Source organism: Spongiactinospora sp. TRM90649, assembly GCF_029382225.1.
Classification (GTDB): domain Bacteria; phylum Actinomycetota; class Actinomycetes; order Streptosporangiales; family Streptosporangiaceae; genus Spongiactinospora.
Map to the genome: position 1 here is coordinate 115,344 of NZ_JARLTC010000019.1, position 57,671 is coordinate 173,014.

Sequence of the window (57,671 nt, forward strand, 5' to 3'; positions counted from 1 at the left end):
GACACCGTCGTCACGGTCGAGGTCGCCCGCCGGGTCCAGGCGGTCCGCGCCCCCGGCGTCCGCAAGGGCCTGCTCAGCCCGGACGGGCGCTGGATGACCAACGAGAACTACGACAAGGGGCTGCACCTGTGGGACGTCCGGCAGGCGCGCCCGGCGGGGGTCTTCCCCGGCAGCGCCTCGGCGGGGGTGCCGGCGGTCTTCGGGCCCGACGGCACCACCCTGGCCGGCTGGCTCGGCGGCGGCGAGACACTGCAGGTGTGGGACGTGCCCACGCGCCGGGAACTGTGGAGATATCGGGCGCCCAAGCCGTACTTCGTGGAGGACGTCGCGTTCGACCCGACCGGCAGGTGGCTCACCGCGTCGGTCATCCAGCCCTTCCCTCCCGAGGGTTACCGGCTGATCACGTGGGAGGCCCGCACCGGAAGGCAGGTCCGCGAGACGCGTCCCGACCAGCAGCCGGGTTCCCTGCACTACAGTGCCGACGGCCGCGTCCTAGTGCTGGGCAACGGCCGCTTCGTGGACGCGGCCACCGGCCGCGCGGCCGGCAGCGGCTACGTGCAGGGCGGCGTCGTGGCCACCGCGCCGAGGGGCACGGCCATGGCGGTGGCCGGGACCGCGGGCCGGATCGCGCTGTGGGACTCCGCCCGGCGCGTACCGATGCCGCCCGTCCTGCACGGCATCACCACGGGCGTCGACGGGCTGGTCTTCGCCCCCGGCGGCGACCTGCTGGCGAGTGTCCACTCGGGCACCGTGCAGTTCTGGGACCCGGACGCCAAGCGGCGGCTCGGGCGGCCGATCACGCTGACCCACGACTTCCTGTCCAGTCAGGCGTTCAGCACCGACGGCGGCACCTTCTACGCCACCGACCAGGACGGCGGGCTGTACGGCGTCACCGTGGCCCCGGACCGGGTCGCCACCGCGGTCTGTGCCAGGGCCGGGCGCACTTTCACCGGGAAGGATTGGGAGGTCTACTTCGCCGGAGTGCCCTACCAAGATATTTGCCCGCGATGACCGAGAACTTTGTCGCCCCTGGAGGCGTCCAACACGCCAGCTACGGATGCAGGGGGCAGACATGGCGCAGGCGCTGGGCGACGGGGATCCGCACCGGCTGGGCGAGTACTGGTTGTCCGCGCGGCTGGGCGCCGGAGGTCAGGGCGTGGTCTACGAGGCGTACGCGCCCGACGGCCGGAGAGTCGCGATCAAGGTGCTGCGCGGCGACCCGGACGGACGGCAGGGCCTGCGTGAACGCCTGGCAGGGGAGGCCGCCTCGGCCCAGCGGGTCGCCTCGTTCTGCACCGCCCGCGTGCTCGACGCCGACCTCACGGGCGCGCGGCCGTACATCGTCTCGGAGTACGTGGAAGGCCCGAACCTGCGTCAGGCGATCGTCGGCGGGCGTGCCTTCTCGGGGGACGAGCTGCACCGGCTGGCCACCGCGATCGCCACCGCGCTGACCGCCATCCACGAGGCGGGGGTGATCCACCGCGACCTCAAACCGGACAACGTGCTGCTCGGCCCGGACGGGCCGAGGGTCATCGACTTCGGCATCGCCAGGGTCATGGAGCTGTCGCTCACCTCGACGAGCCTGGTCGCGGGCACTCCCACCTACATGGCCCCGGAGATCTTCACGGGCCAGCGCGCGGGCACGGCCGCCGACGTGTTCGCCTGGGGCGGCATCATGGTGTTCGCCGCCACGGGCGCGGACCCGTTCAAGGGGGCGAGCCTGGGCGCGGTGATGCACCGGGTGCTGTCCACCGACCCCGACCTCACCGCGCTGCCGGTCGAGCTGCGCGACCTGGTCGAGGCGGCGCTCGGGAAGGACCCTTCGGGACGGCCGGAGGCCAGGACCCTGCTGGACGCGCTGATCAGCGGGGAGGGCCGGGCCGACATCGAGCGCCTGCTGGCCCAGGGCAGTTCGGAGGCGCGCGCGGTGCGCACCGCGCCCGACGATCCCGCGCTCGGCGCCCCGGCGCTGGGCACGCTGGCCGAGCACGCCTACAAGACGCTGGACCCGGGGGAGCGCGTGGCCGTCCCCGAGGTGTTCCTGCGCCTGGTCACGGTCACCGCCGATGGCGGGCTCGGGCTGCGCGCGGCCCCGCTCGCCGAGCTGCGGGACGGCCGGCCGGAGGTGGCACGCGTCCTTGAGGTGTTCTCCTACCTGGTCACCGTGTCCGAGGAGAAGGCCACGCTGACCCGTCCGGCGCTGGTCCACGCCTGGCCGAGGCTGCGCGCCTGGGTGGCGGCCGAGCGGGACGGCTTCGCCGCGCAGAAGGTCATCGCGGCGGGGGCCAGGCGGTGGCACGAGCGCGGGCGCGCCGACGCCTACCTGCCCATCGGCCGTGACCTGGAGGAGGCCATGCGCTGGGCGGCCACGCTGCGCCGCAACGTCACGCTGGGCCCCGCCGAGCGCGACTACCTGGACGCCGCCTCCGCGCTCAGCCGCCGCAGGGTGCGCAGGGGCCGCCTGCTGGTCGCGGCGATGTCGGTGCTACTGGTCCTGGCGCTGGCGGCGGGAGCGATCGTGCTGACGAAGAGCGTCATGGTCGGCGCGCAGCGGATCGAGGCCGAGGCCCGCAGGCTGGCCGGGGTGGCGAGCGACCTGCGCGCCACCGATCCGGCGCGGGCGATGCTGCTCAGCGTGGCCGCCTGGCGGCTGGCCCAGGTGCCGGAGACACGCGAGGCGCTGACCGCCTCGCTGGTCCAGCCGGAGACGGCGGCCTTCCGCGATCCGGCGGCGAGCGCGGCCCGCGCGCTCAGCGCGGACGGCCGCATCCTGGTCAGCGTGAGCGGCGGCGAGGTGTACATCTGGGACGTGCGGACGGGCAGGCGCACCGGCCGTTTCGAGCTTCGCGGTTCGCCGGGTGAGCAGGCCAGGGCGGCGGCGCTCAGCCCCAACGGCCGTGATCTGGCCGTCGTCGTGGGCGATGAGATCCGGGTCTGGGACATCGGCACGGGGGAGCGGCGTTCCCCCGCGTTCCGGCTGAAGCCGGGCGGCGCTGCCCCGGCGGTGTACTACGACGCAGCCGACGATCTGCTGGTGGTGCCGGGGAAACGGGAGGTGACCGTGTGGAACACCCGCAGCGGCCGGAGCACGCCGGTCGTCGGCTGCTGTGGCCCGTCGGTGCCGCCGGGCGGCGACGCCGTCCTCACCCCCGGCCCGGACGGCGGGATCGGCCGGGTCTCACTGCCGGGGCGCGAGCGCCGGGAGCTGCTGCCCGGCTGCCGGGACTGCGGCCGCGTCCTGGCCTCGCGCGAGGACGGCCAGGTGTTCGCCGCCGGGTTCGGCGACCGCGTGGGCCTCTACGACGCGAAGAGCGGCGAACCCCGGGGCGCGGGCGACCTGCCGGGCTGGAACGGCGGGCGGCTCCGCTTCAACGGCGACGGCGCCCTGCTCGCCTCGGTGACGACCAGGAACGTGCAGGTCTACCGGTTGCGCGACCGCACGATGGTGCTGGACCACGACATCGTGCCGAGCGGCGTGGCCTCCCGGACCGGCCCGGCCCCGCGCGCCGCCTTCGACCCCGACGGCACCGCGCTGCGATACCTGGACGGCGACACGGTGATGACCCTCGACCTCGGGCCCGTGACGCCCGGGCCGCAGCGGTACGGCGCGCTCAGCCCCGACGGCCGGTTCGCCGCCGGGCGCGACGATGACGCCGGGGAGATCCGGTTGAGCGATCCCTCCCGCCCAGGGGACCGGGGCCGCCTGGTGGTGAAGGTCCGGCGCAAGGACGGCGACGACCCGTTCCGCGCCGCCTTCGGCGCGGACGGCCGCCTGCTCGCGGTGACGGGGCACGGCGAGGAGGGCGAGGCCGTGGTGTGGGACATCGCGAAGGGCGGCGTCGTGACGTCCCTGGACGAGCCGGGCCTGCGCCACCTGGAATCGCTGGCGTTCAGCCCCGACGGGCGGTCGCTGGCGACCCTCGGCCCGCGCGCGGGGGCGGGCGAACCGGCCTCACGCGTCACCCTGTGGGACCTCTGGACCGGCACCGTCCGCTGGCGCGGCGACGTCGGCGTGGCGGGGAAGGTGGCCTTCACCCCCGACGGCGGGTCCGTGGTCACGATCGGCGACGACGCCACGGGCTACCTCTCGGCCGCGACGGGCCGTCCCGCCGCCGCGCCGGCCATCGGTGCCGGCACGCCGCCCGCCTTCGCCGCCGACGGCACCGCCTTCGCCGCGGCAGACCCGCTGATCGTGTGGCGGCCCGGCACGCCGGAACCGGTCAGGCTCCCGCTGCGCGGCGGCGGGCGCGGCGTCACGGACCTGGCGTTCTCGGCCTCGGGCCTGCTCGCCACGGCCGACGCGGCGGGCGACGTCACCTTGTGGGACGGGGGCACCGGCCAGGTGCTGGGACGCCCGATCACCGCGCGCGCCACCGGCCAGGCGACGGGGATCAGGACGCTGGCCCTGTCACCGGACGGCGGACGGCTGTCCGTCCTGGACGCCGACGGCGGGTTGCGCGTCCTCCGGGTCGATCCGGACTGGCTGGTGAGCGCGGCGTGCCGCCGTGCCGGGCGGACGCTGTCGGAGGGCGAGTGGCGGTCGGTCGCGCCCGGCCTGCCGTACCAGGAGGCGTGCCCGGCCTGACCGCCGCTCTGAGACCTGTGCCGCTAGGCGACCGGGGCCGTCGGCCGGTCGGCCGGGGGCGTGAAGTCCGGCGCCACGCCCAGTTCGGCCAGCCAGCTCCGCAGGCCGGGGACCGACGACGGGTCGCTCGCCACCTTGGCGGCGTAGTGGGTCAGCGAGACCTCCTCGCCGTCGGTGTAGAACAGCCTGGCCGGGCCCGACCACGACAGCCGCCAGCGGGCCTCGCCGTGCCTGATCAGCACCGCTTCGAGCGCCTGCCCGAGCACCCCGCCGACCAGCGTCGGCGACGGCTTCCAGCCGAGCTGCAGCAGTTCCCGCTCCAGGGCCGTGACCTGCCCCCTGGCCAGCGCCTCGAAGGCGGCGTCCAGGTACGGCAGCGGCGTGCCCATCACCCGCTGCCCCGCCACGGAGAGGTCGTGCAGCGCCTCCGCGTTGCGCAGCTCGTACATCCCGGAGGCGACCATGTCGTCCCACGACACCGGCCGCAGCCCGGTCAGCGCCTGCGGCGACCAGATCGTGTTCTCCACCGCCCCGGCGGCCACGGCGGGGTCGGCCAGCAGCGCGGTGGCCGGACGCCGGTCGGGGGCGTGCGGGGGATCCGGCAGCGCGGCGATGGCCGCCCGCCGCTCGGCCAGGCTCGGGTGCGAGTCGTAGGGCGAGGTCTCCGCCGGTTCCCGCGCGGCCGTGGCCAGCTCGGCCCGCCTGGCCGGTTCGGCCATCATCGCCTGGAAGCCGGACATGACCTGCCCGGGACGGTTGCCGCCAGCGCCGGACATGCTCATGTAGGAGTCCATGTACATCCGCCAGCCCAGCGCGGTGAACTCGATCTTGTCCAGCGCCTGGCCCATCGCCGCGCGCCCGGCGATGGCCACCGCCATCTGGTCGGCCTCCAGTTCCTGGCGGCGTGAGACGGCGAGCGACACCCGCAGGTACACCTTGGCGTAGGCGACGAAGACGCGCCGCAGGATCGGATGCCGTCCGAGGTGCTCCACCGTCGTGAGCAGCGCGACCCGGCCCCGGTAGACGGGCGCGCCCAGGCGGGTGTGCGCGCCTGAGTAGTGGCCGAGCTCGTGGCCCAGCACCGCCCGCAGCTCGTCGACGGTGAGCACGGACAGCAGCGGCAGCCCGATGTACATCCGGCGGCGGGTGGCGCGCAGGCCGAGCAGCCGGGTGTCCTCGGCGACCGCCGCGTTCACCTCTGCGACCAGGCGGATCTCGTCCGGCGGGGCGGTGCGCACGCGCTGGGCCAGCTCCTCGACCGTCCGCCACAGCACCGGCTCGCGCGACCGGTCCACGACGACGCCCGGCTCCTCGCCCCCCATCTTCTTGCTGACCATCCACAGCGCCCTGACCAGCGCCGCCGCGGCGAGTGTGAACAGGGCGGCGAGCTGGACGCCGCGCCCGTGCAGATCGACGAACAGGTAGACGTCGAAGAAGACGGCGGCGGCCAAGACGAGCCCGACCAGCACGTAGAAGCCTGCCAGCAGGGCGAAGGCCAGAGCGGCGCGCAGGGCGATGGTCATCGGGGGAGGACTCCACAGGAGAGGGGGCGTTCCACAGCAAACTAGTGGAGGCCGGCGAGCACTACGAAGTCGCGACTCGCCGGTCAGCGTTCTGCAAGCGGACTGCCAGCGCCGTGCGCCATTCTGTGGATGTGAGCACGAGCGCGACCGCCTGACCGCACACTGGAGCGCCACCTGAGAGGTGCCATCATGTGCCAGCACCAGCCGACCTGCCCCAGCGCCTACTCCCCTGACCGGGAAGCGTCCCACGTGATCGCATCGCACCCCGACCAGGGGTGGAGCCTGCTCTGCAACGGCATCCTGCTGTTCGAGGACACCGGGCTGCTACTGCCGGACGGCTCAGTGGTGGCTCCACACCGGGCGCCCGTCGCCGCCTGAGCGACGGCCTCGCACGACCTCCCCGGAATCGCGGTGATCCCGCACGCGGTGCCCGGCGACCTGCCTTTCGCGGAGGCAGGCAGGACGCCTCGCCCGCCCCGGAGCCGGTACGGCTCCTCATCGCCGATGCGGCTCCCTGCCGCGTGCCCGGGGCAGGGAGCCGCGTGGCATGCCCCGGCGCTCGCGCGGGTAAGCCTCACGCCGGGGGGCGCTTTCGACTGGGGGACACCGTGGCACGCTGTGAGACCTGCGGAAACGACTACGACATGGCCTTCGAGATCCGCGCGCAGGGGGCGACGCACGTCTTCGACTCCTTCGAGTGCGCGATCCAGCGGATGGCGCCGGTGTGCGAGCACTGCGGCTGCCGGGTGATCGGGCACGGCGTGCAGGCCGGGAACCGCTGGTTCTGCTGCGCGCACTGCGCCCGCGAGGAGGGCACCGACGCCATCGTTGACCGCGTCGCCGCGCCCGCCTGAGGCGTCACTTCGCGGTGAACCACAGGACGACGTCGTCCAGCTCGGCCGGCGGCGCCTCGGCGAGCGTCCGCACGGCCCTGCCGCGCAGGTCCAGCATCACCACCCGGCTCCTGCGCTCGCCGGGGACGGTGGCGAGCAGGTGCCGGTCGTCCAGCCAGCCGTGGACGCGGGCCCGCTCCGGAATGTCGATCTTGGCTCGCCGGGTCCCGGTGGCCGCGTCCCACAGGCAGACGTTCTCCCCCGACACGTCCGGGCAGGTCGTGGCGAACACCGTCCCGGCCGTGGTCGTCGTGGCGTTCGACTGGATCAGCGCGCCGACGCCGGGGAAGGTCCGCAGCACCTTGCCGCCGAGGTCGAGGACGGCGACCGCGTCGCCCGCCGCCTGGTGCAGCACCGTCTCGCCGTCCGGGCCCCACAGGTACGCCGAGTCGTGGCCCTGCGGGAGCGGCACCGCCCTGGCGGTCCTGGCGGCCGGATCGACGACGATGAAGCCCTCGGTCCGTTTCGCCCGGGCGTCCGGGTAGATCGTCAGCAGCAGCGCGCGGCCGTCGCCCCGCCACCGGACATGCCCGGCGCTCTTCGGCTTGGTCACGGTCCTGATCTGCACGTCCTGGCCGGTCAGGCGGTCGGTGAGGCGGATCGTCTCGAAGTCGGAGCGGGTGAGCCTGGCCCCGGAGAGCGCGGCCACGTAGGCCCCTCCCGGAGAGGCCACCGGATCCTGGAACCCGCCGTAGTAGGCGAACCGGCGCGAGCGGGGATCGCGCAGGTACGACGGCCAGCCGAGGGTCTGGTCGCGCCGGTCGACGTAGGTCGAGACCCAGACCGGGTCGGCGGCGTTCTCGTGCAGGGTGAGGGCGGTGTCTGGCAGGGTCAGCTCGGACGTGGAGGTCTCCGGCATCCTCCCGCCCCTGGGTAACGGGGGCGGCGGCGCGGACGTGCGCGCGGCCACCGGCACGGGCGGGTCCGGCGGGCGCAGCAGGAAGAACCCGGCCGCGACGGCGAGCGCCAGCACGGCGGTCACGGCGGCCACGACGACCGGCGTCCGGCGGCGGCGCGGGGGAGGGGCGGCCGACTCACGTCCTTCGGCCAGCAGCCGCACTTCGGGCACCGGATGGCCGAGCAGGGCCAGCAGCGCCCGCGTGGCCGTGGGGCGCTCGGCGGGGTCCTTGGCCAGGCAGCGCAGCACCAGGTCGCGCAGTTCGCCGTCCAGGTCGCCCAGCTCGGGGCGGCCGTTCAGGATGTTGCCGATCACCACGGGCAGCGCGCCGCCGCCGAACGGCGGCCGGCCGGTCGCCGCGCACACGATCGTCGAGGCCCAGGCGAACAGGTCGGCGGGCGGCCCCGCCCGCTGACCGGCGAACTGCTCGGGGGCCATGAACGGCGGCGTGCCGACCAGGCCCTCGGCGGCCGGTTCGGTGGCGTCCAGCGCCCGCGAGATGCCGAAGTCGATCACGCGCGGACCCTCGCGGCTGAGCAGCACGTTGCCCGGCTTGAAGTCCTGGTGCACCACCCCGGCCTGGTGGATCGCGGCGAGCGCGGTGAGCGTCCCGATCGCCACCCGGCGCAGCTCCGCCCCGCGCACCGGGCCGTGCTCCTTGATCACCCGCGCCAGGCTCGGCCCGTCCACGAACTCGCTCACGATGTACGGCACGCCGCCCGACTCGCCGGTGTCGAGCACCTGGGCGGTGCAGAACGCCTTCACCCGGCGGGCGAGACCGATCTCCTTGGCCAGCGCGCCGGCGGTGTCGCCTCCTTCCAGGTCGGCCCGGATCACCTTGACGGCGACTCGCCTGCCGCCGTCGCCCTCGCCGAGGTAGACCACGCCCTGTCCGCCGCTGCCCAGCCTGCCGGTGATGCGGTAGCCGCCGACCAGCGCCGGATCTCCCGGCTGGAGCGGCGCGGGGAACGGCGGGGCGGCGTTCATCGGCGGGCCGCGGGGCCGAACTGCATCGCGGCCTTGAGCGGCACCACGTCGGCCAGCACCCGTTTGGTGACGCCGAGGAAGTCGATCACCTTGACCTGCTGGGCCTTCTTCGCCTTTCCCTTCACCGGGTCCTGCACGAGCAGGTGGTTCTCGTTGAACCAGCCGAGGAGCTGGCTCTCCTCGCCGGCGTCGACGGTGGCCCTGCGGTCACCGGTCTTGGTGTCCCAGACGCAGTAGTGCTCCTCGTCGGGGCACACGGTGACGAACTGGGCGCCGGAGGGGGAGAACCAGTCGCGGGAGCGCGGCTTGCCGACCCAGTGCAGGGTCCGGATCACCTGGCCGGAGAGGTTGTAGTACTCCAGACCGTTGCGCTTGCCGTCCCAGTAGCCCCTGGCGACCGTGCCGTCCGGGGTGAAGGTGAAGGCCAGCGCCGCGTCGTTGGTGTACTCCGTCTCCACGTAGGTGGCCTTCCTGGTCCGCACGTCCACGACCACGAAACCCACGTTGGCCTCGGGCTCCTTGCCGTTGAGCACGGAAAGCAGGAGCCGGCCGCCGTCCCTGGACCACACCGGGTACACGGTGGTCATCGGCTTCTTGACGGTGGAGACGGTGAACTGCTCGCCCGTCTCCGGCCTGACGAACTTCACCAGGTCGGTGTCGGAGTTCTGGAACTTCAGCCACGGGTTCAGCGCCACCCACGCGCCGTCCGGCGAGAGGACCGGCTCCTCCCCGCTGGCGACCTGCTTGAAGGCGCCGGTCCGGTCGCGGGCGTAGGCGCCGAACTTGCCGGTCGTCTCCAGGTACGCTTGCAGCCGCACCGGATCGCGGGGGTGCTCGTGCAGGGTGACCTTCGCCCCGGTCAGCTCGACGTCGTTCGCCGCCTTCTTCTCCACGGCGGCCCACGGCGCGACCGTGGTGCTCGGGGTGATGTCGGGCGCGGCCGTGACGACGGCGGGGTCGGGGGTGGGGCGTCCCTGGGTTCCCGTCGCGGCGACGTTCCCCGCGGCCCGATCGGGGACCAGGAAGTAGACGCCCGCGCCCGCCACGAGCGCCCCGGCCACGAAGGCGGCGGTGGCCGTCAGCAGGCCACGGCTCCGCCTGGCGGGCGCGGTCTCCCGGCTCGCCGGGGCCGGGGTGACGCCCACCTGGGAGGTGAGCACGTTCGGGTCGCCCACCAGCCGGAGCAGCGCGTCGCTGGCGGACGGCCGGCCCTCCGGGTCCTTCGCCAGGCAGGCGGCGATCAGCCGGTGCAGCTCCCCGAGGTCGGGCAGCTCGGGTTCGGCGTTGACGACCCGGTTGACCGTCCCCGCCATCGACCCGCCGTCGAACGGCGAGCGCCCGGCCGCCGCGAACGCCATGGTCGCGGCCCAGGAGAAGACGTCGGCGGCGGGGGAGGGCGCGGCCCCGTCGAGGCGTTCGGGGGCCGTGTAGGCGGGCGGCTCGACCTTGCGGGTGATCCCGGAGGCCGAGGCCGCCATCGCCCTGGCCACCCCGAAGTTGATCACTCGCGGCCCGTCCGGCCCGAGCACCACGTTGCCCGGCCGCAGGTCGCCGTGGACCATCCCGGCCTGGTGGATGGCCACCAGCGCGGTCATCGTCCCCACCGCCAGCCGGTGCAGCCCGACCCCGACGATCCCGCCCCCGGTGTGCGCGAGCGTCTGCCCGTCGATGTACTCGCTCACCACGTAGAGCCGGTCCTCGTGGACCCCGGTCGCCAGGACCCGCGCGGTGTAGAACGCGGAGAATCCCTGCAGCGGCTGGATGACCTCCCGGAACCGCTCCCGGTCCACGTCGGGGTGCAGCAGCTTGATCACCACCGCTTCCCCGGAACGCGTCCGCGCGGCGTAGGCGTTGTCGCCGAGCCGCCCGGTGAGCCGGTAACCCCCCATCTCGGCGGGGTCGCCCGGCCGTAGTGCGTCGATCTCCGGCATTGGAAGTCCTCCAATTCCACCGTAGATCACCAATTATGAGGGGGGACCGCCGTGCCTTGTGGCGTTCCGGCCTCAGAAGGACGCCCCTATACCCCCGGGAAGGCGGCACCCGTTCCGCCCCAGCCGCCGGGCGACCCCTCCCACCGTCAGCCCCGTCACCAACGCGCCACGCGCCAGGTGCGACGGCGCCACCTCCTGTTCAGGATCGATCCACGGGGCCCGGCCGTCGAGTCCCCGGCTGAGCAGGACGACGTCGTCATGGTCCGGCTCCCCGGGCACGACAGGCGCGGCGAGCATGGCGAGCACCGTGAAGCCGTAGGCGCGCAGCCGCCCGGCGACCTCGCCGACGGCTCGGCCGGTCGCGGCGGACGCGCAGAACAGGACGCCCGGTCCGACCGGTGCGCCCGGATCCCGCCACGGCGGCAGGCCGTCGAGGTGCGCGCTCAGCAGGACGTGGTCGTCCTGTTCCGGCCGGGCGGGCAGCGGCGCGGTGTCCGGGACGAGGTGCCCGAACGACGCGAGCCGTCCGGCGACCTCCGCGAGCCCCCGCCTGGCGAGCGCCGCCGCCCGGCGGGCGATCTCACCGGGCGACAGGCCGGTGACGAGACCGGTCGCGGCCAGATGTCCCGGCGGGACCGGCGCGGTGGGGTCGAGCCACGGCCGCAGACCGTCGCACGTGTGGCTGAGCAGCCGCAGGTCCTCCGCCGGGGGCCGCTCGGGGATCTCCGCGACGGGCGCATCTCGAAGCCGAGCGAGGCCAGTCGGTCCACGACCTCTGCGACGCGCCGGCCGGTCGCGCGCGCCGCCGTCAGGACGTGTCCCCAGGGGACGGGACGCCCGGCGTCGAGCCACGCCTGCGGCCCAGGGCCGTAGAGCCTGCCGCGCGTCACCGCGTCGCCGTCCTGGAGGAGGACCTGGTCGGACGGCCGCGCGAGCGGGCCGGGTGGCGTGCCGGTCGTGTCGAGGCCGCCGAACCCGGCGACGTCCCGCCAGGCGAGGAGCCGCCAGAGCTGCACCTGACGCGGCATCCACCACACCTCGCGGCCGGGGTGGTGCGTACCGTGCGAGACCGCGCGGAACAGGGCCTCGTCGGCGGGGAAGCACCCTACGCGCCCGAGGTCGATCTGGTGTCCGGCCATCGTCCACGGCCGGTCCGGCTCGCTCGCGGCCCGCGCCGCGATGGCGTCCGCCAGCCCCGGATCGCGCGGGGTCAGGGCGGACAGCCACCGGTGATCCAGCACGTCCGCGCCCTCGGCCAGCAGCGACGGGATCTGGGCGTGCAGCAGCCGCTCCACCTCCGCCTCGTCGCCGCCACCTGCGGTGCCCGTGAGGTTCACGACGGCGCCGAACAGCCTCTCGCCCGTCCACAGGCCGTCGGTGAGCACGCCGCCCTCGCCGTCGCACCACCAGACCCGGGGCGACGCCGTCGGGATCACGAGGGCGGCGACGCGCGCGGCGTCAGGGGCGAAGGGGTCCCCGGCCCCGATCGGCGCACCGGCGGACAGGCGGCCGGCGGCCCACGTCTCGGTGCCGCTCGCGCCGGTGGCCGTGACCTCGTAGTCGGCCACCCACAGGATCGCGCGGAGCAGGTCGACACCCGCCGGGATCGGGGCGCTCGGGCGCAGCCGCACGACGGTGAAGGAGTCTCCGCCGGGTTCGCCGGTCTCGACGCGGGGCGGCACACCCGACTCGGAGACGCGGGCCCGGAGCACGGGGCCGTCCGGACGGCGGGTCGTCACGCTGAGGTCGCCGACGAGGGCGCAGTGACCGAGCGCCCCGGTCCCTGTGGGGGAAAGGGCCTCGGTCAGCTCGCGGATCCCCATGCCGAGCCCGTTGTCCGCGCACTCCAGGTAGGCGCCCCGATCGTCGGCGCCCTCGGTGAGGGTGATCCTGCCCCGCCAGGGCCGGGCCGCCGACGCGTCGCGGCGGCGGCACGCGCGCACGGCGTTGCGGTACAGCTCCCGCAGGACCGCCGCCGGATCGCGGCGGCCCGCAGAAGTTCGGTCAGCGTTCTTCGCGGCCGAGTTCCACGACGTTCTCGGGACGTTCGCCGCGCTTGTCCTCCTTGGGCTTCTTGGGGGCGCAGGCCGACCCACAGCCGCCGAAGCGGGCGGAGTTGATCGGCTTGAAGGAGGTCTTGGGCACGTTCTTGAGGGCGGCGATCATGGTGTCCTTCCAGATCGGCCCAGGGATGGTGGCGCCGAAGACCGAACCGTAGTACCGGCCGCCGATGGTCACGTTGTTGAGCTTGTGGTTCACCGCGCCGCGCGGGTCGCCGATGCTCACGGCGCCCGCCAGGTCGGGGGTGGTGCCGGCGAACCAGGCGGTGGACTGGCTGTCGGTGGTGCCGGTCTTACCGGCGGCGTCGCGGCCGATGCCGCCGACCCCGCGCATGGTGCCCTTGGTGAACACGCCCTCCAGGACGTGCGCGGCGGCGTCGGCGACCTCGGGGTCGATCGCCTGGCGGCACTTCGGCTTGTACTTGGTGACCTTGCCGTTCCGGTCGGTGATCTGGCTGATCGCCATCGGCTCGCAGTACTTGCCGCGCGCGCCCAGCACCGCGTAGGCGCTGGCCACGGTGATCGGGTCCATCTCGTTGACGCCGAGGGTGAACACCGGGACCTCGACCAGCGGGAGGCCGTCGGCCCGCTTGATCCCCATGGACTTCGCGGTCTTGATCACGTCACACAGGCCGACCCGCTGTTCCAGGGCCATGAAGAAGGTGTTGATCGAGCCCCAGGTGCCGGTCTGCAGGGTGCGGAAGCCGGGGGAGCCCTCGTCGTTGGTCACCGTGTGGGAGGGGTCGCCGACGTTCTGGCCCTTGCAGTTCTTGAAGCCGGAGTAGCCGGTGCTGAACCCGGCTCCGGCGGCCAGGCCGTCGTTGACCTTCATGCCCTGCTTCAGGGCGGTGACCAGCGTGAACATCTTGAACGTGGACCCGGCCTGGAAGCCGGTGCCGCCGCCGTGCTTGGCGTCGCTGACCACGTTGTAGGACATCTGCTTCTTGCGCTTGACACCGCCGAAGTCACGGCTGGCGGCCATCGCCTTGATCTCCCCGGTGCCCGGCTCGACCAGCGCCTCCGACGCCATCGCGTAGTCGGTGGGCGAGACGCGCTTGCGGATCGCCTTGTCCGCCGCTTCCTGCATCTTGGTGTCGATCGTGGTCTTGATGGTCACGCCGCCCCGGTTGAGGAACTGCAGCCGGGCCTTGGCGGTCTTGCCGAAGTCGGGGTTGCTCAGGATCTCGTGCCGCACGTACATGCAGAAGTAGGGGTACGGGCTGACCTCGCAGCCGCCGGGCAGCGGGGTGCCCTTGTAGCCGAGCTTCTCCTTCTTGGCCGCGTCCGCCTCTTCCCTGGTGATCTTCTTCAGCTCGGCCATCCGGTCGAGCACCACGTTGCGCCGGTGCAGCAGCCGGTCTCGATGCTTCTTGCCGAGCTTGGGGTCGGTGGCGTTGGGCTCCTGGACCGCTCCGGCCAGCGTGGCGGCCTGCGCCAGGCTCAGCTCCGACGCCTTGACCCCGAAGAACCGCTTGGCCGCCGCCTCGACGCCGTTGGCGCTGGCCCCGAAGTAGGCGATGTTCAAGTACTTCGCCAGGATCTCGTCCTTGCTGTACTTCTTCTCGATGGCCATCGCGTAGCGCAGTTCGTTCAGCTTGCGCGCGTAGCTGGTCTCGGTGGCCTTCTGGCGTTCCTTCTTGCTGTCGGCCTGGTTCACCAGCACCTGCTTGACGTACTGCTGGGTGATGCTCGACCCGCCCTGGCTGACCCCGCCGGAGTGCAGGTTCGTGGCCAGCGCGCGCAGGGTGCCCTCGATGTCGATGGGGCCGTGCTCGTAGAAGCGGAAGTCCTCGATCGCGACGATCGCCTTCTTCATCTCCTCGGAGATGCCCGACAGCGGCACGACCTCGCGGTAGACCTCGTAGAACTGCGCAATCTGCTTGCCGTTGGAATCGACCACGGTGGTCCGCTCGGCCAGCGGCGGTTCCTTGAGATCCTCGGGATTGAGGTTCAGCTCGTCCTTGGCCGACACCACGCCGAGTCCCACTCCGCCCACGGCTGGTAGCGCGATACCCGCGACCAGCACCCCCGCGACGACGCCCGCGCCCACGAGTAGCGCGATCTTGGAACCAGATTCGGCTGGGCTCATCCCCCGTTTCGACATGTGACTAGATTATGGGGTATTCGTGGCATGCCGGGGGCCAAGTCAAGAGGTTCGCCGAGATGCGTGCGACGCGGATCGCCTCCGTCCGGCGTCGCCTGGACCGTACGCCAGTTCGAGTACTCGTGCGCAGCGGCATGATCGGCGCCCCGAAGAGTCGATCATCGACGCCTCTATCCGGTCGCATTGGAAATCTCCAATCATTTACCGGGAATTTCCGCCCTATAACGTCGCCATAGCGGCATTGATTAGGGCCTGCCGAGTGCGGCAATAATGGCCCCCCGAGCAGCCAGGGCTTACTGTAATCAATCGGCGACCGAGAGTGATAATCAATGGGAAACGTTCCACCGAAGGAAGGGACTCGCTCATGCGTACCTCGTCCAGGATCGTCGCCCTCGGTTTCGCGGCCGCGCTGGCCACCCTCGCCCTCGCCGGTCCGGCCGCCGCCACCGTCGCGCCGGCCGGCTGCAGCAACGCCAACGTGATCGGCAACGTCATCAACGCCAAGGTGCCGATCCTGTCCAACCCGTCGCAGGCCGGTTGCAACGTCGGCTGATCCCGCCGCGCGGCAGATCGGGGAGGCCCCGCCGGGGGCCTCCGCGATCGCGTCACGTCCAGGCGAGACCGGGCGGCAGGACGGCCACGCGGCCCCGGGTGCGCACGGTGAGCCCGCCGTCCGGGGCGACGGCGATCTCGGGGGCGTCGTCGCCCGGCACGATCAGCGTCAGCGACCGCCGGGCGGCGGGGGAGACCACGACCGTCGCCTCGGCGCGCTTGAGGTGGCCGGTGCACACCTGGCCGCGCTCGGCGAGCGGGTCCGGCGGCGGCCGATCTCCTGGCGGGGCGAGCCGCACCAGGGTGACCCGGCGCTCGCCGTCGGCCAGCACGACCCGGCCCTCGCCGGTCGCGACCGGGCGGAGCGCGGGGGCGAAGTGCCAGCGGGCGCTCAGCCCGGCGGGCGCCTCGTCCAGCACCGCCAGCAGATCGGGATCGTGGACGACCAGCACCGTGCGGGTGCGGCGCACGCCGTACGCGTCGTCATGGAGCCGGTAGACCTGCCTGCCGGGCTCGACGGCCGCGCTCTCCAGCACGGTCGCCGTCCCCGGCCGGAACGCCGCGCCCGCCACGACGGGCACGTTGTGCGCCTCCGGCGAGATCGTCCAGTCCCGGAAGGCGGTCTTCTCGTAGGAGTCGAACCCGCCCTCCACCAGCACGTCGTGCCCGCCGGCCTGGTAGGTGACGCCGAGGTGGTCCTCGTGGCCGTGCAACCGACGTCCCGGGCCGAAACGGATGGAGTAGTACGCGGAGCGCGGATCGCCCCACGCCGTGCGGCCGAAGACGTAACCCGCCTCGAAGATCGCCACGGTCGGCCGGTCGCCGGTGAGGCGCGGCGCCCTGGCGTCGGCGGGACTGTCGCCGAGCGCCACGATCCGGCCGTCCGGCTGGGTCGCGTGCGCGATGTACGACTCCAGCACGGCGCGCCGCGCGGTGAGCGGGGCGGGGACCGGCAGCCCGCAGCCGCGGATGATCCGGATGGCCGTCCCCATGCGCCGATGGACGTACACGCCGTAGCGCGGGGCCTGTTCGTGCAGCGCGCCCTGCTCGTCCACGGCCAGTTCGGCCGACGCGGTCATCCGGCGCACGGCGAGGCCCATCCGCTCGTCGTCGCCCAGCCTGCGGGCGATCAGCAGCAGGGCGATGTCCTGGTCGAGGCCGTGGTTGTGTCCCTCGCGGTAGAGGGCGGGGTCGGCCAGCACGGCGGCGTGCTCGGCGAGGGACGCCGCCAGCCATGAGGCCCGCACGTGCGCGCTGAGGCAGACCAGCGCGGGGCCGCGCAGGGCCACGGCGTGCTCGGCCCAGGCCCACTCGCTGACGCCGTGGCCGCCGCGCGGGTTCGCGCGCACCCAGTCCTCGGCGATCGCCGTGGCGCGGTCGAGGTACTCCTCGCCTCCCGCGCGCTCGTACTCCACGACCAGCCGCCCCATCCAGCGCAGCGCGTGCAGGTTGAGCGACCAGGAGCGGTTGCCGTGCGGGTCGAACAGCCAGTCGACGCCGCCGTGGGGACCGGCCCGCAGCTCGACCGCCGGGCGTCCGGCCAGGGTGACCCGGCCGCGCAGCGCCTCGGCCGCGTCGACGGCGGGGAACAGCCCGGCCAGGGAGTCGGCGGTGATGTCGGGGGTGGCCGGGGGGAGTACGGGTTTTCTGCGGGCACGCCAAAACAAGCGCTTGCTCCATTTCGGGCGCAGGGCCGCCCGGCGTACGGGCGGTGAAGGTGACTGACAGGTGTCCGGACGCGCGTCCGGTACGGCGGCCGGGCGCTCCTAGAAGGCGTCCGGTACGGGATCCGGTACGGCTGGCGGGTCACTGGTCCAGCCCGCCCTGACGACCAGCTCGGCTCGGTCGTCGCCGCCCTTGTCGGCCGACGAGAGCACCTGGGAGGTGTCCGGATCGATGATCAGGGTCCGGCGCACGGTCGCCTCCGGGCCGTTCACGGTGAAGGCGAACCCGGCCCCAGTGCGGTTCCGCTCGTCGGTGATCTCACCCAGGTACCGGACGCCTGACAGTTCGGCGAGCGCCCGGTAGGCGGCGGCGCGCACGGCCGGGGGCGACGGCTTGCTCCACAGCAGCCCGCTCAGCGCGTCGGCCAGCAGGCCGTCCACCGCCTCCGGGCCGCTCTCGCGCAGGGACGCGACGACCTGGTCCCGCAGCGCGGCGGGATCGGTCGGCAGCCGCTGGATCGCCGCCATCGTCAGGTCGCGCCCGGCCATGCTGAACGGCGCGTGGGGCACGACCCGCGTCAGCCGCCCGGCGCCGGGTGAAACCCGCAGCCCGGTCCCCGGCCACGAGGACGGCGAGCCGTCACGCGCCCAGGCCGCCTTGTCCGCCGGTGTCTTCGGGCGTGTCCCCAGATCGCGCTCGCCCGTCCAGGTCCGGCCGTCGGCGGTCGTCCACAGCTCGACCACCCGCGACGTGACCACCGTGTAGCGGTTCTCGCCCCGGCCCAGGCGCTCCCGATGGGTCCGGGTGCGGATCCGCTCGACATGCCAGTACCGGCCGGTGGGCGCGCCGGGGCCGGACTCGGCGGCGGTGGCGGCGGCCAGCAGGATCGACCGGCCGCCGAGCACGGCCCGCGCCGTCGCCTGCCCCGGGGGAGGCTCCTGCGCCGGGAGGCGGAAGGGTGCCGTCACGGCCAGCACGGCGGCGGCGGTGGCCACGCCGACGGCGGCCATGCTCCACGTCAGGCGTATCCGGGCGCGGCGGCGGCGTTCGGCGGTCAGCCTGCCCCGGACGCGGGCGGCGACGGCGGGGGCGGGTGGCGGCGGCTCGCCGTACAGGTCGCGCAGCTCGCGCAGGTCGTCGATCGGGCCGGTGCGCGGGTCGTCGTCGTGGACGCGCCGGTCAGCCATGGTCGGCCGTCTCTCGCATCGGGTTGACGCCGCCCAGCGAGCCGCGCAGCTTGCGCCTGGCCCGGTTGAGGCGGGAGCCGACCGTGCCGTACGGGATGCCGAGGGCGGTGGCGATCTCGTCGTTGCTCAGCCCGGCCAGCGCGACCAGGAGCAGCACGTCGCGGTCGCGCCGGTCCAGCTCGGCCACGGCGGCGGCCAGGCTGGGGCGCAGGCTCTGCGCGCTCACCCGCACGGCGACGTGGTCCTCGTGGCCCGGGACGTCGGGATCGACGCCGTGCCTGGCGAGCGCGCGCAGCGTCCGTACCTCCAGGCGGCGCTGCTTGCCGATCAGGTTGGTGGCGATGCCGTACAGCCAGGCGCGAACCGTGGCCCTGGCCGGGTCGTAGGACGCGCGCTTGCGGAACGCGATCAGGAACGTCTCGGCGACGACGTCCTCCGCGCTGTCCGTGCCGAGCCGCTGGGAGGCGTAGCGATGGATCTCGGCGAAGTGGGCGTCGAAGATCCCCTCGAACGCCTCCGCCTGGTCGAGCGGGCGGGAGGGGACGTCGGCCTCCCCGGCCACCGGATGGGCGGCCCACGACATCGCGGTCACGATGAACTCCCCCGGGTGGGTCTCCCCGTCATGTCCAACCCTTCACGGCGGCGGGAACTCGTACACCCTTACTTTCCCGATGCCGCGATTCCGTTCACGATGATCCACAAGTACGCGATCACCTGGGGCAGAATGCCGGAAATGCCGGTGGCGTACGTGATGCGGCATGATGAGCCAAGCCTGGCCGACCGGGAACGAGGGTGACCGTGATCACATCAGCGACGGGCCCGCGGCCCGCGGACTTCACCGACGTCCGGGCCACCAACCTCGCAGTCGTGCTGAGGTTCGTGCGTGAGCACGCCCCCTGCTCACGGGCCGACATCGCCGCCTCCACCGGCCTGAACAAGGCCACCGTGTCCAGCCTCGTGGCGGACCTGATCGAGCGCGGCCTGATGCGTGAGACCGGGCTCACCGAGAACCGCGTCGGCCGCCCCGCCACGATGCTCGTGCTGGACGGCTCGCCGTACGCGGCGGTGGGCATCGAGATCAACGTGGACTACCTGACGGCCATCGCGGTGGACCTCTCCGGACGGCGGCTGCTCACCTGGCGCCGCACCTTCGCGGGCCCGGCCGTCACGTCCGGCCAGGCGGTGACGGCGGTCGCCGCGCTGGCCCGCCGCGTGCTCACCCGGATGACCAAGGAGGCGCGCCGGGTGCTCGGGCTGACCGTCGCGGTGCCCGGCCTGGTGGACCTCACCGGCGGGGTGCGCATCGCGCCCAACCTCGGCTGGACCGACGTGGACCTGGCGGGCGACCTGGGCAGGGCGTTACGCGGGCCGGACTTCCCGATCCTGGTGGACAACGACGCCAACCTCGGCGCGCTCGCCGAGCACCGGTTCGGGTCGTTCGGTGACACGGACAACCTGGTCTACGTCACCGGCGAGGCCGGCACGGGGGCCGGTGTGATCATGGACGGCCGGTTACGGCGCGGCGGCCAGGGCTTCAGCGGGGAGTTCGGGCACATCCAGATCGACCCCTGCGGCCCCACCTGCGGCTGCGGCAGGCCCGGCTGCCTGGAGGCCGTCGCCGGGATCGCCAGGGTCTCGACGGACAAGCCGGTCTTCCCCTTCTCACCCGCCGAGATCGAACCGCGCATCGACGAGATGGCCCGCCTGGCCGCGGCGGGGGATCGGCAGGCGCTCAACGCCCTCGTCGGCATCGGCACCGACCTCGGCCGGGGCCTGGCGATCCTGGTCAACCTGCTCAACCCCCAGGCCGTGGTGCTCGGTGGCCACTACGTGCCGCTCGCCTCCTGGCTGATCCCGGCGGCCGAGGCCGAGGTGCGCAGACTGGTGATAGCGCCCGACGCCGGAGGATGCCGGATAGTCGCCTCCGGCCTCGGGTACGGCGCGGCGGCGCTCGGCGGCGCGGCGCGCGTGCTCGACTCCGTGGACTCCGGGCGCCTGCCCGGTCGCGGCTGATCGGCGCCCGACCGGAACGCGCCCGGCGTGATCCCGTAGGCGCGGACGAACCAGCGGGTCAGGTGGCTCTGGTCGGCGAACCCGGTCAGCGGCGCGGCGTCGGCGATGGGAACGCCCGCGGCGATCATTTGACGGGCCGTCCTCAGGCGGAGCTGGCGCTGGTAGTCGCTGGGGGCCATGCCGTACTCGGAGTGGAAGGCGCGGTAGACGGCGAACCTGCTGGCGCCGGTGGCGGCGGCCAGGGCGGCGGCGTCGAGGTCGCCGGGATCGCCGTCACGCAGCATCTCCCGGACCCGGCGGGCCAGCGCGCGTAAGCCGGTGACCGCCCCTGTGACCGGCTCGGGCGCGGCCTTCGGCGGGCGGGTGGCGGCCCGGCCGACCATCGCCGGCACGACCCTGTCCAGCAGCTCGTCCAGGACCAGCGGGGGAGTGCCCGGCGTCAGCAGCGCGGAGTGCAGGCGGCGCAGCCCGCCGGCGAGCGCCGGATCGCGCACCACCGGGTCGGCGAACAGCGGCAGCGCGCCGCCGCGACCCCCCGCCGCCTCGGCCAGGGTGCTGCGTACCAGCTCGGCGCCGATGTGGACGATTCGATAGGTGAACCCCGCGGCGTCGGCGGGCTGGCCGTCGTGCGGGTCTTCCGGGTTGAACGCCATGATCATGCCGGTGCTGCTGGTGTGACCTGAGCCACGGCAGGTGAACGCCTGGGCGCCCGCGTCGGTGACCCCGAACGAATAGCCCTCGTGGCTGTGGCGGTGATAGACGTGCCGCTCGAAGTGGGCGTGCATGGCCTCCACCGGCCGGTCGGGCGCGCGCCGGTAGCGGGTCCACTCGTGGTTCGCCACCCTTTCATTCTGCCGGGCCGCACCAGCGTTCAAGACGGCCGCGCGGCGGGCCGGGCAGGGTGGGCGGATGCGTTTCGACACCAAGATCGGCATCGTGGTCCGCGAGGACCTGGCCGTGTGGCAGAAGCTGAACGTCACGGCCTTCCTGGCCGGTGGGGTCGCGGGCGGGTTCCCCGAGGTGGTCGGCGAGCCGTACGGCGACGCCTCGGGCAACGTCTACCTGCCGATGATCCGCCAGCCCGTGCTCGTCTACACGGGCGCCGCCGCCGCGCTCACCCTGGCGCACACCCGCGCGCTGTCCCGGGGGCTCGGCCTGGCCGTCTACACCGAGGACCTGTTCAAGACCGGCCACGACGAGGAGAACCGCGCCGCCGTACGCGCCGTGGCCGCCGCCGACCTGCGCCTGGCCGGAATCGCCGTCCACGGCCCCCGCAACGCCGTGGACAAGACCCTCAAGGGCCTCGTCCTGCACCCCTAGCCGAGCCCCGGTTCAGCCGGAGGTGTCGTCCTGTGGCTCGGGGCGGGAAGCCGGCTTGCGGGGGGTTCTGCGGGGCTTGGCGGCGGTGGAGTCGCGGGCGCCGGCCACCAGGGTGTCGCCGGGCTCGGCGATCGGCGCGTCGGTGGCCGTGGACGGCCGGGCGGCTGCCGGGGAGGAGCGGGTCCGCCCGCCCCGCGACGGCTTGGCGGTCTCGGCCGTGTCGTCGCCCGCCGGCTCGGCGGGGGCGGGCGAGGACAGATGGGTCTCGGACAGATGGGTCTCGGTCTCGCCGTCCTCGCGCGGCGCGTCCCCGCCCTTCTCGCGCTTCGGCCCGGCGGCCTCGCCCGGCGCGAGCTCCCTGCCGGGCGGCGTGGTGTCCGTCTCACGCCAGGACGCGAGCACGTCGTCCGCCTCGGTGTCGGCCGCGAAGTCGTCGGCCGCCGCCGCCTCGCGGCGCTTGATGACCACCATGTGATCGACCGACAGGCGCCCGGCGCCGCCCACCGACAGCAGGATGGAGGCCGCCCCGAGCGCGACGATCAGGTTCACGTCGCCGCCGGTCAGCGGTAGGCCCTGATCGCCGCTGGCGATCACGAACACCGCCAGCGCCTCGGCGAACAGCAGCAGCCCGCACGGGCCGACGGCGAGCCCGGCGACCAGCAGCGCGCCGCCGATCAGCTCGGTGAGCATGGTCACCGCGGCCCAGACCTGCGGCGCGGGGGCGTCGAGCGTGGCGAACTGCTGCCCGGTGGCGGTCAGCCCGGCCTCCAGCTTGTGCCAGCCGTTCGCGAAGAAGATCCCGCCCACGCCCATCCTGGCCGCGAGCGAGGCAAGGTCGTGGAGAGTTCGGCGTACGTCACCCATTTTTCCCCGCCCTGTCGCAGTTGCCCATAGCTGTCTGACCTCCTGGGGGCGTTCCAAACGTCACGAGGGGTCGTCATCCGGTGGCCTGCGAGGCACCAGGACGGCTGTGGCCACCGCGGTCAGGCCGAGCAGCGCGATGCTCACCAGCACGGTGGAGTGGAGCGCGCCCACGAACGCCTCGCGGGCGGTGCGCAGGAGCACGTGGCCCGCCATGCCGCCGATCTCCTCGGCGACGTGGGCCGCCGCGGCGAGCGACTGGCGGGCCTGCTCGGTGGCCGCGGACGGCACGCCGTCCACAGAGCGGACGCCGGGGGCGTAGACCACCGTGGTGACCGTGCCCAGCACCGCGATGCCGAGGCCCGCCCCCAGCTCGTAGGCGGTCTCCTCGATCGCCGCCGCGCCGCCCGCCCGCGACTCCGGGGCCGACGCCATGATCGTGTCGGAGGCGGCGAGCAGCGCCACCTCCACACCGAAGCCGATCCCGGCGAAGCACAGCGCCAGCAGCACCGGATGGTTCTCGGTGCCCCAGGCCAGCGTTGGCGCGAGCGACAGCGCGGTGAGCGCCAGGCCGCCGCCCATCGTCGCGCGCAGCCCAAGGCGGCGCAGCAGGTGCGCGGCGGCCAGCCCGCCCGCGATCGCGGCGATCATCAGCGGCAGCATCCGCACCGCCGCGCCGAGCGGGCTTTCGCCCAGCACGAGCTGGAGGTACTGCGCCAGCATCAGCTCCAGGCCGACCAGCGCGAACACGGCGAGCAGCACGGCGGCCACACCCGTGGAGAACCCCCGTCGCCGGAACAGCTCCACGTCGAGCAGTGGATAGGCCAGGCGCCGCTGCCTGCGCACGAACCAGACGAGCAGCCCGACCCCGCACAAGAAGATCGCCAGCCCAGGCAACGGGCCGAGCAGCTCGCCGGAACCCGTTTCCTTCAGGCCGAAGGCCAGCGCGAGGATGCCGAGCACCGACAGCGCGGCGCTCGGGGCGTCCCACCCGTGCCCTTGCTGCCCGCCGCCGCGCGACTCGGGCAGCAGACGGGCCGCGGCGGGCAGCAGCACCAGCAGGATCGGTACGTTGATCAGGAAGACCGCGCCCCACCAGGCGTGTTCCACCAGCAGCCCGCCGACCAGCGGGCCGACCGCCGCGCCACCGGCGGCCACCGCGCTCCACACGCCGAGCGCGAACGCGCGCTCCCTGCGGTCGGTGAAGACCTCACGGATGATGGACAGCGTGGCCGGCATGATCATCGCGCCGCCCACGCCGAGCGCGGCCCTGGCGGCGATCAGCAGGCCGGGCGTCCCGGCCGCGGCGGCGCACGCCGAGGCGACGCCGAATACCGCGTAGCCGGCCAGGACGAGACGCCGCCTGCCGTACCGGTCGCCGAGCGTGCCGAAGGTGATCAGCAGCGGGGCCACCACCAGCGAGTACACGTCGATGATCCACAGCAGCTCCACCGAGGTGGGCTCCAGGGCCGCGGTCAGCGCGGGCACCGCGATGTGCAGCACGGTGGCGTCCACGGCGATCAGCAGCAGGCTGAAGCAGAGCAGCACGAGCACCGACCACCGGTTGACCCGGCGGTTGCGCATGCCGCTCCCGGCCCGCTGGACACGGGAGTCGGCGACCACCCCGAACGTGATCATGGCCGCTCAGGGGGACCCGGCCCGCACGAACATGCGTGGCAGCTTAGGCCATCGGACCCGGGCGGGGGGCGGGCATCGGACGATGCGCAGGCCCGATCCGGAGATGACGAGCCCCGGGGCGGCCGGCCGTGCGCGCTCTGCGATCGCGCGGTGACCACCTCTCTAGAGAGATACAGCATAGTGTCCGGTATCTAGGCAAAACGTGATCTCGCACGGACCATGGCGGTCGTGGACAGGGACGGCCAGGACACCCTTCGGGCGCCTCGGTCGGCCTCAGCCGCTCCATACGCACCTCGCGACCCCGACAACCCCCGGGAGTGGTGCGTGTCGGCGATCTCGCGGCTCGGGGCGGGCCAGCCGGAGGCCGCGCTGGAGGCGGCCCGGAGTGCCATCGACCGCGATCCGCGCCTGGAGTGGGGGCACCGGATCGCGAGCCTGGCTCTCGAACGGCTGGGGCAGGACGAGGACGCGGTGGACCACGCCGAGCGGGCCGTACGGCTGGCCCCCGGCTCGTGGGCGGCACGGCTGCGCCTGGCCCGGGCGCTGTGTCGGCTGCCCGGCCGCTGGCGCGAGTCCTGGACGCAGGCCGCCAAGGCGCTCTGGTTCGCCCCCGAGGAACCCGACGTGCGGGTGCTCGTCGGAGATCTCGCGCTCGTACGGGGAGAGCACCGCCGGGCCGCCGTGGCGTACCGGGCGGCGCTGCGCGGCGACCCCGACCACCCGGGGGCGCGGATCAACCTCGGCCTGACCATGCTGCGCTGGGAGCGCGCGCACGGGCCGTACCACGAGCACCCCGGCCACCCCGGCCACCCCGACCACCCCGACCACGCTGTGGACCCCAAGGACGCGGCGCGGACGCGCCGTGCTTTCGAGATGTGGACCAGGCAGGTCCGCGTCCTGCTCGCGGTCGCGATCGCACTGGTGGCCGCCACGGCCTTCGGCGCGGAGCTGAGCGCGGAAGCCCGGGTGGGCGGCCTGCTGCTCCTGCTGCCGGTGATCGCGCTGACCGTGCGCCAGGCCCGGCGGGTGCCGCTGTGGCGTCACGCGAGCGCGCTCCTGGCCCGCGACGCCCGGCTCGGCCTGGCCGTCTGCGTCACCCCGGTCACCGTGCTGGCCTATACCGCCGCCGTGCTGACCCTCCCGGACAGCGGCGTGGATCGGGCGTGGACCTCGCTGGCCGGGTGGGTGCTGCTCAACGGTCCCATCATCGCCGTGGCGAAGGTGCTCGCGGACGCCTGGCGGGGGCGGCCCGTCCGCGCCCTCGCCGAGTTCGCGGCGGCGCTGCCCGAGCGCACGGCCAGGCGCGACGCGGGGGTGGGCGTGTGGATCGTGGTGGCCCGCGCCTGGTCGGTGCTGCTGACGCTGGCCGGTCTGGCGCTGCTGTCCGGCGAACCGCCGCTCGCGCTCGGCGCCGCCGTGGTGCCGCTCGCCCTGGCCCGTGCCTGGCGGGTCGCCGGGCTCGGCGGCCGGGTGGGCGCGATCCTGACCGGTGACCGGGTCCTGGCCGTCGTGCTGGTGCTGCTCGCGGTCGCCTGCCTGGCCCTGTCCCTGGCCGCGGCGCTGCCCGAGGCCGCGCTGTGGGCGTGGTGCGCCGGGGTCGGCGCGCTGACGGCGATGGCCGTGGCCTTCGGGGTGCGCGCCGCCCGCGCCTGGTGGCGGGGCTCGCCCGGCCCCTGGCGCGCGTCACTGGTCATGTGCGACGGCTGCGGCCGGCGGCTGCCGGGCGACGTGCGCCCGGCGGTGGGCCTGAGCGAGGAGGTGCGCCGGGCGTTCACCTCCTCCCGTGGCGTGGTGCTCGCCTATTCCGGTCCGAGTGGTCCCCGCGCCCTGGCCGTCGGCGCGGTCACCTCGGTCGGACCGGCGGGGGAGCTGCGCCTGATCGCGGGCGACGAGGCCTGGCAGGCCGCCGAGCGGGACCCCAGGGTGGCGGTCTTCGTGGCCGATCCGGCCGACCGGCGGTTCTGGGCGGAGGTACGCGGTATCGCGCTCGGTGACCCCGAGGCGGAGGTGCTGCGCGTGACGCCGAAGGAAGTGGTCGTGGGCGAGTACCCGGGGCGTCATCAGGGAAGGCACCAAGATGACCGGCCCGGCCGTACCTGACGGGGCGGTTTCGAGGAGGTAGCCCTGAACGCCTGCGCCCGGCGGCCCCGCGGATCTCCATGGCGCGCCACGCCGAAACGCCGGACGGCGCAGGCGCCCAAACGTCGCTCCCGTGCGGTATAACCGGGGGCGGACCGGGGAGGCGTGATGCGGGATTCCGGCAGGGCCCGGCCGACGGGGCGGGCTGCGGCCAGGGGACTGTTCGAACAGATCCGAGTGCGGTATTTCCAGATCTCACCGCCCGTCCGGCGGGTGGGCTACGTCGTCGTGGCGATCGGTTCCGTCGGCCTCGCCGCCGCCCTCGGCTGGCAGTTGTTCGACACCTTCGTCCTGACCGTCGCGCTGCTCGGCTTCCTCGCGCTGACCCTGCGCTTCCCCAGGGCCGCCGCCACCGTCGTGGTGCTGCTCGGCTGGACGCTGATGCTGCCGGTCTTCATGAGCATGTTCGGCACCCAGTCGTTCGCGCCCGCGCTGCTGATGCTGCTCGGCCTGATCGTCGCGGGCGTCGCGCACCTGATCCGCTGGGTCCCGCCCTGGGTCACCGCCCTGGCCGCGCTGGTCGTCGCGGGGCTGCTCACCGGCGCGGTGTTCCTCGTGTCGCCGCTCGGCGCGCTCTGGGCCGCGTACGCCGGGGCCGCCGCCGTCCTGGCCTTCCGCTTCGTCGCCGCCCGCCGGGTGCGGGCCGCGCTGGCCGCCGCCGAGCCCAGGGCCGTCCAGGTCAGGGCCCGCGACGGCGCGCCCCCGCAGGGCGCCGCGCCGTCCACGGCCACCGCTCCGCCGCCGATCACGGTGGAAGACGCCCTGGGCGAGCTGGAGCGCATGATCGGGCTGCTGCCGGTCAAGGAGCAGGTGCGATCGATCGCCGCCTCCATCGAGGCGTCCCGCCTGCGCGCGGAGGCGGGCTACGCCAACGACCGGCCCATGCGGCACTTCGTGTTCGTCGGCCCGCCCGGCACCGGCAAGACCAGCGTGGCCAGGACGGTCGCCAAGATCTTCTACGCGTTCGGCCTGCTGGAGACCCCCTACGTGGTCGAGGCGCAGCGCGCCGACCTGGTGGGCGAGTACCTGGGCGCGACCGCGATCAAGACCAACGAGCTGATCGACCGGGCCCTCGGCGGGGTGCTGTTCATCGACGAGGCGTACAGCCTGATGAACACCGGCGACGGCCAGGCCGACCGGTTCGGCGCGGAGGCCGTGCAGACCCTGCTCAAGCGGGCCGAGGACGACCGGGAACGCCTGATCATCATCCTGGCCGGATACGAGAAGGAGATGGGCGCCTTCCTGGCCTCCAACCCGGGGCTGTCCTCCAGGTTCGCCACCAGGGTCAAGTTCCCCAGTTACAGCTCCGCAGAGCTGCTGGGCATCACCGAGCAGCTGCAGCGCGCGCGCGGCGACCGGCTGGCCGCCGACGCGCGCCCGGTGCTGGCCGGGTTCCTCGACGACGCCGCGCGCCGCGGCCTGGTCGACGAGCTGGGCAACGCCAGGTTCGCGCGCAGCCTGGTCGAGGCCGCCGCGCAGGCCCGCGACGTGCGGGTGGTCGGCGCGGGCGGCTCGCCCACCGCCGACGACCTGATGGTCACCGCCGTCCCCGACGTCACCAAGGCGTTCGAGGAGCTGACCGCGCGGTTCCGCGGCTTCGCGGCGATCCCCACGCTGGAAGAGGCCCTCGCCGACCTCGACCGGATGGCCGGGCTGGAGCCCGTCAAGCGGCAGGTCCACGCGATCACCGCGCAGCTCCGGGTCGCCCGGATGCGCCAGGAGCAGGGCCTGCCCACCCCGCCGCAGATGCGGCACTTCGTCTTCACCGGCCCTCCGGGCACCGGCAAGACCACGGTGGCGCGCATCCTGGGCCGCATCTTCGCCGCCCTCGGCCTGCTCTCTCGCCCCGACGTCGTGGAGGCGCAGCGCGCCGACCTCGTGGGCCAGCACCTCGGCGCCACCGCGATCAAGACCAACGAGCTGGTCGACCGGGCGCTCGGCGGGGTGCTGTTCATCGACGAGGCGTACAGCCTGATCAACACCGGCTACGCGGGGGGCGACGCCTTCGGCTCCGAGGCCGTGCAGACCCTGCTCAAGCGGGCCGAGGACGACCGCGACCGGCTGGTGATCGTGATCGCCGGCTACGCCCGCGAGATGGACGCCTTCCTGTCCACCAACCCGGGCCTGGCCAGCCGCTTCAACCAGCGCGTGGGGTTCCCCTCCTACGCGCCCGGCGAACTGGCCCAGATCGCCGAGGTGCTCGCCGAGCAGGCGGGCGACCGGTTCGACGACGCCGCGCGGCGCGACCTCGCCGAGGTGTTCGGCTGGGTGTGCGGCGAGGGCCTGATCGACGGCCTGGGGAACGGCCGCTTCGCCCGCTCCCTGTTCGAGCGCGCCGCGATGCGCCGCGACGTGCGGCTCGCCGCCCACGGCGAGGAGCCCAGCGCCGCCGAACTCACCACCATCACCAGCGAAGACGTGCGCACCGCGGTCGACGAGCTGCCCGAGCGCTGACCGGGCCGGTCGATCGCCGCTCCCGGACCGGCACCCCTTCCATGATTACACTCGGTAGCGTGCTATCACACTGCGCACATAGGAGGGGATCGTGGGAGCTGTCCGGCACCGGAGTGCGAGGCGCGCCACCGTGCTCGCCGTCGTCGTCCTCGTCGGGGCCCCGGGCTGCGGGGCGACGAAGAACGAGACGGACCACGGCGGCGGCGTGGGGGTGGCCAGGGCCATCGACATCAACGCCGTGCCCCGTGAGAAGGTGCGCGAAGGCGGCACCCTCCGCTGGGGCATCGACGAGTATCCCGACCAGTGGAACCGCAACCACCTCGACGGCAACCGGGCCGAGGTGGAGCTGATCACCGACGCCCTGATGCCCACGCCGTTCCGCTCCGACGAGCGGGGCGGCCTGCGCGCCGACCCCGACTACGTCACCGAGGCCGCCGTCACCGACACCAGGCCGAGGCAGGTCGTCACGCTGACCCTCAACCCGCGGGCGCGCTGGTCCGACGGCACCGCCGTCACCTGGGCCGACTACGCCGCCCAGTGGCAGGCGCTGAGCGGCGTCGTCAAGGGGTACCGGGCCGCGTCCACGACCGGATACAAGGACATCAAGAGCGTCGCCAAGGGCGAGAACGAGTACCAGGTGGTCATCACCTTCGCCCGCCCGTTCGCGGACTGGCGGTCGCTGTTCACCCCGCTCTACCCGAAGAGCACCAACGGCGACCCGAAGGTGTTCGACCACTCCTGGCTGCGGGCGCTGCCGGTCTCGGCGGGGCCGTTCAGGTTCGGCACCCTCGACCCGGCGGCCAGAACCGTCACGATCGTCCGAGACCCCGCTTGGTGGGGCGAGCCGGCCAAGCTCGACCAGATCGTCTTCCAGGCGAAGGCGAAGCCCGCGCTCACCGCCGCCTTCGTCGGCGGTGAGCTGGACGTCTTCGACCTCGGCTCCTCGGCGGCCGACTTCGAGCGCGTCCGGGAGGCGCCGGGCGCGCGGGTGCGCCAGGCGTCCGGGCCCGACTTCCGCCACTTCACGTTCAACGGCGAGAGCCCGATCCTGTCCGACCCGCTGGTGCGCAGGGCCGTCGCGATGGGCCTGGACCGCCGCGCCATCGCCGCCTCCGACCTGGCGGGCCTGGGCTGGCCGGGCGAGCCGCTGAACAACCACTTCTTCATGCACAACCAGCACGGCTACCTGGCCAACGGGGGCAAGGTCGGCCGCTACGACGTGGCCGGGGCCCGCCGGCTGCTGGAGGAGGCCGGCTGGCGGGCGCCGAGCGCGGCCGGGGCGGGCGCCGCGAGCCCGGCGGCGGGCGTGATCAGGCAGAAGGACGGCAAGCAGCTCACCCTGCGCTTCCTGATCCCCGCCGGGCTGCAGATCGGCCGGTCGGAGGGCGAGCAGGCCCAGGCCATGCTCAAGGAGATCGGCGTCAACCTGGTGCTGCAGTCGGTGCCCGGCGACGACTTCTTCGCCCGGTACATCATCCCCGGCGACTACGACATCGCGCCGTTCTCCTACCTGGGCACGCCGTACCCGGTGTCCAGCTCCCAAGGGCTGTACGCCGACGCCGTGACCGGCGCGGGCGGGCGCCGGAGCTGGAACGCCAACCTGGCCCGCATCGGCAGCCCGGAGATCGACACCGCGATGCGGCGGGCGACCAGGGCGCTCGATCCAGGCCGGGCCCGCGCGCTCACCAACCGGGCCGACGCGCTGATCTGGCGGCAGGTGAACGTGCTGCCGCTCTACCAGCGCCCGCAGAACGTGGCCGTCCGGTCGAACCTGGCCAACGTCGGCGCGCGCGGGTTCTACGACCTGCGTTACGCCGACATCGGCTTCACCGGCTAGCCCCGGCCCGACGCCGACGCCGAGACGATGTCGAGCAGCTCGATGGGCCGCTCGGGGTCGTAGAACGGGCGCAGCGCCGCCGTGGCCGGGCGGTGGCCGGGGCTGCGCTCCCACGAGTCGAACGCCTCACGGCTGGCCCACTCGCTGGTCACCACGAAGGCTCCCGGGTCGTCGGGGTATCTCCACAGTTCGGTGCGCAGCAGGCCGGGCGTTCCCGCGAGCGAGTCGCCGATCGCGTGGTAGGCGCTGGTCACCGTGCCCGCCGACTCCGGGGGCACGCGGTACCACAGCAGGATGCGGACGCGGCCCGTCACGCGGCCACCTCCGGGGACGGCCCACCCCGGGCGGGGCCCACCGTCAGGTCCCCCCGTCCACGTCGATGGTCGCCCCGGTGATGTAGGAGGCGAGGTCGGAGGCGAGGAACGCCACCACGTTCGCGACCTCCTCCGGCCTGCCCAGCCGGCCCAGGCTGATGATCGACTTGTAGTGGTCGGCGCGGGCCGCCGGGATGTCGATGGTCTGGATCACCCCCGGCTGGACCACGTTGACCCGCACGCCCTTGGGGCCGAGCTCCTTGCACAGCGTGCGGGACAACCCGATCAGCCCCGCCTTGGCCGCGGTGTAGTGCGCGCGCATGGGCAGGCCCACGGTGGCCACCTTCGACCCGACCAGCACCACCGAGGCGCCCTCGGGCAGCAGCGGCAGCGACTCGCTGACCACGGAGAAGGCGCCGGTCAGGTTGGTGTCCAGGATCCGCCGCCACTCGTCGACGGACAGCTCGGCGAAGGGGACGTGCGAGATCGTGCCCGCGTTGCAGACGACGACGTCCAGGCCGCCGAGCCGGGCGCGGCACTCGCCCACCAGATGGGCGACCTGTGCCGGGTCGCTCACGTCCGCCTTGACCAGGTGGTGGTCGCGGCCGGTGAGCCGCAGGTCGTGGCGCAGGGCCTCGACCGCGTCGGACTCCTGCCGGTAGCACGCGACGACGTCGGCGCCGGCGCCCGCGAGGGCGAGCGCGACGGCGCGGCCGATGCCGCGGGTGCCGCCGGTGACCAGCGTCCGCTTGCCGTCCAGTTTCAGCTCCATGGGTCTCCTCCCGTGTCGCTCCCTGCCTATCAGCGCTGTCTACCTCCGCGCGGTCAGCGACTCCGCCGCACGGCGGAGCCCGCGACCGGTACGGCGGCGGGAAGACGGAGGCGCGCCACGCCGGAACCCTGGCAGTGGACGCCTTTCGACGACGCCCGGCCGGACGACCGGCTGTAGGAGGACGAATGATGGACACCGGACCCCACCCGGGGCCGCCGGTGCGGGCGGTGCTCGTCTTCACCGTGTGGCCGGCCGACACCGCGGAGTTCGAGCGGGCGTGGTCACGGGTCGCGGACTGGGCCCGGTCGTGGCCCGGCTGCGTTCGCCAGACGCTGTGCCGTACCGACGCGGCGGAGCCGACCTACGTGATCACCTCCGACTGGGTGGACCGCGCCGCGTTCCGCGCCTTCGAAAGGAGCGAGGAACAGGACGCGGTCACGGCGGGGCTGCGGCGGCTGCGGCGCACGGCCCGCATGGAACTGCACACCCTCATCGCCGAGCGCAGCTCGCCTGGGACGGCCGGCGGGGCCTGACCGTCGGCATCGCGGAACCCGGGAGGCGAGTGGACCTTATACGCTCTTTACTCTTCGCATACGCTCAGCAACAATGAGTAAGTGTACGTGTCGGTGACGTGCGCGACTCGGTGTTGAACGGGAGCCAGGTGCCGTGATGGGAAGAGTCTGTTTCGGCGCCGCCCTCGGGGTGATGCTCGTGGTCGCGGTCTCGCTGCGGCGGGCGCTGCGGCGTCAGGTCGCCAGGAGCGATCCGAAGGAAGCGCTCGACGACGGGGCGCGCCGCGCGTTCGCGCGCGGCCTGCCGCCGCTTCGCCGCGCCCTGGCGGGCCTGCGCGGCGACCTGCCGTACGACCCTGGGCGCGGCCTGCCGGGTGACGCGGTCGCCGAGGTGTACCGCGAGCGCCGCCGCATCGCGAGAGAGCTGCACGACACGGTCGGCCACGGCCTGCTGGTGATCGCCATGCACGCGCGGCGGCTGCCGTCGGTGGCTCCGGAGGCCGGGCCCGTCGCCGAGTCGATCGACGACATGGTGCGGGTCGTGCTCGCCGACATGCGCCGCATGGTGGGCGTGCTGCGCGGCGACCGCCGTCCGGCCGCGGCCGAGCGCGGCGAGCCATTGTCGGCCAGGGTGGCTTCGGTGGTCGGCCAGGTGCCGTCGGAGGACTCCGCGCGGCCGGTCGAGCTGACCATCTCTGGCGCCGAGCGCCGCCTGCCCGAGCCGGTCGAGACGATCGCGCTGCGGGTGGTCAGGGAAGGGCTCACCAACGCGCTCAAGTACGGCGACGGCACGACGGTCCGCGTGATGCTCGGCTTCGGCGGCGCCCGGTTGTCGGTCAGCGTGCGCAACGGCTGCGGCCAACCGGCCGGATACGTCCCGCGAGCGGCCGGCCACGGGCTGACCGGCCTGCGGGAAAGCGTGATCACCGAAGGCGGCGGCTTCGTGTGCGGCCCGCTCAGCGGCGGCGGCTTCCTGGTGCAGGCATGGCTGCCGGTCCAGGAGCACGTCCGGGCGAACGCGACGGGGCACGCCGGCGGATCCACAGAGACGGGGGAAGCTCATGAGATGTGTCCGTCTGCTCATCGTTGATGATCAGCCGCTGGTCCGCAGCGGCCTGCGCGCGACATTCGACGGGGCGGCCGACATCACCGTGGCGGGGGAGGCGGCGAACGGCGTGGAGGCCATCAGGCAGGTCCGCGCGCTGCGCCCCGACGTCGTGCTGATGGACATCAACATGCCGCGCATGGGCGGCCTGGAGGCCACCAGGGAGATCTTCAACGGGAACGGCGGCACGGGCCCGGTCACCCGGGTCCTCATCCTGACCATGTACGACCAGGACGAGAACGTCTACGAGGCGTTGCGCGCGGGGGCCAGCGGCTTCGTGCTGAAGGACACCCCGACCGAGCAGCTCGTCGGCGCGGTGCGCACGGTCGCGGCCGGTGAGGCGCTGCTGTCGCCGTCGGTGACCCGGCGGCTGGTCGAGGAGTTCGCCCGCCGTCCGGTGCTGTCCGCCTCGGCGGTGCCCGAGCTGATCGGGCTGACCGACCGCGAGATCGACGTCTTCCGGCTGCTCGTGCGCGGCTACCGCAACGAGGACATGGCCCGCATGCTGCTGCTGGGCGAGAGCACGGTGAAGTCGCACGTCCAGCACCTGTACCAGAAGCTCGGCGTCCGCGACCGGGTGCAGGTGGTGATCTACGCCTACGAGCGCGGTCTCATCCAGCCGGGCCAGGGCTGGGACTCCCTCGATCAGACGATCGTGTCCACCGGAAAGGGGAGACCCGAGTTCATGTCATCGGCGGGCGACAGGGCGGACGGCGCTGCCTAGCGTGGCCTGTGACCAGAGCGGTGTTCTGGCCGGTGTCCTGACCGGAGTCACCACTAGCCACGACTGGAGACAACCGTGACAGACCGGACCCTCATCGTCGATCGCCGGGAGCCCGATCCCGAGTCCGCCCCCTCGGCTCCGAACGGGGCGGACGTCTCCCGGCCGACCCCGGCGCAGGACCCCGCCGCCGTCCCCGAGCCGGGAGCCGAGCCGGGAGCCGGGCCCGGAGCGGGCGCGCACCCGCAGTGGACCTCCTGCGAGCGGTGCCGTTCCCTCGTCTACCTGCCGAGGCTCGACCGCGACCTGCACGTCTGCCCCGAATGCGGCCATCACCGCCGGATCGGCGCGAAGCGGCGGCTGCGCACGCTGCTCGACCCCGGCTCGTTCCGCCCGGCGACCGCCGTGCGCGGCGGCGACCCCCTCGGATTCTCCGACTCCCGCCCCTATCCGGCCCGCCTGGCCCAGGCCAGGCGGGCCACCTCGCTCGCCGACGCCGCCTGCCACGGCAGGGGCGCCATCGCCGGTCACGAGGTGGTCGTGCTCGCGATGGACTTCGGCTTCATGGGCGGCAGCATGGGCTCGGCCGTCGGCGAGACCGTGGCCAGGGCCGCCGACGACGCCCTGGCCACCCGCACCCCGCTCATCCTGGTCACCTGCTCGGGCGGGGCCCGCATGCAGGAGGGCGCGCTGTCGCTGATGCAGATGGCCACCACCGCGCAGGCGCTGCTGCGGCTGGAGCGGGCGGGAGTGCTGCGGGTGTGCGTGCTCGCCGACCCGACCTTCGGCGGCGTGACCGCCTCGTTCGCCACCCTCGGCGACGTGCTGGTGGCCGAGCGCGGCGGGCTCATCGGCTTCGCCGGGCCGCGCGTGATCGCGGCGGCGACGGGGCGGGCGCTGCCGGAGGGGTTCCAGACGGCCGAGTACCTGCTCGGCAAGGGCCTGCTCGACCGCGTCGAGACCCGGCATTCGCTGCGCCCGCTGCTGGCCAGGGTGCTCGACCTCGCGGCCCCGCGCGGCCCTTCGCCCGCCGACGGCCCAGGCCAGGTCACCGCGTCGCCGTCCGCCGGGCCGGTGGTCACCGATCCCGGCCTGCTGACCGGCGGGGCCGGGGCCTGGGAGATCGTCCGCATCGCCCGCGACATCCGCCGTCCCACCACCCTCGACTACATCCGCCACATGGCCGACGACTTCGTGGAACTGCACGGCGACCGCTGCCACGGAGACGACCCGGCCGTGGTGGGCGGGCTGTGCTCGATCGGCGGCGTGCGACTGGTACTGATCGGCCACCAGAAGGGTCACGACACCGCCGAATTGGTAGCCCGTAATTTCGGGATGCCCCACCCATGGGGATACCGAAAGGCGCTGCGCCTGATGCGGCTCGCCGACCGTCTCGGCCTCCCGCTGGTCACCCTGGTGGACACCCAGGGGGCGGCCCCGGGCGTGGAGGCGGAGGCGCGGGGCCAGGCGTGGGCGATCGCCGAGACCATCGCCGGGATGTCCGACCTTCGGGTGCCGGTCGTGACGGCGGTGACCGGCGAGGGCGGGAGCGGCGGGGCGATCGCGCTGGCCGTGGCCGACCGGGTGCTGATGATGGAGAACGCCTGCTACTCGGTGATCAGCCCGGAGAGCTGCTCCACGATCCTGTGCGGCGACCCGTCGCAGGGCCCGGCGATGGCCGAGGCGCTGCGGCTCACCGCGCCCGAGCTGCTGCGCCTCGGCGTGGCCGACGCGGTGATCCGCGAGCCGGACGGCGGAGCGCAGGCCGACCACGCGGCGGCCGCGGCCGCGCTGAAGGCCGCCCTGCTCGCCGCCATCGAACAGGAGACCGGGCTGGCGGCGTCCGGCCGTACTGAGCGCCGGCACGACAGGTTCCGGCGGCTGGGAGTGGTGGCGGATGGCTGACGACCTGTTGCCGGTCGGTTCCGAGCGCGGCGAGGAGCTCCGACTGCTGCGCGCCGAGGTGAGCAGCCTGGTCAAAACGATCCCCGGGGCGGTGGAGCGGGTCGCGCTGCGGGTCGGGGAGTGCTCCCTGGAGATCGCCTGGGCCCGTCCGGCCGTCACCGCCGCCTCCGTGGAGTCCGCCGCCGACGTCTCCTCCGGGGGGCTCGCCGAGGAGTCCCCCACCGACCCGGCGGTGAGGTCGGTCCTCGCCCCGCTGGTCGGCACGTTCTACACCGCCCCGCAGCCGGGCGCGGCCCCCTTCGTCCGCCAGGGCGACCGCCTGGAGCCCGGGCAGGCCGTCGGCATCGTCGAGGCCATGAAGCTGATGAACCAGGTCCCCTGCGAGTGGCCGGGCGAGGTGGTCGAGATCCTGGTCGCCGACGGCGAGCCGGTCGAGTACGGCCAGGAGCTGATGCGGGTCCGGGTGGAGGGCCCGGCATGAGGCCGTTCAAGAAGATCCTGATCGCCAACCGGGGCGAGATCGCGCTGCGCGTGGCGCGCACGTGCCGGGAGATGGGCATCGCCACGGTGGCGGTCCACTCCACGGCCGACGCCTCGGCCCCGTTCGTGGCGTTCGCCGACGAGGCCGTGTGCATCGGCCCGCCGCCCTCGCGGCGCAGCTACCTCTACATGCCGAGCCTGATCGAGGCGGCGCTGCGGCACGGCGCCGACGCCGTGCACCCCGGATACGGCTTCCTGTCGGAAGACGCCGACTTCGCCCGCGTGTGCGCGGAGCACCGGATCACCTTCATCGGCCCCACCCCCGAGGTGATGGAACGCGTCGCCGACAAGGCGAAGGTCCGCGCGCTCATGGCGGAGGCCGGGCTGCCGGTGCTGCCGGGCAGCCCGGGTCAGGTTGCGAGCGCCGCCGAGGCCGAGCGGATCGCGGGCGAGGTCACCGGCTACCCGGTGGTCGTCAAGGCGGTGGCGGGCGGCGGGGGGCGCGGCATCGCCGTCGCGGGCTCGCCCGCCGAGCTGCGCGACGCCTACCGCGAGACGGTCGCCCTGGCCAGATCCCTGTACGGCAACGGCGAGGTCTACCTGGAGCGCTACCTGCCGTCCGCGCGTCACGTGGAGGTGCAGGTCCTGTGCGACCGGATGGGCGGCGCCGTCCATCTCGGCGAGCGCGACTGCTCGCTGCAGCGCAGGAACCAGAAGCTGGTGGAGGAGGCCCCGGCGTTCGGGCTCAGCCACGCGCGGCGCGCCGAACTCGGCCGCCACGCCGTGCGCGGGGCGCTGAGCGTCGGCTACACGGGCGCGGGCACCTTCGAGTTCCTGCTGGCCCCCGACGGCACGGCCACCTTCATGGAGATCAACGCCCGGATCCAGGTCGAACACCCGGTCACCGAGATGATCACCGGCCTCGACCTCGTTCGCGAGCAGATCCGCGTCGCGGCGGGCGAGCCGCTCGGTTACGGCCAGGACGAGGTCCGCCTCGACGGCGCCGCCGTGGAGTGCCGGATCAACGCCGAAGACCCCGACGCCGGGTTCCGGCCCACCCCCGGGCCGCTGACCACGCTCGACCTGCCGGGCGGCCCCGGCGTCCGGATCGACTCGGGGTTCGTGGCGGGTGGCACGGTCCCGCCGTACTACGACCCGCTGATCGCCAAGCTGGTCGCCTGGGGCCGCACCCGCGAGCAGGCGATCGCGCGGGCCGAGCGGGCGCTCGCCGAGACCGTCGTGGCCGGGCCGGGCGTGCGCACCACGGTGCCACTGCTGCGCCGGCTGCTGGCCGACCCCACCTTCGCCGAGGGGTCGCACACCACCCGCTTCGTCACCGATCTGCTCAACGACGCCTTATAGCCGGCCATGGCCGACCGGCGGCTTCCGCCCGCCGGACGATTCCCCCTGGAGTGACCAATGTCGCAAACGTTCACCGATCACGACCTGCGTGCGTTGCTCATCGCGGTCGGGCTGGCACCCGACGTGACCGACGAGGCGTACGCCCTCACCTTCGAGGAACTCGACCTCGACTCGCTGGCCCGCATGGAGATCGCGACGCGGATCCAGGAGAAGTACGGCGTGGACATCGAGGACGAACTGGTCGCCGAACTTTCCCCCATCCAGGCCAAGCGCCTGGTCAACGAGCGCCTGGAGAGTGCCGCATGATCGGACACACCGACAACGTCGTGGACATCGACGCCCCCATCGGCTGGGTCTGGAACCACACCAACGACGTACGCCGCTGGACCGACCTGTTCAGCGAGTACGCCAAGGTCGAGATCCTCTCGGAGGAGCCCGCCGCGGTGACCTTCCGGCTGACCATGCACCCCGACGAGGAGGGCAGGCAGTGGTCGTGGGTCTCCCACCGCGAGTGGGACCGCGACACCTGGACGGTCCGGGCGCGCCGCGTCGAGACCGGGCCGTTCGAGTTCATGAACATCGCCTGGACCTACGAGGAGCTGGAGCCGGACAAGACCCGCATGCGCTGGGTGCAGGACTTCCAGATGAAGCCGAGCGCGCCCGTGGACACCGCCCAGATGACCGAGCACATCAACCGCAACAGCCGGGTCCAGATGGACCTCATCGCCGAGCGGCTGCACCGCCGCCGCCGCGCGCCGGTCGGCTTCGACGACGTGGCCTCCAACCGGCGGCGCGGCGGCGACCTGCGCACGCTGGTCGCGCCGAGCACGGTGGGGTCGGCGTACGGCTTCTGCGGCGCCGTCCGGCTCGGGGTGGGCGAGCGGATCGCCGAGCACTACCACCCCTACTCCGAGGAGTACCTGTTCGTGGCGCGCGGCGAGGTCCGCATCGACCTGGACGGCGAGCCCACCGCCGCCGGTCCCGACCACGCGATCCTGATCCCGCGAAACGTCCGCCACCGGGTGGTGAACACCGGCTCTGAGGAGGCCCAGGTCGTCTTCACCCTCGCGCCGCTGGCCCCCCGTCCCGAACTCGGCCACGTGGAGACCGAGCGGCACGAGGCGGCGGAGCCCGCATGACACGCCGCCGCAGCGTCGTCACCGGAATCGGGGTGACGGCCCCGGGCGGGGGCACCAGGGAGGAGTTCTGGACCAGGATCGTCGGCGGCAAGCCGGCGATCCGCCGGATCAGCGTCTTCGACCCCGCCCTCTTCCGCTCGCAGGTCGCCGCCGAGTGCGACTTCGACCCGATCGCCCATGGGCTGAACCCGAGAGAGGTCCGCCGTCTTGACCGTTTCGTCCTGATGGCGATGGCCTGCGCGGACGAGGCGTTCGCCGACGCGGGCCTTTCCCAGCCGGAGATCGACCACGACCGGATGGGCGTCTCCCTCGGCAGCGCCGTCGGGGCGACCATCCGCCTGGAGGAGGAATACGTCGTGGCCAGCGACGGCGGCCGGCACTGGGAGGTGGACGCCCGGCACGCCCTGCCGTTCCTCTACAGCGCGCTGGTGCCCTCCAGCGGGGCCGCCGAGCTGGCCGTGCGGTTCGGCGCGCACGGCCCGGCCACGGTGGTCTCCACGGGCTGCACCTCCGGGATCGACGCCATCGGCCACGCCCACACCCTCATCCAGGACGGCGAGGCCGACATCATGATCGCGGGCGCGTCCGACGCGCCGATCTCCCCGATCACGGTGGCCTGCTTCGACGCCATCCGGGCGACCACCCCCGAGAACGACGACCCCGAGCGCGCCTCGCGGCCCTTCGACGCCGACCGCAAGGGGTTCGTGCTCGGCGAGGGCGCGGCCGTCCTGATCGTGGAGGAGCTGGAGCACGCGCTGGCCCGCGACGCCCGGATCTACTGCGAGATCACCGGCTCCGCCGCCAGGGCCAACGGCTTCCACATGACCGGGCTGCGCCCGGACGGCTTCGAACTCGGCGAGGCGATCGCGGAGGCGCTGGACCAGGCGCGGCTCAACCCCGACGAGATCGGCTATGTCAGCGCCCACGGCTCGGGCACCAAGCAGAACGACCGCCACGAGACCGCCGCCTACAAGCGGGCCCTCGGCGAGGCCGCCCGGCGGGTGCCGATCAGCTCCATCAAGTCGGTGATCGGGCACTCCCTCGGCGCCATCGGCTCGATCGAGATGGCGGCCTGCGCCCTGGTGATCGAACGCGGCGTGCTGCCGCCCACCGCGAACCTCACCACCCCCGACCCGCAGTGCGACCTCGACTACATCCCGGTCGTGGCCAGGGAGGCGGCCGTCACGCACGCACTGTCGGCCGGCAGCGGGTTCGGCGGATTCCAGTCCGCGATGATCTTTTCCAGATTCGGAGGATGACACGTGCCGCAACGTGCGGTGATCAGCGGCATCGGGGTGATCGCCCCGACCGGCGTGGGCGCGGCCGACCACTGGTTCGCCGGGCTGGCCGGTCGCAGCGGCATCCGGGAACTGCCCGGCCGCACGGCCCCCGGCCTGAAGGTCAGGGTCGCCGGGCAGGTGGCCGGTTTCGACGAGACCGAGTTCGTGGCCAACCGCCTCCTCGTCCAGACCGACCGCTGGTCGTGGCTGGGTCTGGCGGCGACCGAGCTGGCGCTGTCCGACGCCGCCCTGGACACCAAGAAGGAGTTCCCCTTCCACCTCTCCGTGGTGACCGCGGCGGCCTCGGGCGGCAACGCCTTCGGGCAGCGGGAGATCCAGGCCCTCTACAAGGAGGGGCCGCGGTCGGTGAGCGCCTACCAGTCGATCGGCTGGTTCTACGCCGCCAGCAGCGGCCAGATCTCGATCAGGCACCAGCTCAAGGGGGCGTGCGGGGTGCTGGTCGCCGACGCGGCGGGCGGCATCGACGCGCTCGCCCAGTCCAGGCGGCTGATCTCCCGGGGCAGCGGCGTGGTGGTGACGGGCGGCACCGAGGCGCCGCTGTCGCCGTACGCGATGGCCTGCCAGGCGAGCCAGGAGACGCTGAGCCCCGACCCCGACCCTGCCACGGCGTACCGGCCGTTCGCGCCCGACGCCACCGGGCAGGTGCCGGGGGAGGGCGGGGCCATGCTCGTGGTCGAGGAGTGGCGGCGCGCGCACCTGCGCGGCGCGACGGTCTACGCGGAGGTGGCCGGGTCCGCCTCCACCCATGACGCGACCGACGCCACCGCCCCCGCGAGCGACCACGCCCAGTACGCCAGGGCCATGCGCGAGGCCATCGGCAGATCCGGGTGCGAGCCCGGCGACATCGACGCCGTCTTCGCCGACGGCGCGGGCGACCCGCTCGGCGACGAACTGGAGGCGAGGGCGCTGCGCGAGGTGTTCGGACCGCGCCGGGTGCCGGTAACCGTCCCCAAGACGATGACCGGACGCTTGTGCTCGGGCGGGGCCGCGCTCGACCTCGCCTGGGCGGCCCTTTCGGTGTCCCACGGCGTGCTGCCCCCAACGATCAACGTCGACACGCGTCAGGCCGCCGCCCGCCACGGGATCGACCTGGTCGCCGAGCCGCGCGAACTGCCCGGCACGGCCACCGTCCTGGTGGCCGCCAGGGGCGCGGGCGGGTTCAACTCGGCGGCCGTGCTCAGGACCCCCGCCTATGACGTGTAGACAGGACGGGTGACGACACTCGACACCACATGGCCCGCGGTGCTGGCGTGGCGGCTGGAGCGGCAGTTCGTGAGCACCCCGGGACCCGACCCGGTATCGGTCGCGCGGCGGCTCTGCGGGATCCAGGCGCAGGTGGCCTCCGCGGCCGAGCTGGCGATCGCGGTCCGCCTCGGCGCGGCCCCGCGCGGCGACGTCGGCCGCGCGCTGTGGCAGGACCGCACGCTGATCAAGACCTGGCTGATGCGCGGCACCCTGCATCTGATCCCCGCCGGCGAACTGCCGGCGTACTGCGGTGCGCTCGGCTCGCTGCGCTTCTGGGAGAAGGGGTCGTGGCTGCGCGGGCACGGCGTCACCGCCGCCGAGGTCGACGCGATCATCGACGCCGTCCCCCGGGCGCTGCGCGAGGGCCCGCTGACCCGCGAGGAACTGACCGAGGCGATCATCGAGCTCACCGGCGACGGCCATCTGCGGGAGGCGCTCACCTCCGGCTGGGGCGTGCTGCTCAAGCCGCTGAGCTTCCTCGGGCAACTCTGCTACGGCCCGCCGCGCGAAGGCAGGGTCACGTTCGCCTCCCCGGGCATCGTCCCCCTGCCGGTGCAGGAGGCGGGCGTCCGCCTGCTCCGGGCGTTCCTCGGCGCGCACGGTCCCGCGACGCCGGAGATGTTCGACGCCTGGCTGTTTCGCGGCATGGCCCGCAAGGCGGTGCTCCGCGGCTGGTTCGAGGCCCTGCGGCCGGAACTGGCCGAGGTCACCGTCGAGGGCCGCACGTTGTTCGCGCTCGCCGAGCACCTGGACGCCCTCGCCGCCGCCCGACCCGTGGAGACCGTGCACCTGCTGCCCGGCTTCGACCAGTACATCCTTGGCGCACCCCGCGATCTGGCGCCGCTGCTGCCCACCGAGGCGCGGGCCAAGGTCAGCCGCACCGCGGGCTGGATCTCCCCGGTCGTCGTCTACCGGGGGCGGGTCGCCGGGGTGTGGGAGGCCAAATCGGGCCGGCCGGTGTTCGACCTCTTCGAAGAGGTGCCGGAACCGCTGCTCACCCCGGCCGCCGACCGGATCAGCGCGCTGCTGGCCCAGTGAGGGAAGCACTGAGCGGGCGGAACCGCACGAGGTCTCCGGGGCGTAGCTGCGCGGCCAGGGCGACGGACCTCGCGGTGAGCACGGCGATCACCGGATAGCCCCCGGTGGGGGGATGGTCGGTGAGGAAGACGATGGGGTGGCCGTCCGGGGGCACCTGGACGGCGCCCGTCGCCATGCCCTCGCTGGGGATCTCGCCCTCGCGGGCGCGCCGCAGCACCGGCCCGCGCAGCCGCACGCCGACCCGGTTGCTCTGCTGGCTCACCTCGTACGGCTCGCCGTACAGCCGCCGCGCGGCCTCGGCGGTGAACCAGTCGTCGCGCGGCCCGGGGATCACATCGAGCACCGGGACGGCGGGCAGCGCCAAAGGCGGGGCGGCGTCCACCGTGATCGGGCCGAGCCCGGCGACCGGCCCCACCGGCAGCGGCTCGCCCGCACGCAGCGGCGGAGGCCCGAGCCCGGACAGCGAGTCGGCCGAGCGGCTGCCCAGCACCGGCTCGGTCGCGACGCCGCCGCGCACCGCGACGTAGCTCCGCAACCCTCTCGCCGGTCGCCCCAGGAGCAGCTCCGCCCCGGCCGGGGCCCACAGCGGCGCATACATGTCCGCGGCCCGTCCGGCCAGCCGCAGCGGGCAGGGCGCCCCGGTGACGGCCACCCAGGCGGCCGCCGTGAACCGCAGCCGCGCGCCGCCGTAGGTGACCTCGACGGCGGCGTGCGACTCCGGGTTGCCGAGCAGGCGGTTGGCCAGCCTGAGGGACGGTTCGTCGGCCGCGCCGGACCGGGGCACCCCGAGGTGCGCGTAACCCGGCCTGCCGAGGTCCTGCACGGTCGCGTAGGGCCCGGGGGAGAGGAGTTCGATCACCGGGCGACCTCGAAGCGCACCCGCGTGCCGGGCCGCAGCACCGACGGCGGGTCGGCGCGCTCGTCCCACACCCGCAGGGCGGTGTGGCCGAGCAGCCGCCAGCCACCGGGCGAGGCCGAGGGATAGACCGCCGAGTACGGACCGGCGACGGCGACCGCGCCCGCCGGGACGGAGGTTCGCGGCGTCTGCAGGCGCGGGACGTGGAGGCGGGGGTCGAGGCCGGTCAGGTAGGCGAAGCCCGGGGCGAAGCCGAGCCAGCCGGCCACCAGTTCGGCGCCGGCGTGCCGGGCGACGACCTCGCCGGGGGTCAGGCCGGTGAGCCTGGCGACCTCGGCAAGGTCTTCGCCGTCGTAGACGACCGGGATCGTGACCAGGTCGCCCGTGGTGTCGTGGTGGCCGGGGGCGGGCTCGTCACGGGCCGCAGCGGCCAAAGCCGACAGCCGGGCGCGCAGGCGCGCGAGGTCCGCCCCCGGCGCCAGGACCAGCACCGTGGCCGGGCCGGGCACGATCTCCGCCACACCCGGCGGGCGCTCGGCCCGCAGGAGGGCGTCGAGCCGGTGGGAGACGGCCAGCCCGCCCGTCTCGACGAGCAGGCCGTGCTCGCCCGCCCGGCGGATCGCCGGGGAATCGCCGCCGGTCACGCGAACGGCCGCAGGGACAGACCGGCGTCGTTGAGCGCGTCTCTGACGGCGCGGGCCAGTGCGACCGCGCCGGGGGTGTCGCCGTGCACGCACAGCGAGCGCGCCGTGACCTCGACCATCGTGCCGTCGGCGGCGGCGATCTCGGCCCCGGCGGCCATCCGCGCGGCGCGGGCGGCGACCACGGCCGGGTCGTGCAGCACGGCACCCGGCTCGCGCCGGGAGACCAGCCGTCCTTCTGGGGTGTAGGCGCGGTCGGCGAAGGCCTCGGTGACCGTGCGCACGCCGTACCGGGCGGCGGCCTCGTGCACCTCGGAGACCGGCAGGGTCAGCACCGGCAGGTCGGGGGAGTAGGCGGCGACCGCGCCGACCAGCGCCTCAGCCTGGCCGGCGTCGCGGACCACCCGGTTGTACAGCGCGCCGTGCGGCTTGACGTAGGAGACCCGGCCGCCCATCGCCCGCGCCACGCCGTCGAGGGCCGCCACCTGGTAGAGCACCTCGGCGGACAGCTCGTCCGGCTCGACGTCCATCTCACGCCGCCCGAACCCGGCCAGGTCGCGGTAGGAGACCTGCGCGCCGATGATCACGCCGCGATCGACCGCCGCCGCGCAGGTGCGGCGGATCGTGAGCGGATCGCCCGCGTGGAACCCGCAGGCGATGTTGGCGCTGGTGACGATGTCGAGCAGGGCGTCGTCGTCGCCGAGCCGCCAGATGCCGAATCCCTCACCGAGATCGGCGTTGAGGTCGATCTCCATCCCGCCTCCTAGCGTCACGCCCACCCTAGACGGCGGGACGCCGGGCCGATGTCACACCGGCGGCGAGTCGGGTATGTCGGCGATGTCGTCGAAAGCGGCGGCCAGCTCGGCGGGGTGGTCGCCGATCCGCTCGGCGATCTCGATCAGCACGTGCAGCACGTCGTGCCGGTCGTGCCCGAGGTCGAGCAGCCGCTGCGCGGCCTCCCAGAGCTCCGGCGGATCGCCGTTCCACAGCCGCCTGGCGATCTCCTCGTGCCAGGCCAGGTGCTCCTGGTAGTCGGGACGGTTGCGATCGCCCATGTGGTCGATCTCCAGCAGGATCCGCCGGTCGCCCTCGACCGCCGGGTTCAGCCGGTCCAGCAGTATGTCGCCGTGCGCGCCCTGCAGGTAGGGGAACGCGAACACCCGGCGGGCCAGCGCCGACAGGTCGCCGTCGGGCAGCAGCCGCTCCACCAGCTCACGGTCGAGGCCCAGCGAGGTGGGGTCGCGGTAGGCCTCGGCGAACCGGTTGGTGGCCTCCCAGATCGCGTCGAGCGTGGCCAGCAGCCCCGGCTCGGGCAGCCCCGTACGGCCCGCCGCGAACCGCGCCCACGCCGACAGCACGTACGGCACCGCGTCCTGCTCGGCCGGGCTCAGCATGATCTTGCGGGGCAGGTGGTCGAGCAGGAAGGTCTCGCACTTGGTGGGACTGACCCGCAGCGGGCGGCCGAAGTCGTGCTCGCAGCCGTAGTCGATGATGTGGTCGGCGCACCGCGAGGCGGCCGACGGGTCGGACAGCTGCTCGGCCGCGTCGGAGGCCAGGAACTCCGCCGCCAGCATGGCCCGCCGCTCGCGGTTGTAGGGGGCCTCGGTGTGCAGCGGCGCCGGGCGCTTGCGGCCGGGCGGCAGCGCCTTGATCCGTGAGCGGGCGAACGCGTGGTAGGTGGCGTAGCTGTCGCTGACCGGGGGCGGGCCGTTGCGGTCGAAGCCGTCGCGGGTGGCCTTCATCGCCGACTCCAGCAGCGCCCTGGCCTGCTGCGGCGCGAGCTCCTCGAACAGCAGCATGGGGTTGCCCTCGGCCTCGGCCCTCGCCTTTTCGAGCAGGGTGTCGACCTGCGAGGAGACCCAGGCGTCGCGGGCCATGCCGCGCATGTTGTAGTCGACGACGAGGACCAGCGCGTGGCGTTCCTCGGACGCCCTGCCGTCGCGGTCGCGGTAGGCGAACGTGCAGAGCACGGTGTCCTGGTCGCCGTAGGCGTCGCGTGAGACGAAGCACCCGGTGGGCTTGACCGCGCCGACCCGCTCGGCCCAGCGCGGCCGGGCCACCCCGGACTCCATCAGCGCCAGCGCCGCGCCCTCGGACTTGGCCGCCTGGCGCGCCGTGCCCAGATAGGCCATCGCGATCAGCAGGGTCAGGCCGGCGGGGGTGCCCGCCTTGGCCGCGTAGTCGACCAGTCCCTCGCCCAGGACCTGCTCGACGTCGCCGCCCGGCAGGCGGCGGCCCCACCACGCGCCGACCATGTCGGAGACCATCAGCTCCGCGTCGAGCGGGCTGCGCACGGCCAGCAGTTCGCGGGAGGCCAGCAGCATCTCCGCGAAGACGTCGTCGGGGGGCGGGGATTCCTGAGGGGCTCGACGGTGCTTACGGATCACGCAACCTCCTGGGGCGCCCACCCGAGCCGGATGCCGCCGCGGGCGATGGCTCGCTCGTTCACGCACCCTCCTGTGTCGGCCGGGCGAGCCCAAGGCTGCCGTACTGGGCGGAGACGCTCGCCGGCGGCCGTGTTCCCGGCCTCGCTAACGGCTCAACCCTCTCGCGTTCCCGGGCGGAACAGTGCGAAGAACGCGGCCCGGTAACCCCTATGTTACCGACGAATGCGGGGGCGCGGCGCGGAGTTCACAAGGGCGAGCAGGTGTTCCCGGGCCACTCGCTCCACGATGTCCGCCGTCGCGCCGATCCCGAGATGCCGGGCGCGCGCCCACGTGTCGGCGACACAGCGCTCCACGGATTCGGCGGGTACCTGGCGGAACTCGGCGGTGAGACGTGCGCTGACCGGGTCGGCGGAAGCGGGGCCGCGCTTGGGGCCGAAGGACGCTCGGGCGACGAGATCGTGCATCGGAATGGGTGATTCCTTGCTTCATAGGACCGGCGCTCCCATTCCATATGTTCTCTCGTCTGTGTCAACCCCCCGGCGGCCGACATGCGAAGCTGGTGCCATGCGCATACAGCTCGCCCAGCGGGCCGAGGCCGACGAGCTGCTCGGCCGCAACCCGTTCGCCCTCTTGACCGGAATGCTGCTCGATCAGCAAGTCGCCATGGAATGGGCGTTCACCGGGCCCTACACCATCGCCGAGCGGCTCGGCGGCGACCTCACCCCCGAGGAGATCGTCTCCCGAGACCCCGAGGAGTTCGCCGCGCTGCTCGCGGCCAAGCCCGCCGTGCACCGCTACCCCTCGTCGATGGCCAAGCGCGTGCAGCAGCTCGCCGCCTACCTGGTCGAGCACTACGACGGCGACGCCGAGGCGCTGTGGCGCGACGTCTCCGAGGGCAAGGAGGTGCTGCGCCGGCTGAACGCGCTGCCGGGGTTCGGCAAGCAGAAGGCGCAGATCTTCCTCGCCCTGCTCGGCAAGCAGCTCGGGGTGCGGCCCGAGGGGTGGCGCGAGGCGGCGGGGGCGTACGGCGAGGAGGGCTCGCTCCGCTCGGTGGCCGACGTCGTGGACGACGACACCCTGGGGAAGGTGCGCGCCGCCAAGCAGGCGGCCAAGCAGGCCGCCAAGTCGGGCTGAAGCCCGCTGAAGCCCGCTGAAGCCCGCTGAACAGCGTGCTGAACTGCGCACCGACCGGTCCTGGGCAGGCCGGACGCGGCGGGCCGATGAACCGGGGGCCGGGCCGAGTAGCTTGATCCTGCTGCGCGGCGCGCGGCGGATTTGGCAGGATGCGTTGACCGCATTGCGGCCGGGGCTTCCGTCCGCGCCTGCCCATCGCCGATGATGTACTGCAGTATCCGGTCCCCCGGAGCTGCGCAATACCGATTCTCGAGTTTGGAGATGTGCCTCGTGGGAGACCCTGGCACGCTACGGAGGTGCCGACCATGAGTGCCGAGACCTCCGTACCCCGTCCCCGGGAGTCGGATGTGGAAGTCGTGGATCCCTCGCTGCTGACCGGCCTGATGTTCCAGACTCCCTACGCGCTGGCCTTCTTCGATCCCGCAGGCCGCTTCCTGCGGGCCAACGACGTCTTCGGCGACGTGGTCGGGGTCTCCGTCGACGACCTGGCGGGCCGTCTCCCCGGCGAGACCCTCGCCGCCGACCTGACCGCGCTGATCGAGGGCGCCGTCCGCACCGTGGTGGAGGAGGAGCGCGGCATCCACGACGGCGATCACCGGGTGCGCGTCCGCTCGGCCGACGGCGAGACCCGCCACTGGGCGCTCTCCTTCTCGCCGATCCGTGACGACGAGGAGAAGCTGCGCACGGTCGCGCTGGTCGGGGTCGACGTCACCGAGAGCAGGCAGACCGAGGAGGACCTGCGCCGCAGCGAGGAGCGGTACCGCTCGCTGGTCGAGGCGCAGTCCCAGCTCGTCTGGATCACCTCGCCCTCCGGCGCGGTGGTGGAGGACGCGCCGCGCTGGCGCGCCATCACCGGCCAGGGGCTTGAGGAGTACCTCGCCCACGGCTGGCTGGAGGTCGTGCATCCCGACGACCGCCAGCACACCGAGGAGGCCTGGCGCGAGGCGCTGCGCGGCCGGACCATGTTCGAGTGGAACTACCGGGTCCGCACCAGGGCCAGCGGGTACCGCCACTTCGAGGTCAGGGCGGTGCCCATCATCAGGCACGGCCGGGTCGTGGAGTGGGTGGGCGCCAACACCGACGTCACGCCGCAGCGCGAGGCCGAGGAGATGCGCGGCAGGCTGACCGACCAGCTCGGCGCCGCCGCGCTGCGCACGGCCCGGCTGCAGGGCGCGACCGCGATGCTGGCCGAGGCGCTGACGGTCGAGCAGGTGGTGCAGGTCATCATCGACGTCGGCCGTACGGCGGTGGCCGCCGACAAGTCGGCCGTGGCGCTGCTCGACCCCGACCGCGCGGTGCTCAAGCTGATCAACAGCAGCGGGGTGCCCGACGTCCCCGGGTTCCCCGGCGACGAGATCCCGCTGGGCCAGTCCAGCGTCATGACCATGGCGGTGAACAGCCGCAGGCCGGTCTTCGCCGAGTCGTCCGACAGCCTGTCGGCCCAGCTCCGCGACGCCGGGGCCGACGAGGAGACGATCGCCAGGTTCACCGGCCACGACGAGGAGCGGGCCTGGGTGGGCCTGCCGCTGCTGGCCGCCGGGCGGGCGCTCGGCGCTCTGCGCTTCTCGTTCACCCGCCCCCAGAAGATCTCCCAGGAGGACGGCGTCTTCCTGGAGGCGCTCGCCGGGCAGTGCGCCCTCGCCGTCGAGCGGGCCACGCTCTTCGAGCGTGAGCACCGCACCGCCGAGACCTTGCAGCGCAGCCTGCTCCCCGACCGCCTGCCGGTGGTGCCCGGGCTGATGCTGGCCCAGCGTTTCCGCTCGGGCAGCCGTCACGTCCAGGTCGGCGGCGACTGGTACGACGCCTTCGTCCTCCAGGACAGCCGGGTCGCGGCCGTGGTCGGCGACGTGATGGGCAAGGGCGTTGTCGCCGCGGCGGGAATGGGCCGCATCCGCAACGCGATGCGCGCCCTGGCGCTGACCAACCCGCCGCCCGCCGCCGTGCTCACCGGTCTCGACCGGGTCTTCGAGGCCACGGAAGACGAGGAGCAGGTCACCACGCTCGCCTACATGGTGGTCGAGCCGGGCAGCGGGGAGGGCACCCTCGCGCTGGCCGGTCACCCGCCGCCCGTGCTGGTGTCGCCGCAGGGCGTGCCGCTGCTCTGCGACGCGGAGCCCGGCACTCCGCTGGGCTGGGCGGCCAGCCGCAAGCAGTTCCGGTTCTGTGTGCCGCCGGGCCACACGGCCGTGCTCTACTCCGACGGTTTGGTGGAGAATCGCAAGCGCGGTCTCGACGCCGGACTCGCGGAGCTTTGCTCGGTTGTGCAGGAGGCCCCGCCGGAAGTAGTGGGAAGCCCGCATTTGCTGCTTGACTTCCTGGTAGATCGTATGCTGGCGGGGTACGAGCAGGATGATGACGTTACTGTCCTGGCGATTCACGTGCCTGGTGCCACGAAGAGTGACTGAATGAAACAGTCATAACGGTTGCTTTCGGATATCAGTGCGCGGCTTCCGTACGCACTACTCTCTGGGTCGGCCTAGGGTGGAGGGCAACCGCCGGGAGGCGGCCGTATGGAGTGCGGTGTCGTGTCACAATGCTGGGCAGGTCCGTCGCGGTCCGTACGGCCAGCACAACATGAAGGCATCTGCCCCTAGCGGGCAACTTGGGTCCATTGTCGCCACGCGTTCGTTCGAGAGGTGTTCGTGTCGCCTGCAAGTTCGACTCGCTCAAAGCCATCGGAGCTGAACGAGCCCGTCATTCAGCGACTGCTCGAGCGTGGGCGCTCGCAGGGTTTCCTTGAGTCCGAGGATGTCCGCAAGGCCTTCGAGGAGGCCGACATCCCCATGTCGCACGCCGCCGGGTTCCTGCGGAGCCTCAGCAAGGAAGGCGTGACCGTGGTGGTGACGGCCGCCGACTCCGCGGCCGCGCCCAAGAGGTCTCGCGGTTCGGGCAAGCGACGCACGGCCGCTCCCGTCAAGAAGTCCAAGCCGGCCTCGGCCGCGGCCAAGGAGCCGCAGCCCGAGACCGTCACCGCGGTCGTCAGTGAGCCCGAGCCGGCCACCACGAGGAAACCGAAGCCCGAGGCCCCCGCGCAGAAGGTCGCCTCCGCAAACGAGGCCGCCAAGAGCGCGCCCGCCAAGAAGGCCGCCCCGGTCAAGCCCGCCCAGGCCAAGACCGCCGCGACCTCCGCCGCCAAGAAGGCGGCCCCGCAGGCTCCCGCGGCCCAGACACCAGCCGCCAAGTCCGCACCCGCAGACGCGAAGCCCAAGTCGGCCGACGTCGACGACGAGGGCGACGACGACCTCGACCTCGATGTCGACGTCGAGCTCGAAGACTTCGAGCTCGACGACGTGGAGGGCGAAGACGAGGTCGACGCCGGAGACGAGGTCGAAGAGCCGGAGGCCGACGCCGAGGCCGAGACCGACGGCGCGCCCGCCGACGCCGAGCCCGGCGATGAGCCGAAGGTCGCCGTCGTGGTGCAGGGCGAGGACGAGGTCCTCATCCTGTCCGACGACGACGATGACGCGCCCGTCGCCCAGGTCGCCGCCGCCGGAGCCACCGCCGACCCGGTCAAGGACTACCTCAAGCAGATCGGCAAGGTCCCGCTGCTCAACGCCGAGCAGGAGGTCGAGCTCGCCAAGCGGATCGAGGCCGGCCTGTTCGCCGAGGAGCAGCTCGGCACCGACGGCGACAACCTGCCGGTCGACGTCCGCGCCGAACTGGAGTGGATCGCCGAGGACGGCCGCCGCGCCAAGAACCACCTGCTGGAGGCCAACCTCCGGCTGGTCGTCTCACTGGCCAAGCGCTACACCGGTCGCGGGATGCTGTTCCTGGACCTCATCCAGGAAGGCAACCTCGGCCTGATCCGCGCGGTGGAGAAGTTCGACTACACCAAGGGCTACAAGTTCTCCACCTACGCCACCTGGTGGATCCGCCAGGCGATCACCAGGGCGATGGCCGACCAGGCCCGCACCATCCGCATTCCGGTGCACATGGTCGAGGTCATCAACAAGCTGGCCCGCGTGCAGCGCCAGATGCTCCAGGACCTCGGCCGTGAGCCCACCCCCGAGGAACTGGCCCGCGAGCTGGACATGACCCCTGAGAAGGTCATCGAGGTGCAGAAGTACGGCCGCGAGCCGATCTCCCTGCACACCCCGCTCGGCGAGGAGGGCGACAGCGAGTTCGGCGACCTGATCGAAGACTCCGAGGCGATCGTCCCGGCCGACGCGGTCAGCTTCACCCTCCTTCAGGAGCAGCTCCACTCCGTGCTCGACACCCTGTCTGAGCGCGAGGCGGGCGTGGTCTCCATGCGCTTCGGCCTGACCGACGGTCAGCCGAAGACGCTCGATGAGATCGGCAAGGTCTACGGGGTGACGCGCGAGCGCATCCGCCAGATCGAGAGCAAGACCATGTCCAAGCTCCGCCACCCATCAAGGTCCCAGGTCCTCCGCGACTACCTGGACTAGCCTGCTCCACCACGATCACCGGGTGTCCAGCCGACACCCGGTGATCGCCATGCCCAGCCAAAGCCCTCGGCCCCCGGGTGCCGGTGCCCCCGCCGTACGCCGGCCCCTCCCCGCCCGCACCCGGCCGCCACCTCCCATCCCAAAGCCATCCCCGGCCAAGCCAAGCAACGAGCCACCGCGCCCCCAACCGCCCTCACCCGCTCGGTCCACCCACGGGCCGCACCGCCGCGCAGCCGTCCTCGCTCCGCTCGGGTGCGGAGAGCCGCTTCGCGCGCAATCGTCCTCGCTCCGCTCGGTCGTCTGCTCCCAGTCGGGCTGCGCCCGACGCTCGTGCCGCTCCTCGGTCGCCTGTGTATCGAAACTGAGAAACGCTTGGACGAACCCGACAGGCCGCGTCGCGTCCGACGGCGCCACCAGAGGGCTTCTCCCGCCCGCTCACCGGAGCGAAACCGTCGAACTGCGTTAGAACGCGTCTCTCACACCGCCTGGTGACCCCCTGAAGACCGAACCCCGCTCCGCAGGACGCCGCATTCCTCACGTCGGTCGCTTCCCGCAACGCAAAGTGGTGGAAATCGGCCCGACGGATGCCGCCGACCCGCACTTACGCCGCTGCCATCGGAAACGTTCACCGTCGAGGGCACAGCGGCGACAGGCAGCACGCTTGCACGGATCACGGCGCTCATCTCAGGGCGCCGCCCTCACTAGAGCCACCGTTCCCTCGACGTGTGGACGCAACCGCCGTGGAGCGGGCGCGGTTCATGCCGTTGAGCCCATGCGACCGCCGTTCGACTACAGGGCGGTTCTTGGTGAGGCGGTCGCCCTGGACGCGGCTCGCTCCGGCTGATGCGTGGACCTGCGGTGACACCGGTCCGTCGGTTGAAGGCGGGAGGGACGGAGGCACCCGCAGGTGCGAGGCCGCGCGCTGGATGTGGGCACGGCGGCTCGAAGGGGCGGTCACCATCCCTGCGGGGCGCAGGGTGCTCCTAGACGTGTTCGGCGGCTTCCCAGTCGGCGCAGGGTTGGAGGGAGTGGTGACGGTAGATGACCCCCAGGGGTTGGGGGAGGGTGCGGGCGCCGATGACGTCGCCGCCGGGGCCGCAGGCGCAGTCGGCGCTGCGCTCGTGGTCGATCACATCACCAAGGGGACGTATATGGATAACCTTCATAATCACCCTTAACGCTCAACATGTCTTGACAAATGTACCGTTGAGACTCCGATGGGTGAGCAGAGTGTCACGAGTGGTCGCCTGTTTCGTATGGTGTGTAAGGCGACGGGGCGGATCGCGGGCGGTGATGCGCGCGGGAGGCCGGGAGGGGTCGTAGACTCCCTCAATGATCTCACCCCCGGTTCATCGCCGGGGAACCCCGTTGTCGCCATGGCGTCTCCGTGGCGGGTAATCGATCCGGTGGTCGAGATCGGCGTTCAACCCCTCTGGAAGGGACGCTCATGGTCGACGCGAAACTGCCCCCGGCGCGGGCGCCGGGGTCCGGCGGGGTGTTCGACCTGCTCGTGGACCGGTTGGTGGATCGGGCGTGGCCCGCGCCGTACCGGGTGGAGGCCGAAGGCTGGGTGTATCGGCACGCGGGCGGGGTGAGCAAACGGGCCAATTCCGTGCTTCCGCTCGGAGAGGCCGGCGACCTGGGCGGCGCGGTGGATCGCGCCGAGCGGTTCTACGGGTCGCTGGGGCTGCCCTGCGCGTTCTGGATCGGCCCGGGTGTCACGCCTGGACTCGATCGCGAGCTGGACACGCGAGGATATCGGGTGGTCGATCCGATGCTCGCGATGGCGACCACGCTGGGCCCGTCGGCGAGCACGCCCGAGGGGGTGACGCTGGAGGAGAGCCTGACCGGCCGGTGGCTGGACGCCTGGTGGCGACTCTACGCTCCGGACGCCACGGACGGCGGTGGCCGTGACGCCATGGCGGCGCGCATCCTCAGTGGAGCCGAGGCCGTCTACGCGTCGGCCGCCGCCTCGAACGGTGAGACGGTCGCGGTAGGGCGCGGCGTCGTGCAGGGAGAGTGGCTGGGGATCTACTGCATGGCCGTGGAGCCGCGGGCGCGACGCGCCGGCCGTGCTCGCGGCATACTGAGCGCCCTGCTCTCACATGGAGGACAACAGGGCGCTGAAGGGGCATATTTGGTGGTCACGGAGTCCAACACCGCGGCCCGGGCGCTGTACGAGCGCGCCGGATTCGCGGAGTCGGCCCGGCGTCATTACCGGGTTCGATGACACTTATCTTTCGTTGTCGCGTGCGATCGAAGGGGTTTCGCTCAGCCGTGCGGACTCGTCCTGGATGTCGGCGCCCTTGTCGCGCAACGCAGCCACGTGCTGACGCCCATGGTGGGCGCAGAACAGCAGCTCCCCACCCACGGGCAGGGTCGCGCGAATGTAGGCCTGGGCGCCGCAGCGGTCACAGCGGTCGAGGGCCGTCAGCGGCTTGGTGGGGGCGAGAGCTCCAGTCACGTATCGCCTTTCGGGTCATCCCCGCCTGGACGAGGATCTGGCGTCAGTCACTTGGGACAACATCTAACCGGACCTGGACGTTCCCAATCACCCCCCGGCTACGCCGAGAGCGGAATGTGCCGGAAAGTGACGGGGATCACTCCACAGGTAACGTCAATCCTCTCCTAATGGCAAGCTTGTACGCGCACGATCGGGAAGAACGGTAAGCTACGCACACATGTTCGATGCAGAGTGGGAGTCGGTGTGACCGCCGTACGTCTGGAGACGGGCTACACGGCCCGTCATCTGTCGGTGCTGGAGGGGCTGGAGGCGGTCCGCAAGCGTCCAGGGATGTACATCGGGTCCACCGACACCCGGGGCCTGATGCACTGTCTCTGGGAGATCGTCGACAACTCGGTCGACGAGGCTCTTTCCGGCTACTGCAGCCGCATCGAGGTCGAGCTGTACCGCGACGGGTCGATCGAGGTTCGTGACAACGGCCGGGGCATCCCGGTCGACATCGAGCCCAAGAGCGGCCTGGCGGGCGTCGAGCTCGTCTACACCAAGCTGCACGCGGGCGGGAAGTTCGGCGGCGGCGCGTACGCCGCGTCGGGCGGCCTGCACGGCGTGGGCGCCTCGGTGGTCAACGCGCTGTCCTCCCGCCTCGACGTCGCGGTCGACCTCGACGGGCGGGTCCACGAGATCAGCTTCCGGCGCGGGGTGCCCGGCGTCTTCGACGGCGACGGCCCCGGCTCCAGGTTCAAGAAGAAGTCCGGCCTGCGCGACGGCGGCAAGCTCGGCCGCAAGGTCACCGGCACCCGGGTGCGCTGGTGGGCCGACAACCAGATCTTCCTGCCCGACGCCGAGATCTCGCTCGACGAGATCCACGTGCGGCTGCGCCAGACCGCCTTCCTGGTCCCCGGCCTCACCCTGGCCCTGCGCGACGACCGTGGCGAGGAGCCGGTCGAGGAGGAGTTCCACTTCGACGGCGGCATCTCGGAGTTCACCGAGTTCCTCGCGCGTGACGAGCCGGTCTGCGAGGTGCTGCGGCTGCAGGGCGAGGGCCACTTCCACGAGACGGTGCCCGTCCTCGACGACCAGGGCCACATGACCCCGACCGAGGTCGAGCGCGAGCTCACCGTCGATGTCGCGGTGCGTTGGGGCAAGGGCTACGAATCCACCGTCCGGTCGTTCGTCAACGTGATCGCCACCCCCAAGGGCGGCACCCACGTCAACGGCTTCGAGCGGGCGCTGGTCCGCACGGTGAACGAGCAGCTCCGTGAGACGCGCCTGCTGAAGAACGGCGACGACCCGGTCCTGAAGGAGGACATCCTCGAAGGGCTCACCGCGGTCGTCACCGTGCGGGTGCCCGAGCCGCAGTTCGAGGGGCAGACCAAGGAGGTGCTGGGCACCTCCGCCGCGTCCCGCATCGTCTCCCACGTGGTCTCGCGCGAGCTGAAAGAGCTCTTCGCCACTCCCAAGCGCGCCCAGAAGCAGCAGTTGCGGGCCGTCCTAGAGAAGATCGTCGCCGCCGCCAAGGCGCGCATCGCCGCCCGCGAGCACCGTGACAACCAGCGGCGCAAGAGCGTGCTGGAGAACTCCGCGCTCCCGGCCAAGCTGGTCGACTGCCGTAGCGACGACGTCGACCGCACCGAGCTGTTCATCGTCGAGGGCGACTCGGCGCTGGGCACCGCCCGCGCCGCCCGCGACTCGGAGTTCCAGGCGCTGCTGCCGATCCGGGGCAAGATCCTCAATGTGCAGAAGGCGTCCGTCGCCGACATGCTGAAGAACGCCGAGTGCGCGGCGATCATCCAGGTCATCGGCGCCGGGTCGGGCCGCTCGTTCGACCTGGACTCGGCCCGCTACGGCAAGGTCATCCTGATGGCCGACGCCGACGTGGACGGCGCGCACATCCGCTGCCTGCTGCTGACCCTGTTCCACCGCTACATGCGGCCCATGGTCGAGGCCGGCCGCGTGTTCGCCGCCGTCCCCCCGCTGCACCGCATCGAGATCAGCAACCCGGGCCGCAACCAGGAGAAGTACGTCTACTGCTACACCGACGCGGAGCTGCACAAGGTGCTGCGCGACCTGGAGCGGCGCAACAAGCGCTGGAAGGACCCGGTGCAGCGCTACAAGGGCCTCGGCGAGATGGACGCCGACCAGCTCGCCGAGACCACGATGGAGCCGCGCCACCGCACGCTGCGCCGCGTCCGGATCGAGGACATCGAGGCGGCGGAGAAGATCTTCAACCTGCTGATGGGCAGCGACGTGGCGCCCCGCCGCGAGTTCATCGTGGGCAGCGCCGCCGAGGTCGATCGCGACCACATCGACGCCTGAGCCCCGCGCCCCCGGGCGGGGGCGCGGGGGCCGTCACAGCTCGACGGGCATCAGCTTGCCGGTGTGCACGTCGTAGATCGCGCCGCCGATCGGCATGTCCGGCGGCAGGAACGGGCTGGTGCGCACCCGCACCAGGTCGTGCCGCAGCGCCTCGCTCTGGTCGGGCACCGTGTGGAACTCCAGGCTGCGGGTGTCCATGCCCTGGTCCGCGGCGATCCGGTGCACGTCGTCGTCGCTGACCTTGGTCATGCCGCAGTCGGTGTGCGGCATGACCAGCACCCGCTCGACTCCGAGCAGATAGACCGCGAGGACGAGGGTGCGCAGGACGTCGTCGGTCACCCGTGCACCCGCGTTACGGAGGATCTTGGCGTCTCCCGCCTTGAGCCCCAGCAGGCCGAGCGGGTCGATGCGCGAGTCCATGCAGGTCACCACTGCCAGGCCGCGTGCGGCCCGGCCGGTGAGGCGTGAATGCTTGAAATTGCGGGTGTACTTCCGGTTACCGGTAAGCACGTCATCGAACGCGGTCATAACGCCAATGATTCATCATCGTGTGATCCACGTGATTTCGGGTGGCTATTGCGCCGCCATTTGGTCCGATCCCCGGTATGTCTTCGGCAAACATGTCGCACACAGAGTGACACTGTCGTAACTTAGGGTCGGACTATCGTGGAGAGGGCATGAGTAAGAGCCAATCCGTGGCGGCGTATCTGCGGCAGCAGGCCCGGCGCCGCCTTGACCGGGTCGAGCGGCGCGACGAGGAGCGCAACGCCCGCTGCGCGCTGGCGCTCTTCGACGCCGCCGCCTACACCGCCGCGCTCGGCGACGACGACCCACTGGTCACCGGGCTGGTCGAGGCCGGTTGTTTTGACGGTGGCCAGGGCTTCCGGCCCGCCGACGAGATCGCGGCGCTGATCCGCTGCTGGGAA

General features: G+C 73.0%; 48 protein-coding genes and 1 pseudogene (2 of these 49 cut by a window edge). 27 read left to right on the plus strand and 22 right to left on the minus strand.

The window, feature by feature from the left end; translation table 11 throughout:
- Together P3X83_RS22350 and P3X83_RS22355 are read left to right on the plus strand one after the other, a co-directional pair.
- Positions 1-1,011 carry the final stretch of a serine/threonine-protein kinase gene (locus P3X83_RS22350; RefSeq protein WP_277307111.1) on the plus strand. The gene continues 2,493 nt to the left of window position 1, outside the view, so only the last 1,011 of its 3,504 coding nucleotides appear in the window; its start codon lies off the left edge, out of view; it ends in the stop codon at positions 1,009-1,011.
- A 61-nt stretch (positions 1,012-1,072) separates the two neighbouring features.
- Positions 1,073-4,585, plus strand: coding sequence for a protein kinase (locus P3X83_RS22355; RefSeq protein WP_277307112.1), 3,513 nt, complete (start codon positions 1,073-1,075; stop codon positions 4,583-4,585).
- Positions 4,586-4,608: 23 nt separating this feature from the next.
- Here the strand turns inward: P3X83_RS22355 and P3X83_RS22360 are convergent, their stop codons facing one another.
- Positions 4,609-6,108 (minus strand): M48 family metalloprotease, encoded by a 1,500-nt coding sequence (locus tag P3X83_RS22360; RefSeq protein WP_277307113.1) that lies wholly within the window; start codon positions 6,106-6,108, stop codon positions 4,609-4,611.
- A 189-nt stretch (positions 6,109-6,297) separates the two neighbouring features.
- Here P3X83_RS22360 and P3X83_RS22365 point away from each other — a divergent pair, with 189 nt between their 5' ends.
- Together P3X83_RS22365 and P3X83_RS22370 are read left to right on the plus strand one after the other, a co-directional pair.
- Positions 6,298-6,486 carry a DUF5999 family protein gene (locus P3X83_RS22365; protein WP_277307114.1) on the plus strand — a complete coding sequence of 63 codons (189 nt, stop codon included), beginning with the start codon at positions 6,298-6,300 and terminating at the stop codon, positions 6,484-6,486.
- A 230-nt stretch (positions 6,487-6,716) separates the two neighbouring features.
- Complete coding sequence (locus tag P3X83_RS22370) at positions 6,717-6,962, plus strand: hypothetical protein (protein ID WP_277307115.1); 246 nt, start codon at positions 6,717-6,719, stop codon at positions 6,960-6,962.
- 4 nt (positions 6,963-6,966) lie between these two features.
- Here P3X83_RS22370 and P3X83_RS22375 read toward each other — a convergent pair whose 3' ends face one another.
- The 5 genes from P3X83_RS22375 to P3X83_RS22395 all read right to left on the minus strand — a co-directional run bounded on the left by P3X83_RS22375 (position 6,967) and on the right by P3X83_RS22395 (position 14,966).
- Complete coding sequence (locus P3X83_RS22375; protein ID WP_277307116.1) at positions 6,967-8,886, minus strand: serine/threonine-protein kinase; 1,920 nt, start codon at positions 8,884-8,886, stop codon at positions 6,967-6,969.
- A complete protein-coding gene (locus P3X83_RS22380) occupies positions 8,883-10,817 on the minus strand; it encodes a serine/threonine-protein kinase (RefSeq protein WP_277307117.1) in 1,935 nt (644 codons plus the stop codon). The genes P3X83_RS22375 and P3X83_RS22380 overlap by 4 nt, the downstream gene beginning before the upstream one ends.
- A gap of 72 nt (positions 10,818-10,889) precedes the next feature.
- Complete coding sequence (locus P3X83_RS22385) at positions 10,890-11,114, minus strand: hypothetical protein (protein WP_277307118.1); 225 nt, start codon at positions 11,112-11,114, stop codon at positions 10,890-10,892.
- A gap of 146 nt (positions 11,115-11,260) precedes the next feature.
- Positions 11,261-12,760, minus strand: coding sequence for a hypothetical protein (locus tag P3X83_RS22390; protein WP_277307119.1), 1,500 nt, complete (start codon positions 12,758-12,760; stop codon positions 11,261-11,263).
- Between the two features lie 61 nt (positions 12,761-12,821).
- Positions 12,822-14,966, minus strand: a complete 2,145-nt coding sequence (locus P3X83_RS22395) for a transglycosylase domain-containing protein (protein WP_277307120.1) — start codon at positions 14,964-14,966, stop codon at positions 12,822-12,824.
- 379 nt (positions 14,967-15,345) lie between these two features.
- Between P3X83_RS22395 and P3X83_RS22400 the strand changes: the two genes are divergently transcribed.
- Entirely contained in the window at positions 15,346-15,534 is a 189-nt protein-coding gene (locus P3X83_RS22400; protein WP_277307121.1) for a hypothetical protein, read from the plus strand.
- A gap of 52 nt (positions 15,535-15,586) precedes the next feature.
- On the opposite strand, the gene P3X83_RS22405 is transcribed toward P3X83_RS22400, so the two are convergent.
- From P3X83_RS22405 to P3X83_RS22415, 3 genes are all read right to left on the minus strand, one after another.
- Positions 15,587-17,200, minus strand: a complete 1,614-nt coding sequence (locus P3X83_RS22405) for a heparinase II/III family protein (RefSeq protein ID WP_277307122.1) — start codon at positions 17,198-17,200, stop codon at positions 15,587-15,589.
- Between the two features lie 99 nt (positions 17,201-17,299).
- Complete coding sequence (locus tag P3X83_RS22410; protein WP_277307123.1) at positions 17,300-18,385, minus strand: CU044_5270 family protein; 1,086 nt, start codon at positions 18,383-18,385, stop codon at positions 17,300-17,302.
- Positions 18,378-18,968: an RNA polymerase sigma factor gene (locus P3X83_RS22415; protein ID WP_277307198.1), complete on the minus strand. Its 591-nt coding sequence runs from the start codon at positions 18,966-18,968 to the stop codon at positions 18,378-18,380. Before P3X83_RS22415 ends, P3X83_RS22410 begins: the two co-directional genes overlap by 8 nt.
- 284 nt (positions 18,969-19,252) lie before the next feature.
- Here P3X83_RS22415 and P3X83_RS22420 point away from each other — a divergent pair, with 284 nt between their 5' ends.
- Positions 19,253-20,398, plus strand: a complete 1,146-nt coding sequence (locus tag P3X83_RS22420; protein ID WP_277307124.1) for an ROK family transcriptional regulator — start codon at positions 19,253-19,255, stop codon at positions 20,396-20,398.
- A 20-nt stretch (positions 20,399-20,418) separates the two neighbouring features.
- On the opposite strand, the pseudogene P3X83_RS22425 reads toward P3X83_RS22420, so the two are convergent.
- A pseudogene (locus P3X83_RS22425) lies at positions 20,419-21,333 on the minus strand (AraC family transcriptional regulator); the annotation flags it as partial.
- Here P3X83_RS22425 and P3X83_RS22430 point away from each other — a divergent pair.
- A complete protein-coding gene (locus tag P3X83_RS22430; protein ID WP_277307125.1) occupies positions 21,308-21,718 on the plus strand; it encodes a DUF2000 family protein in 411 nt (136 codons plus the stop codon). The pseudogene P3X83_RS22425 and the gene P3X83_RS22430 sit on opposite strands and share 26 nt — an antisense overlap.
- 12 nt (positions 21,719-21,730) lie before the next feature.
- On the opposite strand, the gene P3X83_RS22435 is transcribed toward P3X83_RS22430, so the two are convergent.
- Both P3X83_RS22435 and P3X83_RS22440 read right to left on the minus strand, forming a co-directional pair.
- A complete protein-coding gene (locus P3X83_RS22435; protein WP_277307126.1) occupies positions 21,731-22,582 on the minus strand; it encodes a DoxX family membrane protein in 852 nt (283 codons plus the stop codon).
- A gap of 60 nt (positions 22,583-22,642) precedes the next feature.
- Positions 22,643-24,217: an MFS transporter gene (locus P3X83_RS22440; protein WP_277307127.1), complete on the minus strand. Its 1,575-nt coding sequence runs from the start codon at positions 24,215-24,217 to the stop codon at positions 22,643-22,645.
- A gap of 324 nt (positions 24,218-24,541) precedes the next feature.
- Here P3X83_RS22440 and P3X83_RS22445 point away from each other — a divergent pair, with 324 nt between their 5' ends.
- The 3 genes from P3X83_RS22445 to P3X83_RS22455 all read left to right on the plus strand — a co-directional run bounded on the left by P3X83_RS22445 (position 24,542) and on the right by P3X83_RS22455 (position 30,647).
- Positions 24,542-26,317, plus strand: a complete 1,776-nt coding sequence (locus tag P3X83_RS22445; RefSeq protein ID WP_277307128.1) for a tetratricopeptide repeat protein — start codon at positions 24,542-24,544, stop codon at positions 26,315-26,317.
- 147 nt (positions 26,318-26,464) lie between these two features.
- Entirely contained in the window at positions 26,465-28,810 is a 2,346-nt protein-coding gene (locus tag P3X83_RS22450; RefSeq protein ID WP_277307129.1) for an AAA family ATPase, read from the plus strand.
- Positions 28,811-28,901: 91 nt separating this feature from the next.
- Positions 28,902-30,647 carry an ABC transporter family substrate-binding protein gene (locus P3X83_RS22455; RefSeq protein ID WP_277307130.1) on the plus strand — a complete coding sequence of 582 codons (1,746 nt, stop codon included), beginning with the start codon at positions 28,902-28,904 and terminating at the stop codon, positions 30,645-30,647.
- Here P3X83_RS22455 and P3X83_RS22460 read toward each other — a convergent pair.
- Positions 30,644-30,961, minus strand: coding sequence for an antibiotic biosynthesis monooxygenase family protein (locus tag P3X83_RS22460; protein WP_277307131.1), 318 nt, complete (start codon positions 30,959-30,961; stop codon positions 30,644-30,646). The two genes, P3X83_RS22455 and P3X83_RS22460, sit on opposite strands and share 4 nt — an antisense overlap.
- A 43-nt stretch (positions 30,962-31,004) precedes the next feature.
- Positions 31,005-31,733 carry an SDR family NAD(P)-dependent oxidoreductase gene (locus tag P3X83_RS22465; RefSeq protein ID WP_277307132.1) on the minus strand — a complete coding sequence of 243 codons (729 nt, stop codon included), beginning with the start codon at positions 31,731-31,733 and terminating at the stop codon, positions 31,005-31,007.
- Positions 31,734-31,921: 188 nt separating this feature from the next.
- On the opposite strand from P3X83_RS22465, the gene P3X83_RS22470 reads away from it, so the two are divergent.
- The 11 genes from P3X83_RS22470 to P3X83_RS22525 all read left to right on the plus strand — a co-directional run bounded on the left by P3X83_RS22470 (position 31,922) and on the right by P3X83_RS22525 (position 42,541).
- Positions 31,922-32,266 (plus strand): antibiotic biosynthesis monooxygenase family protein, encoded by a 345-nt coding sequence (locus tag P3X83_RS22470; RefSeq protein WP_277307133.1) that lies wholly within the window; start codon positions 31,922-31,924, stop codon positions 32,264-32,266.
- 136 nt (positions 32,267-32,402) lie between these two features.
- Positions 32,403-33,335: a histidine kinase gene (locus P3X83_RS22475; protein ID WP_277307134.1), complete on the plus strand. Its 933-nt coding sequence runs from the start codon at positions 32,403-32,405 to the stop codon at positions 33,333-33,335.
- Positions 33,307-34,074, plus strand: coding sequence for a response regulator transcription factor (locus tag P3X83_RS22480; protein WP_277307135.1), 768 nt, complete (start codon positions 33,307-33,309; stop codon positions 34,072-34,074). The genes P3X83_RS22475 and P3X83_RS22480 overlap by 29 nt, the downstream gene beginning before the upstream one ends.
- A 75-nt stretch (positions 34,075-34,149) precedes the next feature.
- Positions 34,150-35,976 (plus strand): acetyl-CoA carboxylase carboxyl transferase subunit alpha, encoded by a 1,827-nt coding sequence (gene accA / locus P3X83_RS22485; protein ID WP_277307136.1) that lies wholly within the window; start codon positions 34,150-34,152, stop codon positions 35,974-35,976.
- Entirely contained in the window at positions 35,969-36,457 is a 489-nt protein-coding gene (gene accB / locus P3X83_RS22490) for an acetyl-CoA carboxylase biotin carboxyl carrier protein (protein WP_277307137.1), read from the plus strand. The genes accA and accB overlap by 8 nt, the downstream gene beginning before the upstream one ends.
- On the plus strand, positions 36,454-37,818 hold the full coding sequence (locus tag P3X83_RS22495; protein ID WP_277307138.1) for an acetyl-CoA carboxylase biotin carboxylase subunit: 1,365 nt from the start codon (positions 36,454-36,456) through the stop codon (positions 37,816-37,818). Before accB ends, P3X83_RS22495 begins: the two co-directional genes overlap by 4 nt.
- Positions 37,819-37,875: 57 nt before the next feature.
- Positions 37,876-38,124, plus strand: coding sequence for an acyl carrier protein (locus P3X83_RS22500; protein ID WP_277307139.1), 249 nt, complete (start codon positions 37,876-37,878; stop codon positions 38,122-38,124).
- Positions 38,121-38,957: a cupin domain-containing protein gene (locus P3X83_RS43355; RefSeq protein ID WP_346742733.1), complete on the plus strand. Its 837-nt coding sequence runs from the start codon at positions 38,121-38,123 to the stop codon at positions 38,955-38,957. Before P3X83_RS22500 ends, P3X83_RS43355 begins: the two co-directional genes overlap by 4 nt.
- Positions 38,954-40,216, plus strand: a complete 1,263-nt coding sequence (locus P3X83_RS22515) for a beta-ketoacyl-[acyl-carrier-protein] synthase family protein (RefSeq protein ID WP_277307140.1) — start codon at positions 38,954-38,956, stop codon at positions 40,214-40,216. The genes P3X83_RS43355 and P3X83_RS22515 overlap by 4 nt, the downstream gene beginning before the upstream one ends.
- 3 nt (positions 40,217-40,219) lie before the next feature.
- Positions 40,220-41,461 (plus strand): beta-ketoacyl synthase N-terminal-like domain-containing protein, encoded by a 1,242-nt coding sequence (locus P3X83_RS22520; RefSeq protein WP_277307141.1) that lies wholly within the window; start codon positions 40,220-40,222, stop codon positions 41,459-41,461.
- Positions 41,462-41,470: 9 nt separating this feature from the next.
- Positions 41,471-42,541 (plus strand): winged helix DNA-binding domain-containing protein, encoded by a 1,071-nt coding sequence (locus tag P3X83_RS22525; RefSeq protein ID WP_277307142.1) that lies wholly within the window; start codon positions 41,471-41,473, stop codon positions 42,539-42,541.
- Here the strand turns inward: P3X83_RS22525 and P3X83_RS22530 are convergent.
- From P3X83_RS22530 to P3X83_RS22550, 5 genes are all read right to left on the minus strand, one after another.
- The gene (locus tag P3X83_RS22530) at positions 42,519-43,400 is read right to left on the minus strand and encodes a biotin-dependent carboxyltransferase family protein (RefSeq protein WP_277307143.1); all 882 of its coding nucleotides are present in this window, start codon (positions 43,398-43,400) and stop codon (positions 42,519-42,521) included. The two genes, P3X83_RS22525 and P3X83_RS22530, sit on opposite strands and share 23 nt — an antisense overlap.
- On the minus strand, positions 43,397-44,041 hold the full coding sequence (locus P3X83_RS22535) for an allophanate hydrolase subunit 1 (RefSeq protein ID WP_277307144.1): 645 nt from the start codon (positions 44,039-44,041) through the stop codon (positions 43,397-43,399). Before P3X83_RS22535 ends, P3X83_RS22530 begins: the two co-directional genes overlap by 4 nt.
- Positions 44,038-44,793: a 5-oxoprolinase subunit PxpA gene (locus tag P3X83_RS22540; RefSeq protein ID WP_277307145.1), complete on the minus strand. Its 756-nt coding sequence runs from the start codon at positions 44,791-44,793 to the stop codon at positions 44,038-44,040. Before P3X83_RS22540 ends, P3X83_RS22535 begins: the two co-directional genes overlap by 4 nt.
- Before the next feature lie 51 nt (positions 44,794-44,844).
- A complete protein-coding gene (locus tag P3X83_RS22545) occupies positions 44,845-46,362 on the minus strand; it encodes a hypothetical protein (protein WP_277307200.1) in 1,518 nt (505 codons plus the stop codon).
- 275 nt (positions 46,363-46,637) lie between these two features.
- Positions 46,638-46,889 (minus strand): hypothetical protein, encoded by a 252-nt coding sequence (locus tag P3X83_RS22550; protein WP_277307146.1) that lies wholly within the window; start codon positions 46,887-46,889, stop codon positions 46,638-46,640.
- Between the two features lie 100 nt (positions 46,890-46,989).
- Between P3X83_RS22550 and P3X83_RS22555 the strand changes: the two genes are divergently transcribed.
- The 3 genes from P3X83_RS22555 (at position 46,990) to P3X83_RS22565 (ending at position 51,965) form a co-directional block, all read left to right on the plus strand.
- On the plus strand, positions 46,990-47,559 hold the full coding sequence (locus tag P3X83_RS22555; protein ID WP_277307147.1) for an HhH-GPD-type base excision DNA repair protein: 570 nt from the start codon (positions 46,990-46,992) through the stop codon (positions 47,557-47,559).
- Between the two features lie 305 nt (positions 47,560-47,864).
- Positions 47,865-49,964: a SpoIIE family protein phosphatase gene (locus P3X83_RS22560; protein ID WP_277307148.1), complete on the plus strand. Its 2,100-nt coding sequence runs from the start codon at positions 47,865-47,867 to the stop codon at positions 49,962-49,964.
- 237 nt (positions 49,965-50,201) lie between these two features.
- Positions 50,202-51,965: an RNA polymerase sigma factor gene (locus tag P3X83_RS22565; RefSeq protein WP_277307149.1), complete on the plus strand. Its 1,764-nt coding sequence runs from the start codon at positions 50,202-50,204 to the stop codon at positions 51,963-51,965.
- A 983-nt stretch (positions 51,966-52,948) separates the two neighbouring features.
- Here P3X83_RS22565 and P3X83_RS22570 read toward each other — a convergent pair.
- Positions 52,949-53,098, minus strand: a complete 150-nt coding sequence (locus P3X83_RS22570) for a hypothetical protein (protein ID WP_277307150.1) — start codon at positions 53,096-53,098, stop codon at positions 52,949-52,951.
- 314 nt (positions 53,099-53,412) lie between these two features.
- Between P3X83_RS22570 and P3X83_RS22575 the strand changes: the two genes are divergently transcribed.
- Positions 53,413-54,195, plus strand: a complete 783-nt coding sequence (locus tag P3X83_RS22575) for a GNAT family N-acetyltransferase (protein ID WP_277307151.1) — start codon at positions 53,413-53,415, stop codon at positions 54,193-54,195.
- Positions 54,196-54,198: 3 nt separating this feature from the next.
- Here P3X83_RS22575 and P3X83_RS22580 read toward each other — a convergent pair whose 3' ends face one another.
- Complete coding sequence (locus tag P3X83_RS22580; RefSeq protein WP_277307152.1) at positions 54,199-54,429, minus strand: hypothetical protein; 231 nt, start codon at positions 54,427-54,429, stop codon at positions 54,199-54,201.
- Positions 54,430-54,672: 243 nt separating this feature from the next.
- Here P3X83_RS22580 and P3X83_RS22585 point away from each other — a divergent pair, with 243 nt between their 5' ends.
- On the plus strand, positions 54,673-56,745 hold the full coding sequence (locus P3X83_RS22585; protein ID WP_277307153.1) for a DNA topoisomerase IV subunit B: 2,073 nt from the start codon (positions 54,673-54,675) through the stop codon (positions 56,743-56,745).
- Between the two features lie 33 nt (positions 56,746-56,778).
- On the opposite strand, the gene P3X83_RS22590 is transcribed toward P3X83_RS22585, so the two are convergent.
- Positions 56,779-57,273 carry a carbonic anhydrase gene (locus tag P3X83_RS22590; protein ID WP_277307154.1) on the minus strand — a complete coding sequence of 165 codons (495 nt, stop codon included), beginning with the start codon at positions 57,271-57,273 and terminating at the stop codon, positions 56,779-56,781.
- 149 nt (positions 57,274-57,422) lie between these two features.
- Between P3X83_RS22590 and P3X83_RS22595 the strand changes: the two genes are divergently transcribed.
- Positions 57,423-57,671, plus strand: partial view of a hypothetical protein gene (locus P3X83_RS22595; protein WP_277307155.1) — the 5' portion only. It continues 96 nt past the right edge of the window; the window shows 249 of its 345 coding nt (coding positions 1-249); the start codon lies at positions 57,423-57,425; the stop codon falls past the right edge of the window.

Coding starts and splice junctions, on each gene's coding strand:
- P3X83_RS22480 (WP_277307135.1), top strand. CDS start 33,307: ATGAGATGTGTCCGTCTGCTCATCGTTGATGATCAGCCGCTGGTCCGC.
- accB (WP_277307137.1), top strand. CDS start 35,969: ATGGCTGACGACCTGTTGCCGGTCGGTTCCGAGCGCGGCGAGGAGCTC.
- P3X83_RS22440 (WP_277307127.1), bottom strand. CDS start 24,217: ATGATCACGTTCGGGGTGGTCGCCGACTCCCGTGTCCAGCGGGCCGGG.
- P3X83_RS22470 (WP_277307133.1), top strand. CDS start 31,922: ATGGACACCGGACCCCACCCGGGGCCGCCGGTGCGGGCGGTGCTCGTC.
- P3X83_RS22375 (WP_277307116.1), bottom strand. CDS start 8,886: ATGAACGCCGCCCCGCCGTTCCCCGCGCCGCTCCAGCCGGGAGATCCG.
- P3X83_RS22430 (WP_277307125.1), top strand. CDS start 21,308: ATGCGTTTCGACACCAAGATCGGCATCGTGGTCCGCGAGGACCTGGCC.
- P3X83_RS22555 (WP_277307147.1), top strand. CDS start 46,990: ATGCGCATACAGCTCGCCCAGCGGGCCGAGGCCGACGAGCTGCTCGGC.
- P3X83_RS22475 (WP_277307134.1), top strand. CDS start 32,403: ATGGGAAGAGTCTGTTTCGGCGCCGCCCTCGGGGTGATGCTCGTGGTC.
- P3X83_RS22450 (WP_277307129.1), top strand. CDS start 26,465: ATGCGGGATTCCGGCAGGGCCCGGCCGACGGGGCGGGCTGCGGCCAGG.
- P3X83_RS22560 (WP_277307148.1), top strand. CDS start 47,865: ATGAGTGCCGAGACCTCCGTACCCCGTCCCCGGGAGTCGGATGTGGAA.
- P3X83_RS22355 (WP_277307112.1), top strand. CDS start 1,073: ATGGCGCAGGCGCTGGGCGACGGGGATCCGCACCGGCTGGGCGAGTAC.
- P3X83_RS22550 (WP_277307146.1), bottom strand. CDS start 46,889: ATGCACGATCTCGTCGCCCGAGCGTCCTTCGGCCCCAAGCGCGGCCCC.
- P3X83_RS43355 (WP_346742733.1), top strand. CDS start 38,121: ATGATCGGACACACCGACAACGTCGTGGACATCGACGCCCCCATCGGC.
- P3X83_RS22515 (WP_277307140.1), top strand. CDS start 38,954: ATGACACGCCGCCGCAGCGTCGTCACCGGAATCGGGGTGACGGCCCCG.
- P3X83_RS22545 (WP_277307200.1), bottom strand. CDS start 46,362: ATGCTGCTGGCCTCCCGCGAACTGCTGGCCGTGCGCAGCCCGCTCGAC.
- P3X83_RS22500 (WP_277307139.1), top strand. CDS start 37,876: ATGTCGCAAACGTTCACCGATCACGACCTGCGTGCGTTGCTCATCGCG.
- P3X83_RS22590 (WP_277307154.1), bottom strand. CDS start 57,273: ATGACCGCGTTCGATGACGTGCTTACCGGTAACCGGAAGTACACCCGC.
- P3X83_RS22400 (WP_277307121.1), top strand. CDS start 15,346: ATGCGTACCTCGTCCAGGATCGTCGCCCTCGGTTTCGCGGCCGCGCTG.
- P3X83_RS22435 (WP_277307126.1), bottom strand. CDS start 22,582: ATGGGTGACGTACGCCGAACTCTCCACGACCTTGCCTCGCTCGCGGCC.
- P3X83_RS22575 (WP_277307151.1), top strand. CDS start 53,413: ATGGTCGACGCGAAACTGCCCCCGGCGCGGGCGCCGGGGTCCGGCGGG.
- P3X83_RS22360 (WP_277307113.1), bottom strand. CDS start 6,108: ATGACCATCGCCCTGCGCGCCGCTCTGGCCTTCGCCCTGCTGGCAGGC.
- P3X83_RS22395 (WP_277307120.1), bottom strand. CDS start 14,966: ATGAGCCCAGCCGAATCTGGTTCCAAGATCGCGCTACTCGTGGGCGCG.
- P3X83_RS22385 (WP_277307118.1), bottom strand. CDS start 11,114: ATGCTCGCCGCGCCTGTCGTGCCCGGGGAGCCGGACCATGACGACGTC.
- P3X83_RS22415 (WP_277307198.1), bottom strand. CDS start 18,968: ATGTCGTGGGCCGCCCATCCGGTGGCCGGGGAGGCCGACGTCCCCTCC.
- P3X83_RS22410 (WP_277307123.1), bottom strand. CDS start 18,385: ATGGCTGACCGGCGCGTCCACGACGACGACCCGCGCACCGGCCCGATC.
- P3X83_RS22365 (WP_277307114.1), top strand. CDS start 6,298: ATGTGCCAGCACCAGCCGACCTGCCCCAGCGCCTACTCCCCTGACCGG.
- P3X83_RS22495 (WP_277307138.1), top strand. CDS start 36,454: ATGAGGCCGTTCAAGAAGATCCTGATCGCCAACCGGGGCGAGATCGCG.
- P3X83_RS22465 (WP_277307132.1), bottom strand. CDS start 31,733: ATGGAGCTGAAACTGGACGGCAAGCGGACGCTGGTCACCGGCGGCACC.
- P3X83_RS22540 (WP_277307145.1), bottom strand. CDS start 44,793: ATGGAGATCGACCTCAACGCCGATCTCGGTGAGGGATTCGGCATCTGG.
- P3X83_RS22380 (WP_277307117.1), bottom strand. CDS start 10,817: ATGCCGGAGATCGACGCACTACGGCCGGGCGACCCCGCCGAGATGGGG.